Source organism: Aporhodopirellula aestuarii (assembly GCF_023701485.1).
Lineage (GTDB): Bacteria > Planctomycetota > Planctomycetia > Pirellulales > Pirellulaceae > Rhodopirellula > Rhodopirellula aestuarii.
This window is the reverse complement of record NZ_JAMQBK010000059.1, coordinates 57,672-107,595: the sequence shown is the minus strand read 5'-3', so window position 1 is coordinate 107,595 and position 49,924 is coordinate 57,672. Positions and strand designations below refer to the sequence as shown.

Here is a 49,924-nt window from a genome sequence, read left to right as displayed (position 1 = left end):
TGTGTAGATACCAATGCCCAGGGGGAGGGTGAAGCGTGGCCGTATGACAATGCCATGCCGCTAAGTCAGCAGGCTCCCTCTCGGGGGGCGTGCCTGCGTTGACGAGGGAAGGCAGACGGCGCTAAGTGAGTTCTCGATCGGGCCAGCAACGGTGAACTTGCCAAATACCCACCGTTCGTTCCGGCGCTCGCGGTCGCGAATTCGGCAGCTTACAGCGACAAATCCTTACAGCGACAAATCAAGGACAACCGGTTCGAACGGAACGTGCCGCACGGCCGCTCCCGTGTTGTAGAACTCGTAGCCGGCAATGCGAACGCCACCGAGACGTCGGTGGGTGTGCCCGAAGACGATCCGCCGGACGCCATGGCCCAGCCAATCGGGTTGGCAGCGGATCCAGTGCAGCAGCCGCATGCAGACGTTCTTTCGGCGGTGAGCCATCCCCGCGGTCGCGAGATGCAGCCGCGCGGTGACGGCCGCGTTGTAAAGATGATTGCGGATCGCAGGCGGTTGATGGATGCCAGTGCGTTCATGATGCCACCGCGACCGATACCGTCCCAAGCCGTCGATGCTGCCCCCGCCTTCGATCACGTCCCCGTGGACCATCAGGCAATCGCCGATTCGGATCGCGTCGAGCCCCACGTATACGGCGCCGTCGTGCAGGGCGAGTTCGTGATCTTGCATGTCGGTATCTTTGGCCGGCCGATGGGGACGGGCCCATTCGGCCAGTATTCGCTGGAACTCGGGTTGAGCGTCGTGGTTTCCGGTCAAATAAACGAATCGTTTTTCGGGGAATTCCTCCCTCCAAGACTCGAGCCAATCCAGTGCGATTTGCCGTGAGGTGGGCCCATCACCTTCACACGACCAACAGAAATCGAATAGATCACCCCCCCAGACGCACACGTCGGCAGCCTCAATCGCGTTTCGCACCGCCCCGGAATGATGCGAATAATTGCAACGAGAACTCAGCAGGTGCAAATCGGAAATGAATGCGGTCGTCAACTCATGCCCGGCATCCATGGAACCCGCTGGTACCAATGTTGCGATATTTGGCGGGGTGCTATCGTGAGAGATACGAACGTTGGCCATTCCTCCGCCTTTCATTTTTTCTACTGAGACCATAATGACCAATTCCGCCGATGGGTACGCCGTCTCCGGAGCAGAAATCCCCCAATCCGAATCTCCCAACCCGACTCCAGGCAAACCCTACCTGCGGCGTGCTGCTATTTCGGCTGGTATCGGTGGCGTCTTGATCGCGGTTGTGCAGTACTTGGCTCCGGATTTCGATTATCAATACGCGTTCTTGGCGTGTTTGGTTATCGGGCTGATTTCGTTTGGCGTGACGCTTTATTATCTGCATCGGGCATCCTATCGTGCCGGCAAACCTTTCCTGGTTCCTTTGACGACGCTCGCCGTTGGCGTTGTGTTCGCATCCCTGGTCCGGATTCGCACGATGTCCGGTGAAATGATTCCGCAGTTCGACTGGCGTTTTGCATCTCATGATGTCCCCGAACTGCAAACGACACCTGCTGGCCCGGCGTCAGACGTACTGCTGGCCGATGCAACTGGCGATTCACGGTCTGATGCAAACGTCGCTCGCTCAGACGGCGACACCGACGTCGAGTCCACGACCACAACCAATCAAGGTAACAATCTCGTTGTCACATGGGGGCAATTTCTAGGCAACGATCGAAACGGGGCTGTCAAAGAACGTACCTTTGCGGTTCCACAATCAGCCAGCGAAATCGAAACTTTTTGGAACATCGGAATCGGTGGCGGTTGGTCGTCGTTCGCGGTCGCCGGCGACATCGCCGTGACGCTCGAACAGCGAGAAGATCGTGAATGCGTCACTGCGTACCGAGTCACCGACGGTGAACTGTTATGGATCGTCGATCACGAAGCGATGCATACGCACCCGCTTGGCGAAACAGGACCGCGATCGACACCCGCGATTGAGGACGGGCGCGTCTACGCACAAGGTGCGACCGGCATGGTGTGGTGTCTGGATTTGATGAGCGGACGCGTGATCTGGGAATCCGACCTGCTTCAACTGGCGGGTTGGGATCAAATCGAATCGGAGACCTCCGTGACGTGGGGCCGCAGTGGATCGCCGCTGCTCGTCGATGGGCTGTGCGTGCTGCCGTTGGGAGGAACACCGGACTCTCGCGAACGGTCGCTGGTCGCCTTCGATGCCGAATCCGGGCAAGTGCGATGGACGGCGGGGGAAGACCAGATCAGTTACGCCTCGCCACAACTCCTGACGCTAGATGGTGTCCGGCAAATCGTATCGGTCAATGAGAGCACGATTTCGGGACACGCGATCGATTCCGGTGAACAGCTTTGGCATACTGATTGGTTCGGGCAGAGCAACGGCGGCGCGAACTGCGCGTCGGTCATCCCGGCGGGCGAAGACCGCTTCCTCATCGGAAAAGGCTACGGTGGCGGGAGCGCATTGATCGAGGTTCGAAGGGACGACGCGGGCGGTGGGTTTGTCGCCGAAGATGTGTGGCGTTCCAATCGTGTGATGAAGACCAAGTTCAACCATGCCGTGATCCAGGACGGCGTGGCCTACGGAATCAGCAACGGTGCCTTGCAAGCTCTGGAGATTGAATCAGGCAGCCGCCTGTGGGAACAATCTCGCCGCAATCGATCGGGCCAAGGGCAAGTGATCTTGGCGGGCGACGTCATGATCGTTCAAGAAGAGATGGGCGACGTGATATTCGTCGCCGCGGATCCCAGCGAATACCGTGAGTTGCTGCGTTTGAAGGCGTTACAACACAAGACCTGGAACGTGCCGACGCTCGCCGGTAACGTACTGCTTGTGCGTAATGCGGTCCAAGCAATGGCGTTTCAATTGCCGCCGAAGTGAATCTCTTCTTTTCCATAAACCATCAGCGATGATCAACACACTCACACCGACCGAATTCCCGAATCCTGACGAGTTCGAACCGCTCGATTTCCTCGTGGTGGCGCCTCATCCCGACGATGCCGAGATCGGGATGGGAGGCACCATCATGCGAATGATTGACCAAGGCATGCGGGTCGGCGTGCTGGATCTCACGTCTGGCGAACCGACGCCGCAGGGCAGCATGGAAACGCGGATTCGCGAAACGGCCGCGGCCACGGCGGTGATGAAGTTAACGTGGCGAGGTAACGCCGGATTGGTCAATCGGGCACTCGAAAACACGATCGAAGCACGCGTACGGATCGCCAGTTACATTCGCTGCCTGCGACCACGTTGGTTGTTCGCACCGTATCATCACGATGCCCATCCAGACCACCTGGCCGCGACGTTGTTGACCGAAGCCGCCCGCTTTCAAGCCAAACTGAGTAAGACTGACATGCCCGGTCCGCGGCATCACCCTGAACGACTGTATTACTACTTTTGCATTCATCTGCGACTCGCCGTTCAACCGGCATGGATCGTTGACATTTCGGATCAGTGGGAGCGTAAGATGGCGGCAGTTCGTGCGTTCGAAAGCCAAATGATCACAGGACGTCCCACCACGCCGCCAACGTTGATCGATCGCATCCGTCACGAAGGCGAACACTGGGGACGATTGATCAATCGCACCCATGGAGAACCCTTCGACACGAAAGAACCGCTCGCGATGAGCAGTCTGCGAGATCTGCTCTAGGCGACAAGCAGTTGCAAACGTTCGCAACCAGTGTTGCTGTTGCCAGCTGTGACGAGCCTTCGCAGACCCTCCGGTGACGTACCAGACCGAACGTGGGCTGTCGATTTGTGAGCCGAGACGCTCAAGCGGCATGTTGATTTGATCTCGGCTCCGACCAAATCAACACGCCGTTTCTACTCGCGATCACGCACCGCGAGTGAGTCAGATTGAAGATGGCTGGAAGCAGCGATTTTTCAATCGGTAATCTCAAAATTTAATGGTCGTGGTCGTGGTCGTGGTCGTGGTCGTGGGAAATTTTGCCGGTGTAGGACTTGCCCTCGATCTCCACGATCACAGCCCCTTCGGCTCCCGATTCCATCCAGTGGTCCATTTCAGCATCCGTTGACGTGAATCGAGACGATTTTCCTGATGCGTCGTCGGCCTGGGGATCCGCAGCAAGGTCGAACGATCTGACTTCGTTATCATGCTTCAAGCTGACAGTCAGCTTGGACGCTTCGATCGCAACCGGTTCGATTGCAGAACCGTCGAGCATGTACATGGCGACGGAACCGGTGCCATGCAGCATTTCGATATGGAAGGCTTCTTTGCCCAGTTCGATCAATTCGCCGCCATGCGGTCCGTGTTCGGGATGACTATCGCCGTCCATCAAGGGCGGCAAGTCGTCGATCACGAGCGGCCCAGACGAGTCGTCGGGTGAGTCGTTTTGCGCGTTCTTGTTCGAGCAACCAATCAGGGTGAAGCAAGCGAGCAAGAGAGTGAGGAAAGATGTTTTCATCTTGGAATTCCGTTCGGGGTTTGGGGCGAGAAAGAACATGTGAAATTGGCGGTCCTGCTTCGGTCGCCAATCGGGAAAACGTTAGTGGGCGTGTTTGGTTTCAAAGACATACTTCTTCAACCAGAATTTCCATTGATGGGCTTCGTCAAGGTTAGATTCTAGGACGTCGCGAACGGCTGTTCGGAAAACGGGACATCCGTTTCCGAGTTGGATTGCTTGGTACCCGTTGCGAGTAGGTGTTCATGAAGGATCTTCTTGCCCGCACCGCGTCCGATGGTCCAAAAGAGTGCCGGGCGAACGAAGAATTCGGCCAAGGTGCTCGTTAGCAATCCACCCACGATCACCGTCGCGATCGGATACAAGATTTCTTTGCCTGGTTCACCAGCGGCAAGGGCGAGTGGCAACAGGCCAATGCCTGATGTCAGTGCCGTCATCAGTACCGGAGCCATTCGTTCCTGGCCCGCACGTGTGACCATTCCACGTGTCCACGATTCACCTTCGTGCTCGACCAAGTGGATATAGTGGTTCAGCAACAGGATGCCGTTGCGACTCGCGATCCCACACAATGAAATGAATCCGACCATCGCGGCAACGGTCAGGTTTTGGTCGGTAAGTACAATCGCCGCGACCGCCCCGATAAACGCTGTCGGTAAGGCGACCAACACCTGCAGCGAGAAATTTACGTTGCCGAACAGCGTGTACAGGACCAAGAACATGCCGACCAACGCCACGCCCGACAATATTGTGAGCCGGTCGCTTGCCGACTTTTGACTTTCAAATTGACCGCCGTATTCGATAAAGTAGCCCGGTTCGAGTTCCAGGTCGGCGAGTCGATGCTTGATGTCTCCGACCACGTCGACAACACCACGGTGGGAGACGTTCGCTTGCAACACGATTCGGCGCCGGACTTGTTCGCGTTTGATCATGTTCGGGCCACCGCTTTCGTAGATATTGGCGACCGCTTCGAGCGGCAGTGTTCCGCCTTCGGGTAGCGGCACGGCCATCCGACGCAGTTTGGAGACGTCTTCGCGGTAGGGCTCATCCATTCGTAGCATCAGATCGAATGTGCGTTGGCCCAGCAGCACTTGACTGACGACTTTCCCGTTCATGGCCGTTTCGACCAATTCCATCACGTTGGCGGGTCGCAATCCATTCTGCGTCAGTGCTCTGCGATTGAGTTCGATGCGCAGTTGCGGAATATTGGTTTGTTGCTCGATCATCACGTCGGCCAAGCCGGGCACATCGGCGATACGTTGTTTCATTTCCTCCGCTTTGCTACGCAGCACATCCAGATCGTCTCCGTAGAGTTTGATCCCAATTTGCGCCTTCACGCCTGAAATCATGTGGCTGATCAAGTGCGCGAGAGGTTGTTCGGTGCTCGATACGACCCCCGGGATGTGTTCCATTGTCTCACGAATCGTCTCGATCGTTTTTTCGCGGTCCGCGTCATCTGCAATCTCGAGGAACAACTCGGTCACGTTGACGCCTTCGGCATGTTCATCCAGTTCGGCCCGCCCGGTGCGACGAGCGACCGACTTGACCGATTCAATTTTCATCAACTCTTCCTGAACGCTTTGTCCGATCTGATTGCTCGTCGACAGTGACGTCCCCGGGGCGAGCAACGCGTTGACCTGCACGGCACCTTCATTGAATGGCGGAAGGAAATCGCGTTCAAGCTGTGATACGGCAATCAAGGCGAAAACGACCATCACGGCTGCCACACCGAGCACCGGGCCGCTGAAACGCGTGCTGAAATTGATCGCGAAACCCGCGATCCCTTTGAGACCTTCGAGCAACCTGCCCTCTTCGGCTTCGGGACCTCCCAGCAGGACTTCGGAAACCTGAATCAAAATCCAAACCACGGGGGTCAACGCGACAGACCACCACAGCGGGTTGTTGGGAAATCCGAACGGCAGATGCAAGAGATGTGTCATTCGCGGCACGACCCAGTACACCGTCAGAGCTGCGATTCCAAACGCGAGAACCGGGACGAAAATTTGCCATGTCCGTTTACCGACCAACAACAGCGATGACAGCACGGGGGTGACGGTAAGCGAAACGCCGAGCGAAGCGATCAACGAAACCACGTAGCCCATGGCCAGCGGCACGAACAATTTGCCTTCCATGCCTTCGAGCGCGAACAAAGGGATGAAAACGAGCACGACGATCGCGGTGCCATACACCACGCTGCTACGTACTTCGATACTCGCGTCATAGACTACCGCGAGCGTCGGACGAGGTGCCGCAGATTGTCGGTTCTCCTTGAGTCGTCTGAAAATGTTTTCGACATCGACGATCGCGTCATCGACCAGTTCGCCAATTGCGACGGCGATTCCTCCCAGAGTCATGGTGTTGATCGAAAGACCCAAGGCGGCAAACACACATGCGGTGGCGATGATCGATAGCGGAATCGCGGTCAACGTAATGAACGTGGTGCGGAAGTTCAGCAAAAACAGAAACAGGATCGCGAGCACGAGAACGCCTCCGTCCGCGAGAGCTTCGACGACGTTGTCGATTGCCCGATCGATGAACGAACGCTGCGAGTAGACATTGGCGATACGAATGTCATCGGGCAACGAAATCTTGAGTTCCTCGAGAGCTTCGACGATTGCTTGGTCAACGGCACGCGTGTCGCTGCCGGGTTGTTTGTTGATCGTCAAGACGACCGCGGGGCCACCTTCAAGCGTTCCGTCTTTGGTGCGGAGGTAGGCCGATGAGTCGCCCCGCATGACTTGGGGGCCCTCGACAACTTTGGCGACATCCGCCAGCGTGATGGGGCGACCGTCACGCATCGTGATCGCGATCTCTTTAAGATCCGATAAACTGGTGATGCGCCCGAGTCCGCGAACGAGTAATTCGTTGGCGCCTCGTTCGTCGAGATAGCCGCCCGTCGCGTTCAGGTTCGATTCACTGACGGCAGTATGAACTTCGTCCATCGTCAAGCCGAACTCACGGAGTGCGTCGGGATTGACCAACACCTGATACTGCATCCGCCCGCCGCCCATCGAAAACACTTGAGAGACACCCGGGATCGTCAACAACCTTTGACGAACGACCCAATCGGCCAATGTGCGGACTTCCATCGGGTCGGTTTTGCCACCTTCGCTCCACATGCCGTACATGAGGATTTGGCCCATGATCGACGAAATCGGCGCGAGCGTCGGTTTGACGCCTGACGGTAGTTGTTCGGTGGCGAGCTGCAAACGTTCGTTGACGACTTGCCGGTCGTTGTAGATGTCAGTGTCCCATTCAAATTCGACGTAGATCACCGACAATCCGATGCCGCTGCTGCTGCGAACCGCCTCCACGCCGCTGGCACCGTTGAAGGCGGTTTCCAGCGGAAAGGTAATTAACGCTTCGACCTCCTCGGGGGCCATCCCGGGAGCCTCGGTAATGACGACGACTCGCGGGCGGTTCAAGTTTGGGAACACGTCGATGGGCAAGTGCAACGACTGCCACACGCCCACGCCCAACATGATCGCTGCAACCGCGAGAACGATCAGGCGGTTGTTGAGCGAGAAGTGAATGATGCGGTCTAACATTATGAATGAACGATTGCAGATTGATCGGAATGAAAGTTTGTCTGACGAAGGACCGCGTCGTGAATGAGTGGCAACGCGGTGTGCTCATCGCAGTAAAACGATGCGTGATGATGATTTTGTGTGTGCGTTGCCGCTAATAGTTAGCTAAGCTCCGACGAAGCACGCCGTTCGCGTGAGCGGAATGACAACCCCGGTTCGCTGGTGATGGAAACGTAACGTTGCTGTTTGAAGATCAGCGATCGCGAGTCATTGCTGGCTAATGGTTGTGTCCGGCATGCGGATCGATTGCCCCGCCACCTTGGTTCTTCATTGCCATTTGCAACTGATGAGCACCGCTGACAGCGATCGTTTGCCCAGGCCAAACTTGTCCATCGTTCTTGATCGCGACATAGATGCTGTCGCGAGCGAGTACTTCCACCGAAACTCGATCGAAGTGGTCGCCGTTTTCGACAAACAAAAAACGCTCAAAACCTTCTTCCGCGACGGAATCTTTGGGAACGACAATCGCGTTTTTGATCTGGGATTGAGGCAGCCGGACGGTCAATCTTTGGCCGGGTTTATAACGCCAGCTGACATAGCGTTTGTCGCCCCGTTGTTCGCTGCGTTCGATTTCATTTTTCAGTTCGACGTAGAACGGAAGCGATCTCGATTGTGTACCCACTTCGTTGCCGATATAGACGACGTGCAGTCCGGTGATCGTTTCCACTTCGTTGCCCGCGCCACTGATCGTTGCTTGAAGCTCGGCACCGGTGTCGGCGGCCTTTCTTAACAGGCTCGCGTCACGTTGGTAGGCTTGGCCTTCGATCAACAAACGACTGTAATCCGAAATCTGTGCAATCTGTTGGCCCGCCATGACTGACTCGCCGCGACGAACATCCAGTTGCGTGACCAGGAATTCGGTGTCGACGTGGATGTGCTCGTCGGACGATTTCGATGGTGGTTGCATGGATGCAAACCGAGGAGTTGGATTGCTCGCGACGCGATTGTTGGCTGCGCCGAGCGATTCGTGATGCAACGAGTTGTCCGCTTCGACCAATGGCGCCGTTACGACAACTTCACGAATCAGGGTTCGCGTGCGTTCGATTTCCGCAATTTGGTCTTCGCTCAATCCGTGCAACAGCATGGACTGTCGAGCGGCACGGATTCCTGCCAACAATTTGTCGCGTTCATATTCGCGAGCCAATACGGTTTTTCCCGCCACGGCTCCCGAACGAGTGATCGATGCCAAACGTTCGATCTCGCGTTCCTCCACATCCAATTGGCCTAATTGCGACAGAAAGGTTTCTTGCGTGTTGACGAGGTCTTGGTGGGTCAGGCGGAGAGTAAAGAGTGGATCGCCGCTCTGGATCATTTCGCCTCTCGAGATGTTGATAGCATTGATCACGCCGGTCAGCGGCGATGTGATCGAGACGTGCGTTTCACCCGGCCATGGGGTGACGATGCCGGGAACTTCGACGTATCCGGTATACGGACCGACCGTGACGGTGGCGGTTTTTAATCGCAGGTTGGCCCGGGCTTGCCGGCTTAATTTGATCGATTGACTGGCATCGTGTCCGGCGTGGTCGTGGCCTGCATGGGCATCGCCGCCATGGTCATCATGTTCGCCAGGACCATGGTCATGCCCCGCATGCGGATCGGCTTCATCGCCCGACGCTGCGACGATTCCGAACCGCTGCGGGAGATCGGTCAGCGCGAATGCTCCGATCACGATCGCGAGAACGATGGCAAGGAAGGTGAATGCGGAGGCGCGCAGATGCGTTAGCCACTTCGATGAGTAAGACATGGGGATCTTTGAGATGGAAGAATGAAAGTTGAAAAACGCGGGGATCGCGTCGCAAACATTCGGGTGACTCAAGGTTTTGATGGCCGCGGCATGCTATTGCATGACGCGCAGCTCAACCTTCAATCCAAAAACTTCCAACTCAAATCAACCATCTGCACAAAGACGCACATTGGGAGAGTGAGCCGTTCGCATTGATCGCGGCGGAACGCTCATGCGATCCGCGCGACACCAGCGAACTGACATAGCTCATCATCGGATCGTGCTCGTACGTCAGGTACGCCACGAATGGAGCATCGATGATGAAGAAAACGTCGTTGGATGTCACAAAACTGCACTCGACTTCACCATGGCACCCAGGATGATTGCCGTCACAAGGTTGTGACTCACAGCCATCGCAAACGGCCGTCCATTCGCCCTCGTGATCGGGTGCGTCAGTCGTGTCGTTTTCAGACGAGCAGTCATGACCGTGGTCGTGACCACAATCGTGCTCATGATGGACACTTGGAGATTCAGCGGCCGTGCAGGTGTGTGCACCTCCATCATGAGCGTGCGATCCGCACGCGGTAGCATGATGCAACGAACACCCAAAAATCAGGTGCAGCAGCAAGGCTACGATGGTGGTGAAACGACAACAGGCAGGCACGAAATATCCTTCGGAAACGAGTTCTTGCAATTATCGGTTGTCGTGAGCAACCGGACCAGATGGATTCATCCGAAAACCCAATATTTGCGCCGATTACCTAAATTCTTAGTTTCTGCCAGTCAGCTTTTTCGGCGGAGAAACCGGGGTTCGTGTTCCATCTGCCGCCAGGAACCGGTCGAATTCCGCTGAGTGAATGGGGCGGATCCGGGCCCCACGATTTCATCACAGGCAGAACAGGAAACTTAGGCGACGCCCGCCAAAGATGTCCATAGCAGACGGCGCCAAGGTAGTGAAACGCCGTTTACAATTGACGCAGGACTCGAGTTGCCGCTCGTGTCGCGCCGCCTGTGGTTCTCGTGGACAATAGGGATTGATGAACGCACTGATCGAAAACCTTCCGCCTCGAATCTTTGAATCGTTTCGATGTTTTGACCGTCGGGAAAATCGTCTCCCGGCGCGATGGCACCAGCACGCGGAGATCGAACTGACGTTTGTGCCTAAAGGGTCAGGCGAGCGTCTGATCGGTGATCACATCGCTCGATATACCGATTCTGATCTGGTGTTGGTCGGAGAACATTTGCCACACACCTGGGCGTCCGATGACTTTCGCGGGGAACCGTACGACATGCACGAAGCCATCGTGTTGTACTTCAAACGCGATTTTTTGGGCCGTGAGTTTTTCGAGATCCCCGAAGCGGTCAAGGTGAAAGATCTGCTGAACCGAGCGAAGCGAGGGCTCTGGTTTCCGCCAGAAGTTGCGGAAAAGATAGGCGCCAAGATGCAAAATATCTTGGTTCAGAGAGGTATGCATCGGATCGCAGAACTGCTGCATTGTCTCGAGATGCTATGCGAATACGAGAACACCGTTGTGTTAGCAAGCGAAGGATACAAGTGCGAAGCCAAGAGTCGCAACGATCCGAAAATGAGCTTGGTTCTCCAGCACATTGTCGAAAATTTCACCGACGCTGAGTTGCAGATTAGCCAATTGGCTGAACTCGTAGGGATGAATCATTCAGCGTTTGCGAGAAGTTTTCGAAACACGACCGGGCACACCCCGACGCGATACATCAACCGTTTACGAGTAGGGTTCGCGCGACGTCTGCTGCTGGAGCAAAATCTCAGCGTGCTAAATGTTTGCTACCAGTCGGGCTTCGCCTCGGTTTCTCACTTCAACAAACTCTTTAAGTCTGAATTCAGCATGTCGCCGCGTGAATTCCGCGAAGCACATCTCTTTGTTCATGACAGCTCACGTGCGGTTCCGGCTCACGAAGCAAAAGTTTGAACTGAGACTCATTGCGTCTGAAATTTTCGAAAGTCCATCACTCAGGTTTTGCAGCTGCCGGATCGGAGGCATTCGTGCTGTCCAGGTTCAGCTCGGGCCACGTTTTCAGTAGCACCACGAAAGCGATCACTCCGATGCCCAAACTCAATGCAAACGAGAGCCACTCGCCGTAGAGGAAATAGCCGGTTCCAGACAGGGTCGCGTAGACGAGAAAGGTCGAGGCGAACATCGCTTTCAAACCGGCGATGATCGAATCGCTCGGTGCCAAGACGGCGCCACCGGCGGTCAGTTGCTCACGAATCGGCTTCCATCCTGATCCGCCAGGACGAATTTTTTCGTAGAACCGACACAGCGTTTGCGTCTCGGTCGCTGGCGTGAGAAACGTCACGAGTAACCACGCAACGGTGGTGATTGCAACGCCGGCAATCAGTTCTTGCCATGACTCTAGCCTTGCCCATCCCAGTTGCGGATAACCGAATCGGAAGAACATGGCGACGGCAAAAGAAACGGCCATGCCAGCGATTTCCGTGAATGCGTTCATCCGCCACCAAAACCAACGAAGGATATAAATCAGTCCAGTTCCCGCACCGATTTGCAAGATAATACTGAATCCGTCCATGGCACTTTCCAACGTCAATGCGACAAAACCCGCAACGATCATCAAACCAACCGTGGACCAGCGACCGAGCGATACGAGTTGCTTTTCCGACGCGTCGGGATTCAAGAACCGGCGATAGAAATCGTGTGTCAGGTACGAGGCACCCCAGTTCAGGTGAGTGGAGATGGTCGACATGAAAGCCGCGATCAAGCTGGCGATGACGAGACCCAGTAACCCGTTGGGCAAAAACGTGAGCATCGCTGGATATGCCAAGTCGTCTTTGACAATTTTGGAATCGATCGCCGGAAAGGCGGTTTGGATGCTGTCGAGCGTTGGAAACACGACCAGTGATGCTAACGCGACGATGATCCACGGCCACGGACGTAGGGCGTAGTGGGCGATTTGAAACAGCAGTGTGGCCGTCGTGGCATCGCGTTCGCTGCGTGCACCGATCATTCGCTGCGCAACGTAGCCGCCACCACCCGGTTCGGCGCCGGGATACCAACTGCTCCACCACTGGACGGCCAACGGAATGATCAATAATGGGATCAACGCGTTGATGTCGGAAAAGTCGGGGAGTAGGTTGAGCTTGTCGCTGACGTTTTCGTGAGCCAGCAGGTTGCCGAAACCGCCGACTTCAGGGAGGTCGCAAATCACGACGGCCGCGCCGACTGCCCCCGCCATCGCAACGACGAACTGAAAACAATCGGTCAGGATCACTCCCCTCAGTCCGCCCAATAAGGTGTACACGACCGTCACGGTTCCGGCGACCAAGACGACTTGCAGTGGCGAGGCGCCGAGCAAAATCCCCCCGAGTTTGATGCCAGCCAGAATCACGTTTGCCATCACGAGGCAATTGAAAACGACTCCGAGATAGATCGCACGGAACCCTCTCAAGAAACTCGCAGATTTGCCGCTGTAGCGGATTTCGTAAAACTCCAAATCGGTCAGAACACCACTGCGTTTCCACAATTTCGCGTACACAAAAACGGTTAGCAAACCCGTCAAGAGGAAAGCCCACCACATCCAGTTTCCGCTCACGCCGTTCTTGCGAACGATGTCGGTAACAAGGTTGGGAGTGTCGGCGGCAAATGTCGTCGCCACCATCGACAATCCCAACGTCCACCAACTCATTTGACCGCCGGCCAGAAAGTACTCGGAAAAGCTCTTTCCGGCACGGCGACTGACGAGCACACCGATCAACATGGAGATCACGAAGAACGCCGCGATGATGGCGTAGTCAACAGCGTTGAGTGTCATGAGTTACTTCGGGTGATGTGTGGCGGGCGGGTGACACGTTGCCGTTTTAGCGCACTTGGACTTCGACGATTTTGGAGAAAGCATCGAAGACGTGACCCAGATTACCGTGGCTGATGACTCTTACGTATCGTATGTCGCGTGCGGGGAACGGATGGTCCACCGACGGCGTCGGTTGCTTGGGTTTTTCAAGGCGTGATCCGACCTCATCAAACGTTTTGCCATCCGCCGAAACTTCGACGGTGTACTTTTCGTAGGAACCGCTGACCGTGTACGCGACCACCGTTATGCTGCTGACGCTTTGAACGGTTCCCAAGTCGATCGTCATCGTGATGGGGTCGGGGATGGCAGGATATCCCAGATAGAAATCAAGGTTGTCGGTGCCGCCATCGGTAATTCGACCGATCGAAAACGGTGGCCCCGACGATGCGGAAGTTTCGACCGGTTTACCCAAGGCGAGATTGTCCGTCGGAGCGACCGCCGTGAAATTAGCACGGCTTCCATGCCCCATTTGCTTGCCGTCGACAAAAGCGGTGGCACGAACAGTGACGCTTTTAGCGAGCGAGAGGGGGTGGCTGTAAAGCGTCGACGTGATGCGAGGATTGGAGCCATCAAGGGTGTAGCGTATCTCGACGTCCCCATCGGCGTGAAGCGAGATATCCGTCTCGTTGTGAAAGACACCGTCTTCGGGAACGACCAGATTAGCCGCTTTGATAGTGACTGGGTAAAACGCGGCCATGCGAGCGGTTTCGGTTTTTTGAGTCCGAGGCGAGAACTCATCAAAGTCGCGTTCGATGTCATGATTCCATGCAACTTCAGCGAAAGGAATCAATCGCGGGACGACTTGTGCAAAGTAGTTTTTCTCGCGTCCTTCCCACCAAGGCATGCAGAATCCGATTAGTCGTTCGGATGGTTCCACTTCGATCGGCTCGTTGTAGGTTCGAATCCAGGGGTTCATGTGTTTGAACCGTGTGATGGAAAGCGTCTCATAGATATGCTGAGGCGACGTCATGGTGTAGTTCGTGCGTGGGAAGTGATCCACCAAGTACAGCGGGTCCCAGGTCGCGTTGATGACTTGATAGCCGTCTTCGAGCATTTGATCGGCTGGGTAATTGATCGTTCGCCAGTTGATGTGAATCACGTCGGTGTCGACTTTGTTGTCGCCGTTGCCCGGACGTGGGCCCTCCCAAACGAGTGTTTGCTTGCCTTTGGTTTTTAGGTAGGCGTTGAGTTTGTTGATGAGATCACGTTGCAGATCTTCGGGGACTCCAAACGCTTCGTCGCCGCCGATGTGGATGTACGGTGATGACGGGAACACTTCAACGATTTCGTCCAGCAGCGTTTGCAGGCCTTCCAACGCCGTGTCGCTTTTGACCAAATCCGTCCCGGTTTTTCCGAAGACTTCAGGATAGATGCCCCGCAGTTTTTCCGAGTGTCCAGGTACTTCCAGTTCAGGGATGATCGTAACACCACGAGCAACCGCGTATGCTTCGAGGTTCTTGAACTGTTCGACAGTGATGAGCCCATCCCATAACTTCGGAAACGCCGTTGAAGGAAATGCAAAACGCTGGTCATCGGTGAGATGAAGCTGCATGGAATCAACTTTATAGAACCAAAGCAGGTCGATCGTCTCTTTCAATAGTTCGACGCTATGGGGATTGCGGCCCATGTCCACCATGAAGTTTCGATACGACAACGTCGGTGAGTCGTTAATCGACAGCTGGGGCAGTTCGCCGGTGTCGTACGCACCGACGAGTTGCAGCAGCGTGGCTGTCGCGTGTGCAAGACCTCGAAGGGAGGAGGTGGCGATCTGAATTTGATCGATGTTTGTCACGAGTGAATAGGCTTCGTCGGCGAGATCTGAGTGACGATTAACCACGAGAGCGGCATCGCCTGTGTCTGAGAAGGCAAGCCGGTGCTGCCCTTTCGTCATGCGTTGAATCGCTTCACCAAAAATCTCCAGGTGCCCTTTCCAAGAAGAATCGCTCGGAACCGAAACGGTGATCACTTGCGGGACAGGCATCGTTTTATTGGCCACGACTGCCGATTCATGCGGTGGCGGAACGAGCGGTAGGTTTTGGCCGAGGGCGGTCGGCCCGGTCAGGAGTGCGGCGATGACGAAGCTGCAAAATTTCATGGCGGGTCTCAGAGGCTAAAAGGTGGGTTGGTGGCGACAGAGTCGCGCGAGGTGAGATGAGGAGACGTTGGAGGGCGTTAAAGGCGAGCGGAAATGAGGTGAAGTGCTGCATTTCGCCACAGTTCCTCGGGGGAAGAAGTTCTGGCGAAAGGTTGCACCGTTCCTTGTGATGGCTGGCTGATTACCTCAGTACCGTCAACGTCACCAATCGCGTCCGCCAACGATTGGCCATCAATGTTGAATCGCTGGTTTGGAGGCAATGGTCAGCTGCCATCGATGTGTTCCAAACGGAGTGCTCATCTTCGTCGAAACATCCGCGTGATTCTGCCTCTTGTTTGCCAATCACTGGTTCAGAATGTGCGCAGCGGGTCTCGGCATCGCAAAAACAGATTGCTCAAGGGCGCGGATTACCGTGAGCTTCTACGCAGTTGTGATCTATACAGGACGCATCAATGGACTTTGGCTTCCGTCATCCGTTTTCATGGAAGGGAGCAACAGGGTAGATGTCTTCTCGCAGTGGTCAGACCGAACTCCTTTGGCCAGGAAAGAAGATAGTTGTTCCTAATAAGTCGGTCGTGTAAATCGGTTCACTGCAGCGTGCATCAGGTTCTGCATTTCACCGCGTCTGGAGGGTGCATTTGACTGACACGACTATCGAGATGTACGGCTGGGCGAACGTCTTGGTCCTCGGCCATCGGTGAGGGATCGGAGTGAGTTGGCAACACGTCAACGGGCAAGCCGAGTGTGGGAGTGTGCGACAATGTGTGCGTCCCAAGGGCGACTATTAAGGCCCTAGGTTTGGTATCATTGGATGCTTCCCTCCCACCAACAAATCCCACCTACCGAGGCTTGGAGCAGTCATGACCACTCCCAAAGTGCCCGCCAATTCAACTCTCTCTAATTCTAAGACGTCCGACCGGCGTCGTTTCTTGCAAGCCACCGGGGCCGCAGTCGCGGGAACGGTGGTCTCGGCAGGGGCGGCACCCAAGGTGCATGTCGCCGAAGATAACATGATCCGCTTGGCACTGATCGGTTGCGGCAGCCGCGGAACGGGCGCGGTGGTCAATGCTCTTGAGACGAGCAACCAAGGACCCATTTCGCTGTACGCGACCGCCGACTTGGATGCGAAGAACGTCGAGCTTCGGTTGCGTTCACTCAAACACAAATACGCTGACAAGATTGATGTGCCCGAAGAACGCCAGTTCATCGGTTTTGATGCGTATAAGAAGGCCATCGATGTTCTCAAGCCGGGTGACGTAGCGCTGTGCACGACGCGCGCATATATCCGTCCGGTTCACGTCGAGTATGCGGTCAGCAAAGGGATCAACGTGTTTATGGAAAAACCCTTTGCGACCGATCCGATGGGGCTGCATCGGATGTTGCAAGCCGGCAAAGCGGCTGAGAAAAATGGAGTCAAGATTGCCGCCGGTTTGCAGTGTCGGCACTCACCGGCGCGGGCAGCGTTGATCGAAAGGATTCGTGACGATGCCATCGGTGACATCTCGTATATCTGCGCGAATCGATTGGGCGGTCGGCGCTGGATGGGAGATCAACGAGACAAGTCCAACATTTTGACCGAACAATTGCGGTTCGGAAAAATTGCATTGCTGTGGATCGGTTCGGGGCACATGGTCGACTTCCTGATTCACCAGATCGATGAGTGCTGCTGGTTGATGAACGATTGGCCGGTGTCGTGTCACGGCATGGGTGGCCGTGAAGTTGGGAGCACCGATCGTGGTCAAAATATGGATACGTATTCCATGGAGTTTACTTTTGCCAACGGGAAGAAGGCGTTTTGCGGGTTCCGTCGCGCCGAGGGGGGATTCAATGAGTTCGCCACGTTCGTCCACGGTACGAAGAAGGCGGCGCAGTTTTCCGGCAAGGTGCACAAAGCGACCGTGCATCTGTTCAAAGACCAAGTCGTCGATGACAACAACATCGAGTGGTCACCGACTCCAGACGCGCATAGCCCATGGGATTACGAATGGATCGCGTTCATCAACAGCATCCGGAATGACCTGCCGCACAATGAAGCCAAACGTGCGGTGTACTCCGACTATGCCTCGTTGATGGGGCGTGCGGCGTCGCATCTCAACCGAGTCGTCACCTGGGATGAGATCGTCAATTCGAAGTTCCAGTTCTGTGACCGATTGGACGAGTTAACGATCGACAGCGCGGCACCGGTGATTGCCGACGAAGAAGGCTATTTCCCATTGCCTGGGACGCGTCAGTGGAAGGAAATCTAGCGTTTGGTTGAAGCCTGTCTGATTACACGAACAACGCCACTGTTCTACTCGAACGGTGGCGTTGTTTATTTCAAATCATCAGTCACGCGGAAATCGGCGTATTGATGTTAGCCGTTTGCAGAGGATCGTTTCTACTGCCGCATCTTTCGGTACCGCTTGATCAACGCGTTCGTTGAGCTGTCGTGTTGCAGTTCGCCATCGCTTTCGCCTGTCAATTCGGGGATGATCGCTTTGGCGAGCACTTTACCGAGTTCGACGCCCCATTGATCGAACGCATCGATGTTCCAGATCACGCTTTGAACGTAAACGTTGTGTTCGTACAACGCGACGAGTTTGCCGAGCATCGCGGGCGACATCTCGTCACCGAAGAGCGTGTTGGATGGGCGGTTGCCTTCGAACACGCGGTGGGGAACCAACCAATCCTGTGTGCCTTCGGCTTTGACTTCTTCGGCGGTTTTGCCGAACGCAAGGGCTTCGCTTTGTGCCAGCACGTTGGCGATCAGGATGTCCTGGTGCGGGCCGATGGGGTTGAGCGATTTGCCGAAAGCGATGAAATCGCAAGGGATCAATCGGGTGCCTTGGTGGATCAGCTGATAGAACGAGTGTTGGCCGTTGGTGCCAGGTTCGCCCCAGTAGATGAGCCCGGTTTCGTAGTTCACTCGCTGTCCGTCGACGGTCGTCGTCTTGCCGTTGCTCTCCATCGTGAGTTGTTGCAGGTAGGCGGGGAACCGTTTGAGGTACTGTTCGTACGGCAGCACGGCGGTGGTCTCGACGCCAAAGAAGTTCGCGTACCAAACCGACAACATGCCCATCAGGACGGGGAGATTCTTTTCCAAAGGCGCCGTGCGGAAGTGTTCGTCCATCTCGCGGAATCCGGCGAGCATTTCGCGGAATCCTTTGGGGCCGATGGCGAGCATCGTCGACAGCCCGATGGCGGAGTCCATGGAATAACGTCCGCCGACCCAGTCCCAAAATTCGAACATGTTTGCGGTGTCGATTCCGAACTCGCTGACCTTTTCGGCGTTGGTGGACAACGCAACAAAGTGTTTTGCGATCGCGGATTCGTCACCACCGATGTGATGCAGCAGCCAGGCGCGAGCGGTGTTCGCGTTGGTCATCGTTTCGATCGTCGTGAAGGTCTTTGATGCGACGATGAACAGGGTCTCCGTCGGGTCGAGGTCCACGACCGCTTCGGCGAAGTCGGTCGCGTCGACGTTACTGACGAAGCGGAAAGTGAGTTCGCGTTGGCTGAATTTTTTTAGGGCTTCGTAGGCCATCACGGGGCCGAGGTCGGAGCCTCCGATACCGATGTTGACGATATTGCGAATCGGTTTGCCGGTGTGGCCGACCCATCCACCGCTGCGGACGCGGTCGCAGAATGCTTCCATCTTGTTAAGAACCGCGTGGACGTCGGGGACCACGTTTTCGCCATCGACGATGACGCTCACGTCGGCGGGAGCCCGGAGGGCGGTGTGCAGTACGGCGCGGCCTTCGGTCAGATTGATTTTCTCGCCCGAAAACATCGCTTCGATCCGACCGGGCACGTTACAGGCGCGGGCGAGGTCGAGTAGCAGATCGACGGTCTCGGAGGTGACGCGGTTTTTTGAATAATCGAGATACAGTCCGACAGCCTCGACCGAGAGCGATTCACCGCGAGCCGAATCGGCCGCGAACAGCTCACGCAGGTGTTGATCTTTCAGCGTCTCGTAGTGCGTCGAAAGGGCTTGGAATTGCGGCAGGTTTTTGAGCGTGTTGGGCATGGTTGGTGTCTGTGATGGGTTGGTGAATGGAGCGCGACTATGTTTTAGTACACCCGGTTGGTTCGTCGTAGGGTGCTGCCGGAACCGTCCGCTGGCGACGCCGCATCGGCGGGCTAGGCATCGGCTTTGACGTGGCCCGAGACCACCAAGACTGGATGTGGACTGCGGCGGATGCGGTCGATCACGAACCCTTGGGTGAAACGGTCGTCGACTTCGAGCGGCAAAACGAGTAATTGCTTGTGGGTGTCGGAGAGTGGATGGGGCGGCGCGATCTCTCCCGGTTGGGGAATCAGGGCGTACTCGACGCCGAGTTCACCGGCCGTCTTGCTCATCGCGGCGTGCAAGTTTTGGTGGGTCCGCGTCAAAACGTCCGTGAGCATCTCGACGTCAAACTCTTTGTCGGGATCGACCGATTCGAGGATCGTGCGGACATTTTCAAAGTGTTCTCTTTCGACGACGAGATTGAGCGAAACCTTTCCACCGGGTTGTGCTAATCCGAATGCCCATGCCGCGGCCCGGTTCTCAACGTCGCACTCGCTGCCGACGAGCACGCTGACTCGCCCAACGCACTGGGGGAGCGGTTGGTCGGGATGGCGGATGACAAGGAATGGAACCGAGCACCGCGATAGCAACACGTCCACGACGGTGCCGACGCTGTCCGCACCGATTTTTACGAATGAGCGTCCGAAGGGACACGGGACGATCAGGAGGTTGACGTCGTGAACCTTGAGGGATTGCAAAATCGCTTCGAAGGATTCTCCCGGTGGACGCGTGATCGAGCGAGCGCCACTGATTCGAGATGCCGCTTGTGTTGCCAATTCGTTGGACGAGGGTGCGGCCGGCGGCTGACCCGATTCGTTCGCGTCGCCGGAGTGCTCCCGGGCATCGAGAACGAGTGTTTCCGTATTGTAGACCTCACGGAGGTGGACGGCCGATGCGATCGAAGCGTCGTCTTGATCGGAACCGTCGAGCACCAGCATGACGCGGGATGGGCGGACCGGCGTCAGTGGCGTAGCGGAACCGACGTGGGCACGTTCGAACATTCGCATCGCGTTGTCGACGTCGCGATCAAAGTCAGATGCATCGTCCATTGCTGGTGAGCCTGATTGAGTTGAGGAGAAAGAAAAGCTTACGATGGGAGCGCCGGAATCCATCCCTGCCAATGCAATAGCATGACGTACAGAATCGCACCGGTGATTTGGAACAGCATGATTGCCCCTCCGAGTTTCAAGAACGTACCCCAGCCGACGTGGATGCCGGCCTCCTTCTTAAGGGCGTAGATCGCGATCACACAAGATATCGAACCGATCGGAGTGCCGTTCCCACCGAGGTTACAGCAGATGACCAGCACCCACCACAACGGTTCGGCGGGCACACCTGTATCGCCACCGGAGATGTCCTGCACGATCGGAATCAGTGTCGCGGCGACGGGAATATTGTCAACGATTGAGCTGGCGACTGCCGAGAACACACCCAGTAATGGGATCAGCAATGCGAGTTGATTGTCCGAGAACGCGATGACTTGCTCGGCCACCCATTTTAATGCCCCGGTTTCTTTGACGCATCCGATAATCACAAACAGGCCCATGAAGAATAGGATCACGGTCCAATTGACTTTGCCGATCGCGTCTTCGACGCCTTTACCAGAAAACAGCAACGCGGCGGTGGCCCCGACCATCGCGACGAAGTCCATCCCGACGCCGAGAGGTTGAGCGAGGGCGAATCCACAAACGGTGCCGATCAGAATCGTGGCGCTGCGTAACAGGACGCGACGGTCTTCCACCATCGCCCACGGATCGAAGCCTTCGATTTGCTGTTTGAGAGCCGCCTTGTCCGCTTCGGACTGTTTCCACGGAAGATCGTTGCGAAAGAAAAACCGCAACCCGATGATGGCGATGACCAGACTCACGGCGGCATAAGGCAGCGAGACTTTCAGGAAGTCGACGTAGGGGATTCCGGCCGACGTGCCGATCATGATATTGGGCAGCCCACTGGCGAAGGTGGCGATCGCTCCGCTGTTCGCGCAGATCGCGACCGACAATAGCAGCGGCATCGGCTTGTAACCGAGTGAACGACAGATCACCAGCACCAAGGAACTGAGGATCAGCATCGCGGGAACGATGGTCAAAACGCTGACAAACAGAAACGTCACGAGGCACAACGTGAGGAACAACCGTGCCGCTTGCCCTCCCGTGAAGCGGACGATCCACATACTCAGGAAATGAAACAGGCCGCTTTTGCCCACCACATCGACGAGGATGCCTGTTCCGATGATGACGCCGAAGATGTTCAGATCTTCTTTGAGGAACTCATAGACCTTCGGATAAGGGAACAAGTTCAGCGCCATGCTGAGGATGATCAGTACTGCTGCCCCGCATAAGGCCGCGACGGTTTTGTGAAACCGTTCGATCGCGACTCCCACGTACGTTGCCATCATCACGGCAACAAACAACAGCATGATCCAGGCGGGCGACGACGCCGTCGGCATTTCGTTCAGCGACGAGGCCAGGACCGAGACGTGATGGATCGGTGAGGTGGACGCCAGGGGCGAGAATGAAACCGGTGGCGTGTGGGAGCCCAGAGCGATGGAATAAACCGGGGGTTCCCAGTTTGGCAAACAGTTCGCAAACGGCTCGCATGTCGCAAGTTGAGTGTGCAGCATCGAGAAGGATCTCCTTGGCGAATCGACGTTCTCATACCGCAATTGGCATAAAAAGACGGCGATTATGACTTATTTTGATAAAATGGACCATCCCGCTGTAACCTCGGCCGAATTGGCGGAAACAGCTCTCAAGAGGAATCCATGTGACTGCGGCCAACCAAACTGAGCAATTCGTCCAACAGCTCACCGAGCATCAGGCTCGGCTGTATGGGTATGTGTATTCGCTCTTGGGCAATCACGCGCAAGCGAGCGATGTGGTTCAGGAAACGAATTTGGTGCTGTGGCGAAAAATTGGTGAATACGATCCGGAAAAACCTTTCGGGCCGTGGGCTTTTGCGATCGCGCGACTCCAAGTCCTCTCGAGTATCCGGGATCGCGGGCGTGAGCGAGTCTTGATCGATTCCGAACTCGCCGAGCAACTTTGTGGCGTGCTCGAAAAGGAAATGAATCGATTGGACGACTACCGAACACCGCTACGCATGTGTTTGGCACGTCTGGACGAGGAGAACCGGGCTTTAATTCATCACCGTTACTTTCATGATCGCTCGATCGCCGATATCGCTGCCGCCGTGGGTCGCAGTGGTGGCGCGGTAAAGGTCGCGCTGAGTCGGGCCCGCCAGAAACTCTTTCGCTGCGTGTCGGAACAATTAATGATGAATGAATCGTGAAAGATCAATTGCAAGAACTCGAACATTTGTTGCACGACTGGGAAGCCGGTGTCCTCGACAACGAAGGTCTCGGGCGGCTGCGTGAGATTCTGCGGACAGACGAAGCCGCACGAGGCCATTTTGCGCGTTTGCAGACGTTCAACGTCGCGCTAATGTCAGAGGCCGGTAGCGGAGAGAGCATTTCGTTGCCGTTACCATCGGGTGCGGCATCGGATCGGTCTGCCCCGACGACGGCAGCGCCGCCGTCTGTTGATGCTGCGGGCGGGGAACGCTCGGCGCGTGTGGTCGCGTTCGTCGTCGGTGCCCTCGCAGCCAGCCTACTGGTGGCGGCATTTTTGTCGGCGCCTCCGTTTGGCGACGATGTGGTCGAATCAAACGAAGGCAATGCAAGTTCTGTTGCGATCGTTCGCAAAGCGTCGGATGTGGAGCCGTCCTCACGCGGTGTTGCGATCGTCACGCAGTTGGTGGGTGTGAACTCGCAGGTAGACGGGCGAGAATTGTCGGCCGGTCAATCGCTCGTCCCCGGCGAGTTTAGAATCGAACAAGGGCTCGTGCAGATCGAGTTTTTCTGCGGCGCAACGATCCTTCTCGAAGGGCCAGCGGAGTTGCAACTCGTATCGACTGAGCTGGCTCGATTGCGTCAAGGAAAATTACGCGCCCAAGTTCCTCCGGCCGCACACGGCTTTACCGTTGAAGCGGATGATTTGCGAGTCGTGGACTTGGGGACGGAGTTTGGTGTTTCGGTATCGACCGAAGGGGCCGATGTCGAAGTATTTGACGGTGAAGTCGAAGTGCATCACGGCGGCTCAGCGATACGTTTGCTCGGACAAGGCGATGCCGTCATGCACGACCGCCGCGGCGAATTGGCGGATGCGATCGCTCGCCCAAACCGGTTTGTGGACATGGCGTCGTTTCATCAACAACTATCCGCTCGACAGGTGGATCAATTGGAAGCGTGGAAGCGTTGGACCGAATCGTTTCGAAAAGATGAGCGGTTAATCGCTTATTACGACTTCAACGATCCGGAGCGTTGGAATCGGCGGTTGCCCTGCCGAACCGAGCCGGCTAACCGCGAGCTCGACGGTGCGATCGTGGGGGCGGTGCCTGCGGTCGGCCGATGGGATGGCAAGAACTCGCTGGAGTTCAAACGCCCGGGCGACCGGGTGCGGGTATCGATTCCAGGTGAATTTCGATCGCTCAGTTTTTCCGCCTGGGTTCGAATCGACAGTCTTGACCGTTGGTACAACTCTTTGTTCCTCACCGATGAGTATGATGAGGGGGAGCCGCATTGGCAGATTCTCGATACCGGGCAACTGTATTTCTCGGTCTGCAAGCGAGGTGTGAAAAGTCCTTTGGGGAACCAACGCAAAGTTCTCTCGCCTGTCTTTTGGGAACCGTCACTCAGCGGGAAATGGTTACACCTGGCAACCACCTATGACGTCGATCGGCGTCTCACGCGTCACTACCTCAACGGTGAGTTGCTGCACGAGCAAGAGATACCGGCCGACCAAGTCGCGACTGTCACGCGGTTTGGTCCTTCGACGATCGGGAACTGGACGCGGCCTAATCGGCCGGATCTCGATTTCGCGATTCGAAACTTGAATGGCAGTATCGATGAGTTAGCAATTTTTTCAGAACCGCTCTCGGCGGAAGAAATACAGGAGATCTATGTCCATGGAAAACCGTAAGGGCATGTGTATCGAAAATAAATCGTGCGTCTCGTCCTCCGGAGAAATGTCACCGGTCGGGATGGGTGAGCGAAGCGGGCGTCTGTGCCGGTTCGCGTTCCGGTGGATGGCGTGCGTGTTAATGCTTGTGAACGCTTCAACGTTGATGGCGGAATCGCATGAATCGGAGGATGAACGTGCCGGTCAGCGTCTCTTTGCGTTGAAGGTGCTGCCGGTCTTTGGCGAAAAGTGTTTTGGGTGTCACGGCGCGGATGTTGAAAAACGTCGAGGCGAATTCGACATGCGTACTTTGCAAGGTTTGCTTGATGGTGGCGAAACGGGTGAGCCTGCAATCGTACCGGGCGATCCAGACGGGAGTGTATTGGTTCAGTCGATCGAATGGCAATCGAACGAGATGCCACCCAAAGAAAACGATCGACTCTCTCAAACGCAGATTGACGCGGTTCGCGAATGGATCCGGCTCGGGGCGGCCTGGCCCGATGAAGAGACTCAAACGGCGATACGGCTAGAGGAGGCGACTCGTGAGGTCACCGATGATGGCGTTCTCGTGACCACGAGCGGCGGGACGTCCGAGCAATGGACGCTGCGTCGTTACGACGTCGATGACTTGTGGGCATTGAAGCCGGTTCGCTCGGAGACGGAGTTGGTTGGAGAGGCCGCGATCGATTCGTTGATCAATCGCCGTCTCGATGAGGCCGGGTTTGCGGCGGCGCCGCGTGCGACGCCGGTCGAACTGATCCGCCGAGCGACTTTTGATCTAACTGGATTGCCGCCTTCACCGGAGGAAATCGACCAATTCGTGGCTGCCAGTGAACGCGATCCTAAGGCCGCGTGGGAAGAACTCGTCGATCGGTTGTTGGCCAGTCCGCAGTATGGCGAACGTGCCGCTCAGCATTGGTTCGATGTCACCCGGTACGCAGACACGGGCGGGATGGCGAATGACTACGAGCGGTCCAATATGTGGCGATATCGCGATTACGTGATTCGGTCATTCAACAACGACAAACCCTATGACCAGTTCATCGTCGAGCAGATTGCCGGTGACGAGTTGGCTGACGAGTCGGTACGGGCGCGGCTGATAAAATCGCTCGGCGAAGACGTCGATGCTGACAAGCTCGAAAAACAGGTTCATCAAGTACGCCTCGATGGCGACTACACGGCCGAGGAAGCCGAAGCGATCGTGGCGACGGGTTATCTTCGCATGGGGCATTGGGATAACGCGATGGTCGAAAAGGAAGAGGCCCGCCAAATCTTTCTCGATGACATCGTCAACAACGTCGGCCAGACATTCTTGGCGACGACGCTGCGGTGCGTGAAATGTCACGATCACAAGTTTGATCCGATTCCAACGCGGGACTACTACCGCATCTACTCGGCGTTTTCGGCAACGCAGATGGCGGAACGCCCGGTGCCTTTCCTGCCATCGGAAAACCGGAATGGATTTAAGGAAGGAAAACGCCACGTGGAGCGGATGCTCGCCTATGCGACGACCAAGAAGAACGAACTCGTCTCGAAACAGGAGGCTGCGGCCCGGAAATGGTTTGAAGAACACAATCTGCCGTACAAGAACGAAGATGAGCGAAAGGAGTTGCCCGATGAAATGAAACCACCGCGGCACGTCGGACTGAACCACATCGAGCAAGGTCGGCTCAAGGTTCGCAATCAAGATGAGTGGATTTGGACGCGGCGGCTCGAGCGGTATCAGCCGATGGCGCAGAGCGTGTTCAATTCATCAGACGTCGGCGTTAACATCGGAGCCCGCAAATTGCGATTGAAGGAGAAGATCAATCTCAATCAGCCGACCGAGTCCTTCATTCTGACCGGTGGTGCCATCACGGCCCCGGCGGATCCGGTCGGGCCTGGGGTGCTCAGTATGACAGGCGTTGGCGTGCGTCGAGGCGAGGTCGAGAGCAACGACTTGGGCGACGAGTATCGGCTCACGGACAATATCAACGGTCGTCGGTTCGGGTTGGCACGCTGGATCGCGGATGCGAGGAACCCGCTCACCTCGCGAGCAATCGTCAATCGCATTTGGCAGTCGCATTTTGGAGTAGGAATTGCCGCGAATGCGAATAACTTTGGTGCCAAAGGGGCTAAGCCGACCCATCCGGAACTGCTCGATTTCCTTGCCTCCGATTTTCTAAATGGCGGATGGAAGATCAAGCGGATGCACCGGATGATCATGCTGTCGGATGCCTATCAACGCAGCAGCTATCATCCAAACCATGAAACGTTACGTGACGCTGATCCGGATAACACAACCCTGGCGTATTTTCCGATCCGGCGGATGACGGCCGAGGAGTTGCGAGACGCGATGCTCGCGATGACGGGAGAGTTAAATCTCGAAGCAGGTGGTTTGCCGATCAGTTCAGAAATCAATATGGAAGTGGCGTTGCAGCCACGGATGATTCAATTTTCGCTGGCTCCCGCATATCAGCCTTCACGATTGCCGGAACAACGAAATCGACGATCGATCTACGCGTATCGGGTTCGTGGGCAAGCCGATCCGATGCTGGAACTGTTCAATCAGCCGAACCCGAACGAATCGTGCGAACGACGCGACGTTGCCGCCGTGACGCCGCAGGCGTTGACGCTGCTCAACAGCGACGTGATGACGGACCGCTCGATCGCGATGGCAAAGCGTTTGCAAGAGATTGAGCCGGAGACACACGGGCAAATCGAAGCCGCGTTTCGAATCTTGCTCGGGCGATCACCTCGACCTCATGAGTCGGATCGACTGGGTGAATATGTGGCCGACATGCAGACGTATCATGCGGACGTCGATCCTGAGCCGACGGAATATCCGACCGAGATCACGCGTTCGCTGGTCGAGGAGTTTACCGGTAGGCCTTTTGAGTACACCGAAATCTTGCCGGTGTTCGAACGCTACGTTCCGGACGCTAAACCGGCTGATGTTTCGCCCGAAACGCGAGCATTGGCGGACCTCTGTTTGCTTTTATTTAATACCAACGAATTTCTCTACATTCGGTAGACTTGATGTCTCATCTCCTTTGCTCACGCCCTGTTTCGACATCCGCGACACGTCGCGGTTTCTTGTACGGTCTTGGTGCGTCGCTCGGGTCGGTCGCGCTGACGGACATGCTCGCCGCAGAGTCGGCGGCGGATGCGAAAGCGATTGCGGCGGCTGCGGGCGGTCCGTTGTCTCCAAAGCCACCGATGCATCCGGCTCGCGCCAAGGCAGTCATCATGTTGTTCATGGAAGGCGGGCCAGGACAGATGGATACGTTCGATCCCAAGCCCGAACTGACGCGTCTGCACAAGACAGAGTCCAAGCGAACGGGCGGCCAAGAGAAGGGATTTAAGTTCTTCGTCGGTAGCCCCTTCGGGTCTCGCAAGGTAGGTGATGCCGGGCTCGATATGTGCGACCAGTGGGAATATCTGGCTGACCCTTTCGTGGCCGATGAGCTGTGTAATTATCGCGGGTTGCAAGCCGAGTCGCTCAATCATCCCGAAGCGTTGTTTCATATGAACACTGGCAGTCGGCTGGGCGGTGATCCGGCGCTCGGTTCTTGGACGACTTACGGGCTCGGGAGTGTGAACCAGAATCTGCCTGGTTATGTCGTGATGACGGAACTGGCGATGCCGCAGGGCGGTTCGGGGAATTGGAGCAATGGTTTTCTGCCGGCTCACTATCAGGGAACCCGATTAAGGCCCGAGGGATCGCCGCTGTTGGATCTCTCGCCGCAGTCGTTCAAAAGTCGTGAGCATCAACGGCGTGCTCTTGATGAACTCGCGTTACTCAATCAATCCCATCTCGAGTCGATTGGCGGCGGGCAAGGGGATCTCGCAGCGCGGATGGAGAGCTATGAACTCGCGTACCGAATGCAGAGCGAAGTGCCCGGCGTGATCGACCTTAATCAAGAATCGCAGGCGACGCTCGAAATGTACGGGATGAACGATCCCGATACGGAGACGTTCGGACGGCAATGTTTGATGGCGCGGCGATTAGTGGAAAGTGGTGTGCGGTTCGTGCAGATTTTCAGTGGCGGTTGGGACAGTCATGATTATCTCGAACGTGGCCACGCGTCGCGAATCAAGAGCGTCGACAAACCGATGGCGGCGTTGATTCGCGATCTAAAACAACGCGGGATGTTGGACGACACGCTGGTCATCTGGACGGGCGAGTTTGGCCGCACTCCGGACAACAATAAACGGGGTGGCGTTTATTCGCTCGGCCGCGGGCATAACAACAATGCGATGACCATGTTGATGGCGGGAGGAGGCGTCAAACGAGGAGCGGTCGTAGGTGCGACCGATGAAATCGGATCGACCGCGGTCGAATGCGTCCACCCGATTCGGGATTTGCATGTGACGTTGCTTCACCTGCTCGGTCTCGATGACAACAAGCTGACCTATTTCCATGGTGGTCGGTATAAACAGCTCAGCCAGTTCGGCGGTGAGGTGATTCAAGAATTGCTCGCGTGACTCGATCTGCGAGTCGCCGACTCGGGAATCCTCGTGAGTTAGAACACGAAGACGAACTCGTTCCAGTTCAGAACGCTCAGTGCGTAGAGTGCCTCGGCGCGTTGCCGTGGCATCGCATGGCGGGTGATGAGTTCTTCGATTAGTTCGACGCCATCGGCGATTTCTTCGTCGGTCGCCTTTCTAGCGAGCACACGGTGAATGACTCCCTTTATGAACGCCGGCATGTTGTCGTTCACACGCGTATCCGATTCCGGACGGGAGCTGATTTCAGCACGAATTGAGCTGGCGAGTTGATTCGCTTTCTCGTGGATGAAATCGCTGTTGAGCAGCGACATGGCTTGGCCGGGTTGCAGTGTCGCGAATCGGGCTTCGCAGGTTGTGTCGGGTTCGGGGAAATCGAATGCCGAGAGCAACGGCGTGAGCAGGGAGCGTTTGACATGGATGTAAACGCTGCGGCGGTTGCGCTGCGACTCATTGGACTGCCCCCAGCCTTTGCCGGGCCTGGATTGTCCCGCCAAGACTTCGGGAGACAACGCTTCGTAAAAGCTCGGCCCGTAGGGTTCTCGATTGAGCGTGCCCACGACGGCTAAGATTGAGTCTCGGACTTCTTCGGCGGCGAGTCGTCGTGGATCGAAACGCCAAAACAGGTCGTTGCCGGGATCGATCGTGGCGGTGTCGCCGACCATGGTTGTTTGTTCCGGCGTCAGGGCAGCGGCGGCTTTGTAAGTGCGACTGGTCATGATCAACCGATGCATCGCTTTTATTTTCCAACCGTTGTCGACGAACACGCCGGCGAGATAGTCCAGCAATTGCGGGTGAGTCGGAGGCGTCCCCAATTGGCCAAAATTGTTGGCCGAACGAACAATACCTCGGCCGAAGTGGTGCTGCCAAATTCGATTGACAATGACACGCGTCGTCAGCCGGTTGGACGGTGTCGTCATCCAGCGGGCTAATTCGAGGCGGCGTTGATCGTCGTCGATGGGCGGCAGATTCTCTTCGAAGATTTCGGGGACGTGTGGTGAAACGGTTTCGGTTGGTGAGTGTGGATTGCCACGATACATCACGAAGGTGTTTGCGATCTTTCGTTTACGGGCGATGCCGAGGACTTGCTCTCGCGGTGGCAGTTGTCTGCGTCGTTTGTTAACGAGTTTGAGTTCCGCTTCGAGTTGCGCGTATCGGAGACGCTGTTCGTCGGTGAGATGTTGATCGAGTTTTTCGCTCAACACTCGTTTTCGATCTCTCGCGTTGCCTTCGGTGGCGCGTTGGTCGCTGGCGGACATGTGAACGATACCGGCCTGTTCGAGCTCGATGCGTTCGCTGTTGATCCGTGCAAGGTCTACGTCGCATTGACGATATTGCTCGATCAGTTGCGGAGAGCTGACGTCGACTTGGTTATTGCCAACGAGATCGCTGCGCGACGCGTAGGGCGTCATGTCGGCGAAGAAGGCGAGCATGCCGTAGTAGTCCGTCGTCGGTATCGGATCGATCTTATGATCGTGGCATCGGGCACAATTGATGGTCAGGCCAAGAAATGCTTGGCCGGTGGTGGTGATCAGATCGTCGAGTTCGTCGTAGCGGGCTTGCAGCGGATCGGCGGGTTCATCGTCCCAGATCCCGAGACGGTAGTACCCCGTCGCGGTCAGAGATTCGGTCGTGGGGTGTTCGAAGAGATCGCCTGCGAGTTGTTCTTGAACAAATTGATCGTAGGGTTTGTCTTCGTTGAACGAACGAATGACATAGTCGCGGTACTTCCAAGCATTGGGTTTGGCTGCATCACGCTCGAACGAATTGGTCTCGGCGTATCGAACGAGGTCGAGCCAATGTCGGCCCCAGCGTTCGCCGTAATGATGCGACGCGAGCAGTCGGTCGATCAAATTTTCGTACGCGTGCGGGTCGGTGTCCGCGATGAACTCTTCGACCTGCTGTGGCGTCGGCGGCAGACCGGTGAGGTCGTAGGTTGCCCGGCGAATCAGGGTTCGTTTGTCGGCGGGAGGAGCCTGTTTGAGTCCGGCCTCGTCGAGGCGGCTAAACACGAATGCGTCGATCGGATGGAGGTCATCGCTGGCAGTGGTGAGGTTAGCGGTGTTGCGGCTGTTTTCGCTGAGCTGCGGCACCGGCGGATTGCTGAGCGGTTCGAATGCCCAGTGGCGGCTGAAGGTGGCGCCTTCGTCGATCCATTGTTTCAAGATCGCAATTTCGCTTGCCCTGAGCCGCTCTCCCTCGGGCGGCATCTGTTCATATTCGTCGTCGGTCAGAATTCTGGTGATCATCCCGCTTCCCTCGACATCGCCGGGGACGATCGCGAAGTCGCCCGAATCCGCTTCGGCGAGTGCCAAGTCGGCTTGGTGAAAAGCGATTCCCGATTCCGCCTGATCGGGACCGTGGCAGGAAAAGCACTTGCGGGCGAGTATCGGTTGGACTTCGCGCGCGTAGTCGATTTCAGCTTGGGCGGTGGACGCTAAGAGTAGCCACGAAATGAATGCGAGGGTCACAGGTTGTCGATGTCGCGGGCTTCGTGGGCTCAAAAGCTGACGCATGAGATTGGGCGGGGGGCGGTGGGAAGGGCGGGAGCCAAAAAATTGGCCGGGAAGTCGTGATCAATCACGATTGAGAGCGGTCTAACCGGTAAAAGTCGAAGAAATTGCCTTCGAATAGGGATGGCAATTTCCCAGCATTGGTTACAATATTTCGCTTGCGAATCGGGCCAGCGGGAGTCCCTGTGATCGGTCTGGTGAGCGCCCCTCGCGTGCATCACATGCACAAGAGATACGTTCACGTAACCCATTTTATCACACTGCTTCCCCAAAAAAACGAGAGAAAAGCATGTCCCAAGTCGCTGTAGAACGACTTCCTTACAAGGTTCGAGACATTTCGCTGGCCGAGTACGGTCGCAAAGAAATCGAGCTTGCCGAAAACGAAATGCCCGGTTTGATGGCCCTTCGCGAGAAGTATGGCGCGTCCAAACCGTTGAAGGGTGCCCGCATCGCCGGTTGCCTCCACATGACCATTCAAACGGCGGTTTTGATCGAAACCCTCGTTGAGCTCGGCGCCGAAGTGACCTGGAGTAGCTGCAATATTTTCAGCACCCAAGATCACGCCGCCGCCGCGGTCGCCAAAGCCGGAATTCCTGTTTATGCCTGGAAGGGCATGAGCGATGAGGAATTCGATTGGTGCATCGAGCAAACCTTGAATTTCCCGTCGGGCAAACCGCTCAACATGATCCTCGACGATGGTGGTGACTTGACCGCCATGGTTCACGATAAATTCCCAGAATTGCTGGGCGAAATCCGTGGTATCAGCGAAGAGACCACCGCCGGGATTCACCGCCTGGAAGTGCTCAACCGCACTGGCAAGCTGAAGGTTCCCGCGATCAACGTCAACGATTCGGCGACCAAGAGCAAGTTCGACAACCTGTACGGTTGCCGCGAGTCGCTCGCCGACGGTGTCAAACGAGCCACCGACGTGATGCTCGCTGGTAAAGTCGCTGTGGTTTGTGGTTACGGCGATGTCGGCAAGGGCTGTGCTCAAAGCCTGCAGCGTTACGGTTGCCGCGTGATCGTGACCGAAATCGACCCGATCAACGCTCTGCAAGCGGTGATGGAAGGTTTCGAAGTCGTCACGATGGAAGACGCTTGCAAAGAAGGCCGTTTGTTCGTCACCACGACCGGCAACAAGGACATCATCCTTGGTCAGCACATGGTTGAAATGGCCAATGACGCGATCCTCTGCAACATCGGTCACTTCGATACCGAAATCGACGTGGCTTGGTTGGAAGATCAAGTCGCTCAGGGCAAAGCAACCAAGGTTGAGATCAAGCCTTCGGAAATTGGTGCGGTTGATCGTTACACGTTCAAGGACACCGGTCGTAGCATTTTGATCTTGGCGAAAGGCCGCTTGGTCAACTTGGGCTGTGCCACTGGTCACCCAAGTTTCGTGATGAGCACCTCGTTCACCAACCAAGTTCTTGCTCAACTCGAGTTGTGGCAACAAACCGGTCAGTATGAAAACAAGGTTTACATGCTGCCCAAACGACTCGACGAAGAAGTCGCACGTTTGCACCTCGAGAAACTCGGCGTGAAGCTCACGACTTTGACCCAAGAACAAGCCGATTATCTCGGTGTGCCGGTCGAAGGTCCTTACAAGCCAGACCATTACCGCTACTAAGACCCCATCGGTCTAAACGCAAGTAAACATCGAACCGGAGTCATTTGACTCCGGTTTTTTTATGGATGCGTGCTTGTTGGCGGATGCGTTCGGACCACCGTTGCAGTCGCCGGCGGTTATGCCTGAGATGCTTTGGCGACGGCATCGGCGAGGCTGTCCATGGAAGGCGTTTCCGCGATCGCGGCGACGTCGTAATCGTGCGAACGGAGCACTTCGGCGGTGATGGGGCTAATCGCGACGAAGCGACATCCCTGCAGGTCATCGCCGAATAAGCGATGTAGGTTTTCGGCGGTCGCGCTGCTGGTGACCGTGATCCAGTCGATTTCACCTTGTCTCAGCATCTCGGCAATTTTGGGATCTGCATGCTCGACGTCGACGTTTTGATAGGCGGCGACCTCTTCGACTCGGGCACCTGCTGCGGCGAGTCCGTCCGGTAGCACGCGACTGCCTCGATTGGCGCGGACGATCAGCACGTTTTCGTCACTCACGCTGGTCCAGAGGTCCCGCACCAATCCGTCGGCGGTGAATTCGCTGGGGATGAGATCGGCATTGAGGTGATATTCGCTGAGCCGTGTTGCCGTGGCTTTGCCAAGGGCGGCGATTCGCAAGCCCGCTAGGGATCGAACGTCGTATCCTCGTTCGAGCAAGCGATCGAGGAAATAGCAGACAGCGTTGGTGCTCGAAAAAATGATCGTTTGAAAGGTGGGCAGGCGATCGATTGCGTTATCAATCTGTTCCCAGTTTGCTGGCGGCATAATCTCGATCACGCTTTGTCGGACCGTGATCGCACCGAGATCCTCCAGTGGCCGTGCAAGTTCGTCGGCCTGTTCCACGGGGCGAGTGACGAGAACTCGCTGTCCGTGCAGCGGTCGACGGCTGAACCAATCCATCGTTTCGGAAAGCTTCGTCACATCCCCGACGATGGTGATCACGGGCGGTCGAAACTTGCTCGCGGGAGTCAGGTGGCCGGCGACTTCGTCGAGCCGACACGTGATCTGTTGCTGGTCCGGTAGGCTGCATCGTCGCAGGATCGCACAAGGAGTTTCCGGTGGTTTTCCTGCATCGAGCAGGGCTCGCGTCCAAACATCGGCTGTGGTCACGCCCATGTAGATAACGAGGGTTCCTGGGAAGGCGGCCAATGCGGCCCAGTCCAAAGCGGATTCGGGTTTGCCGGGTTCTTCGTGTCCGGTCACGAGTGCGACGGCGGATGCGATGCCGCGATGGGTGATCGGGATTCCAGCGTAGGATCCTGCCGCCAGTGCGGCCGTGATCCCGGGGACGATCTCAAACGGGATATTCGCTGCAACGAGGGCGTCGACCTCTTCGCTGGTGCGGGCGAAAACCGCCGGGTCGCCGCCTTTGAGCCGCACGACGGATTTTCCGGCCGCCGCGTGCCGAAGGGTCTCGGTGATAATTTCCGGCTGCGTCCAAATCCTCGATTGGCCGTGTTTTCCAACGCAAATGTGTTCCGCCTGCGGGGCGTGGGCCAACATTTCCGCGTTTGAAAGGCCGTCGTAGAGGACGACGTCGCACCGGCTCAGCCAATATTGTCCGCGGAGGGTTAACAGTTCGGGGTGGCCGGGACCGGCGCCGACCAGGGCGACAAAACCACGTTGTTTGACCGAGTCGGCCTCGGGTGAGGTAGGTGTCGTCGGCGTGGTCGAGTCGTCGCGAGGGGAGGTCACTGGGCGAGGGGTCACGAATTGAAGGGAGGCAAGAATGGGAGGTTCGGTCTCGCGGTCTGTCCGTTTGGCGAGGCCCAAAGTTCGATTTCGCCCGCTTGCGGACGTGGTTTGGCGGTCGCGAGGGCTGATCCTCAGCGGAAAGAGTGACTTTCTCGCGGGGGAGGATTAAAAGGATTATGGAAGTTTTTCATGAGTCTGGACAGTGACCGACACGATTGTCATACTACGCCGCTTCCCATTTACCTCGAGAGCGGCCGACCGCTCCGAAATCCCACTTTTTCAGTCTCCATCGGGGTGGCATCTGCCACCGCCAATCACATGCCAAATACCCAGAGCGCCAAAAAACGACTTCGCCAAAGTGAAGTTCGCCGTCTTCGTAACCGAGGTGTCCGCAGCAACATGCGGTCGGCAGTTCGTCGTGTCCGTGAAGCCGTCGCAGCGGGCGATCAAGAAAAGGCACAAAGTGAATTTCGATTGGCGTGCAAGAAACTCGATCAAGCTGCTGCTCGCAAAGTGATCCACCGCAACGCGGCTAATCGCACCAAGAGTCGTCTCAACGCAGCGATGAAGAAAGCCACTCAAGCCGCTTAAGGCCCCTTCTAGGCGAAGAAGCGAGGGTGGGCGTCGCGGATTTTTCGAAAATCTTCGGCCATCGGAACTTGAAGAAATCCCCCTGCCCTGAAATGTAGCTGCTCAATCGCACTGCATTCCTGGAACCGAAACGCGCGCAAGAATTTTCCCGGGTGATCGCGGGGCGATGTTTGAAATTCCGCCCCGATCGTGTTGCTCCAGGACTTCGTTTCTTTCTCTGCCCCGCCCATGACTTCACTTTCCCCCGGTAGCGTTGCAGTCATCTTGCCTGCCGCGGGCAGCGGGCGACGATTCGGCGAGGAGGAAAATAAACTCTTTGCGTTGCTCGGTGGTCGGCCGCTCTGGACGCACGCAGCCGAAATTCTGTCGCGGCGATGTGAGGTGGGGCGAATTTTGCTGGCGGTCTCCTCCTGCGATCGAGACCGGTTCGAGCATCAGGTGCGAGAGCTGACACATCCCGAACGATTTCAGATCGTGATCGGAGGCGAACAACGCAGTGATACCGTTGCCGCCGCACTCGCCGAAATTGCTAGCAGTAATCCGGGTGCATCACGGCCGGAGATCGGATGGGTGGCGATTCATGATGCCGCTCGACCATTGGTGCGTGACTCCGATCTGGATTCCGTCTTTGCCCGTGCCGCGGAAACCGAGGCGGCGATTTTGGCCACGCCGGTGACGGGAACTTTGAAACGGACGGGGCTCGATGGCGACAGCGGCACGACGTTTGACCGCCGGGGAATGTGGGTTGCGCTGACTCCCCAGGTTTTCCAACTGGACTTGATCCGCCAAGCTTACCAGCGGCATCGCGGCCGCGCCGCGACTGATGATGCCGAGATGGTCGAGCGGATGGGGCACCCCGTCGCATTAGTTCCTGGGGCGGCCGATAATCTCAAAATCACCTACCCGGAAGATCTGCTCGTGGCCGAAGCTCTCCTGAGCGAGCGGCTCAAACGGGCGAGCCAATGAACCCTTTCGACAACCGACAACCAAACCTACCAACATGACTCAGTCGCCACCGATCCGTTCCACGTCACCGTCCACCGACGATCTCCTCAGCGAACTGCGTTGGCGCGGGCTGCTGCATCAAATCACCGATGAGGAGAATCTCGGCAAACTACTGTCGTCGGGATCGCAGACGGTCTACATCGGTTTTGATCCGACCGCATCAAGTTTGCACGTGGGCAGCATGATGCAACTGATGATGCTGCGGCGGTTCCAACGGGCCGGGCACCGACCGATCGCCTTGGTCGGCGGCGCGACTGGGATGATCGGTGACCCGAGTGGCAAGAGCGACGAACGCAATTTGCTGTCGGCGGAGCAATTGCAAATCAACGTGGAGGGCGTCGCCGCTCAGATGCGACGGTTCCTCGACTTCGAGGGTGAAGGAGGGTTCGAGGGCACCAATGGTGCGCTGCTGCTCAACAATTTCGATTGGATGCAAGGTTACTCTTACCTCGAGTTTCTTCGCGACGTCGGGAAGAATTTCCCTGTCGGCACGATGATGGGCAAAGAATCCGTTCGTAGCCGGTTGAGCAGCGAGGCGGGACTGAGCTACACCGAATTCAGTTACATGCTGCTGCAGGCCTACGACTTCGTCTACCTTTCGCGAGAACATGGTTGTCGCGTTCAAGCCGGCGGCAGCGACCAGTGGGGGAACATCACCGCTGGCATCGATCTCGGCCGCAGGATGGCGGGCGAGCAACTCTTCGGGTTGACCGCGCCGTTGTTGACGACCAGCGATGGGAAAAAGATGGGTAAGACGGAGAACGGTGCCGTGTGGCTCGATCCCGAGCGGACCAGCCCATACGCGTTCTACCAATACTGGGTCAATGTTGCCGACGACGACGTGATGAGATGCATCGCGTACCTCACCGAAATTGAGAAAGCTGAGTACGATGAACTCGCCGAGCGGACAGAGCAGTCACCGGGTGAGCGGGCGGCGCAGAAACGGCTGGCCCAGTGGATGACCCAGCTCGTGCACGGCGAGGACGGAATCGAGGCGGCCCAGCGGGCGACTCAGATTCTCTTCGGCGGCGAGCTTGGCAACACACCGGATGCGCAGCTGCATGAGATTTTTGCGGATGTTCCTAGCTGCGACGTCACCGGTGACCAGATCGAGGGGGACGGGTTGTGGATTGTCGAAGCGTTGCAGCTCGCCGGGTTGTGTTCGAGCGGCGGGGAAGCCCGTCGCAGCGTCAAGGAAAACAGCATCTATCTCAATAATTGCCGCGTCACCGACGAGCAAAAACGAATCGTCGAAGCTGACTTTGATGGCCGCACGGTCGTCGTCCTGCGTCGCGGCAAACGCAAATATGCCCTGCTAAAACTCGTCGCAGGCGCGTCAAACTGAGGCAGCGCATCGACCCCGTCGTGCTAAGATGATGGGACGGCCGACTCGTTGCTATGTAGCGTGGGGGGCTGTCCGGTTTGTCCTCGGCTTTTTCCTGCGCTTCGGACGCTCGAAGAGGAGGCATCCGCGGTTCATTCGCATTCCGGAAACGCCCCCGTCACGGCATCTCTCTCTCCAAGGTCCAGGTAACTAACATGCGAACGCAACTTGAAGAAACACTTGATCAGCTTCGAAAACAGCTCGCGGACGTCGAGAGCCTTGATCCTGAGGAACGCGAGCAGTTGGAGGAAGCGGTCAACGAGATCAAACAGAGCCTCGATCGTTCGGAGGTGAGTTCTCAGTCGCTAGCCGAACGATTATCGGAAGCCACCGCGCACTTTCAGGAGTCGCATCCAGCGCTCACCAATAGCGTCGGACGGATCGCCGATATGCTCGCCCAAATGGGGATCTGAACTCGGTTTGCCGACTCGGACTCCCAATTCTTAAGGCCGCCTCGGTCTTGTGTCCCGCCTCGTTTCTGCCCAATCCCTCCGCTTCACCCTGCCTATCAAAGCCCCACCCATGAAAACTGTATTCCCGTTCCTTTTGACTCTCGTCGTGGCGTTTACCTGTTCGGTTTCTTCGTTACTTTCTGCGGAAGATTGGTTGCAGTGGCGAGGGGCCGACCGCGCCAATCGTTCAGCTGAAACTGGGCTCTTTGGCACTTGGGGCGAAGACGGTCCGCCGCTGGAATGGATCACGGAAGGCCTTGGTTCGGGATACGCAAGTGTCAGCGTGGCCGATGGAGTGATCTACACCACCGGAAACATGGAATCGAATCAATCCGCGATTGCGATCAGCGAAAAGGATGGCACGATCCTTTGGAAGCAAGCGATTACCGATTCGCTACCCAAGCATGGTTACGATGGTAGTCGTACCACACCGACCGTCGATGGAAACCATCTTTACATGGTTAGCAGCGATGGAAAGATCGTCTGTCTCAGTCGCGAAAACGGTACCGTCGTTTGGTCGCGAGACTTCGAAGAGTGGGACGGCAAGATGATGAGCGGTTGGGGATTCAGTGAATCGCCCCTCGTCGACGGCGACCGGGTGATCTGCACACCCGGTGGTGAGGATGCGATGGTTGTGGCACTGAATAAGAATACGGGCGAACAAATCTGGGCGAGCAAGTTTCCTGCCGGGGACGATGACTCGTTAAAGAAGGGTGCCGGCTATTCGTCCGCCGTGATCAGTCACGGTGGCGGAGTCAAACAATACATTCAATTGGTCGGCCAGGGATTGTTCGGTATTCGGGCCAGTAACGGCGAGGTGCTGTGGCGGTATGAACGAATCGCCAACAAAACCGCAAACATTCCGACCGCGATCGTTGACGGTGACTATGTATTCACGAGCACCGGCTACAACACGGGATCTGCGCTCCTGAAATTGTCCGCCGACGGAAATGACAATGTGAAGGCGGAGGAAGTTTACTGGCTCGGCGCCCGCGAGTTACAAAACAAGCACGGCGGCGTCACGCTGGTCGACGGTTACTTGTATTGCGGGCATGGCAACGGAAACGGATTGCCGATTTGTGTCGAAATGAAAACGGGTAAGATCGCATGGGGACCTGAGCGTGCCAAAGGGAAAGGTGAAACTAGCCTTGTTTACGCTGACGGACACATCGTGATTCGACGTGAGGATGGTACCGTTATGCTCGCCACCGCGACGCCTGATGATTTCGAGGTCATTCACCTCTTTGAACCGGAGTTTCAACAAGGCAAAACTTGGGCTCATCCGGTGATTGCCAATGGCAAGTTGTATCTGCGTGAGCAGGACAAGCTGATGTGCTATCGCCTGAAGTAGTACCGCGGAATGCGAATCGGTACCAGACGCGTCAACGCAAGCGTTGATGCTAGGTACGTTACTCAGCCAACAGAGCCACGATGGACTCTCGCATTTGTTGTTCACCGGGTGTGCCTTGCCAGTTCATCTCGCCTTGCCACCAGCGGCGGATAAAACCTTTCTTGTCGATCAGATAGGTGGTTGGCCACATCGTGTTTCCCCACGCATTCCAGTTGTTGGAGTCTTGGTCGAACAAGACGGGGAATTCGAAACCGTCTTTCTTCAAGGCCTCCTTCACCCGATTGATATCGCGTTCGGCGGCTGTCTCGGGTCTCTGAATTCCGATGATGACCAGCCCATCATCGGCCATGTCGGTATGCCATGCCTTGTAGTGCGGGAAGTTGCGTTGGCAGTTAATGCACTGAAATGCGTAGAAGAAAACGGCCACGACCTTTCCGCGCAGGTCAGGCATTCGGACACTTTCGGGGCCAAGCCATTGCGAGCCTTCGGTGATGAAGTCTGGGGCTCGTGGGTAGGTTCGTTTGACTTGCGAGAAGTCAAACGTTGCGCCCACGAGCGGACCGATCTTCGCTTGTTGGTCCGGCGTTAGAATTTCGAGCAGTCCCTGGCGTTCGTTTCGCTGCTCGGTGGCGATCTCTTGAGCGGCTTGTTTGGTATCGATCGTTTTCTCGGTGAGATCCTTCTGGATGCTTGCGACTTCGGCGTCCGTCTCCGCAAACAGTTTTTCGAACTTGGCTTGTTGAGTCGGTGAGATCCCCAGGCCCGTGACAACATCGGCCCGCCGGACCATGCGGGTACCGTGAGCCTGTCGTTCGAGCTCCGCCAATCGCCTCGACTGATCGTCTTCCAGAATCTGGGAGAGCCGTTTGCGAAGATGTTGTGTGAGTTCTCTTACCTCGGCTTGCTGTTGTTCACGCGGTTGGATTCGGCTGACCCACCATCGCGGATCAACTTCCGAAATGGCGACGTCCACCTGTTTGATCTTGGATTCATCGAGTCGGAGCTCTTGTTGGACCGCGTCGTCTCGAATCATCTGCAAGAGGAAGGGCTGGCTGGTTACATCGGATGCTGCCTCCGCGGGGGGCTCTGCCGCGGAAGCAGTGAATGACATCGCTGCAACTAAGCCAAATGCGAGAGTGGGGCGGCGGAAACGCATTAGCCAGGTCGATACGCCGGAGGGAAGAGAGAGACGCCAAACGTGCATGGACTTGCTGCTTTGAGAAGAGATTTGGGATCCGGTTTCGAAGCCCGAGGAGCGGAGATGCACCGCGCGAGACAACGGTATCTAATTTGCTGTTATGTTCTTGCGACCGATGCACGTTAGGTGCACCGCGAGCCAGAGCTATTAGAAACTATACCGAGTAGGAAATATGACCGACCTATGGATTGCCATTTTAGTAATGGTTGGAGTGTCGATCGCAAGCGGCCTGTTTGCGGGCGGCTACGCGTATGCATCCAAGGGGCAGCTCACGATCTTGTATTTGAGTCTTGCGATCGTCGGGATGATCTATTTTCTGCTCTACGCGTCGGGGCAGTTGTATTGGGCGCGGATCGTTCCATCGTCTGCGGCGATCATCTATACCAACCTCGCTGCGGTATTCGCGGCACTAGCCGCCGGATGGGCGTTCCGGTTGCCGAAAACCCCGCTATGGCGGCGAACGACGTTGGCCACGCTGTTGGCCGCGTGTTCGATGGCTGCCATCGTTTGGCCGTTATTATCGATCGCAGTTCGTCCGCCACCGGCGGGGTCGGAGGTGCCGAGCGGGCCGGTGGTGATGCAGACTTCCTGGGCCACTTGCAGCCCTGCCGCGGCAGCGACTTTGCTGCGAGCCGAAGGGATCGAAGCTAGTGAAGCGGAGATGATTCCGTTGTGCTTAACCGACAGCAGCGGCACGCCGACGCTCGGCCTCTATCGCGGCGTCAAAATCAAGGCACAGCAACAGGGACGCGAGGTTGACATCGTGAATCAAACCCTCGATGAGCTGCTCGACTCCAACGATTGGCCCGTGTTGCTCGCGGTGGGGCTGCCGTATGGAGTGGAGGATCGACGCTATGCCGAGCAGTGGGGGTGGATCCCTGGGATGGGGCACAGCGTAGTGGCTCTGGCAGCCTCCCCGGATGGCGAAGGAATCGTCGTGGCCGACCCTTCGGTCGGTATGGAACGATGGTCACGAGCGGATCTTAGTGTTCTTTGGAGGGGCGTTGGGATGCGTATAACAGGGGGGCGATAGTTTCGGGGTGTCGTATCAGTCAGCCACCCGTTAGGAATATACTCAGGCGAGATGTGATTTCCCGCGTTGGGCTAGCTGCGTTAGATCGTTCACTCAGTACGGTCCGGTTCCAGGGCGAACGATATTTGGATTGTCATAGGACTGACTTATGCCACTTGAACAGGAGCAGCCCCGTTACTTTCCGACCGTCGACGAATTGGCGATGCCGGTCTTGTCGGAAGCATGCATCGAGCAAGTCGCGTTGGTCCTTGCTGCGATCAGTCCAACCATGCTGGATCAACCTTCGTCGGGATGCCGCACTCTTTACGAGGTCAATCATGACCCCAAGGTGGTCCGCGTCGATCCGGCGGTGGAGCTTCGCCAAGATCATCGCTATCTGCTTCGCACGCTGCATGACGGGAGTGATGAGTCGTTTGATAAGTTGTGGTTCAAATCAAAACGTTTGAAAGGCTCGGGCGATTCGAGTTTGTTGTTGGATCTGGTCAAGCGGTTGCGTGATCTCGAAATCGATGAAGACGGAGATTCTTTGGCCCGATCGAAACACCAAAAGATTGCTGCGGAAATCTTTCCCAACGCCGCGCGAGTGCAGTATTACTTTTTTCACTCCGCAGTACAAAAAATCGACCGTGAATTGTCGATACGCAGAGTCTCCTCGCAGAGTCGTCCCGTGGTAGGCGGGTTCCTCAGGCGATTCTTCGAAACGCCTGAAGAAGCGAGCGGCATTGAGATCCCTGAGCTGATCCTTGTTGAGGCGGAGTTGTATTTGGCTTCGTCTATCAATCTGTGCCGTGTTCTGCGAAGCGTCGCCCAGCGTATTCGCCGCGCCGATGCGTCATAAAACGCATCAATGAGATCGATGATCGAGACAAATCGGTTCAGTCGTCGAGTTCAACGACGGCACCTACGACGGGGAACCAGTTTGAGAACTGCTTGTCAGCGGGGTCGCCGACTTGAACATAGCCTCGCTGATGATCCAGATTGAAGATGGTCATCGGACAGTCTTCTTCGACTCTAAGGGTCAGTCGATAGTCACCGTCTCGTGACGTGGGTTGAATCTCGGCTTGGAGCACTTTGGGTTCAACATCCAATACCTCGATCTTGCGTCCTTCGCCGCCCCGAACACGGACAAAGAGGTGCCACGTCGATTCTTCCCCCGCGGTCAACGTTCCGACGTGAAGCCCTTCGTGCATATGCAAAAGTGGGCTGATAAAAGAAATCGGTGGACGGACCTTACCGGCGTAGGTAATCGTGCGGGTGATGTCGGGCGAACCGTCGCCCGGGCGAATCGTGACCGTGAGATCACCTTGGAATTGTCCCGGACGATGTCGTGGCGTGGCCAACGCGACGCGGACGGCGGATTGGGGATGTTTGTCCGCCAACGCGATGTCGTCGTTTTCGATGGGGGTGACCTCCCAGTTGAGCGTTGCGTCATTTTCATTGGAAGTGATGCTCATGACCGTGAACTCGCTCCACAATTGACTGAAGAGGACGAAGTCACCGGTCGCCATCTCGCCGACTTGTTGTGCAACGAGTGCAACAGACTCCGGTGCAATGAGTTGCGCGCGAACTTCGCCTTCTACCGTTAATTCGATTTCTTTGTGCATCGGATCGCTCGTCACAATCGTTGCGGTTTGTTCATACTTCTCGGCCTGGTATCCGGTGTTCCATTCCAACGTCACGTTGGTCGAGGCGCCGGGTTGCAGGAGTTGGTGTTCGAGTTTGCCCACGGTGCATTTGCAACTCGTACCTGCGACTTTGAGGCTCAGTGGTCCTTGGCCCTCATTGCGAATTGTAAAGGAGTGACTTGCCGTGATATGGGGATCGATCATGCCAAAGTCGTAGGTGGTCTGGTCGACGACCGCGAGGGGAAGTTCTTCGGCTGGGATTTCTCCTTGCAGTACTCTCTGTTGCTGGGCGATGAGCGACAGTTTTTCATCGTATTCTTCCCTGCGTTGATCCGGGACACCGTATGGCTTGTATTCCACGGCGAGGGAGAAGGCCCCTGCAATGCTGATCATGAGGATCGCCGCAATGGGGAGCGTAATGAATTTGATAAAATGAGATTTCATGAGGAAGTTGAGTGTGCGAAGTGCTCTGACTCGTTATGGGAAAAACCTCCGCAACCTCGTCGAGGCTGCGGAGGCGTTATGCGAAACGATGATCAAATGAGTTTGATCATACGCCTTGTCCTATTCGAACTTGCCTTTGAGGTAGAGATCGTTGAGGAAGATGCCGCCGAAGAAATCGTCGCGAGCCATTTCCAATTTATCGTCGGCGTAACCAACGCCATCGACTTGACTGTCATCAGGATTGATTGCAAAACCTGGGTTCAAGAAGCCGTCACCGTTTTGGTCGTAGAATACTTTGACGCTGCCGTCTGCCATCAGGATGTTGCACGAACCTTGGTGAATGGCGAACCAGTCACGGGTGTCTTGCAGGTAAAGGCCGTTTCCGAGGCTACCACCAGCAGTCCCTGTCGGGGCGTCGCAGGCAGCGGTGGTCGGGTTGCCACGCTCGCACAGGAGTTGTGCACGCAAGGAAACACCGTTGCCGATTAGGTCGATGTTGGCGGTCGCTGGGCTGGCGTCGGCAACGTATGCGGGTCCGTCGTTGAAAGCTTCAGTTAACAAATCACCTGCGTTGATGTAGGTGACCGTGTCATCGGCGCTATTGGCTCCCGCGAACACGGTGCGGCTTACGCCAGGGCCGTGAGCAATTGCGACTTGCAGGATCGCTTCATCGATATCGCCAGGAGCGGCACAGCCGATCATGCCGACATTGCTGCTGCTGACGCGGCTGCGGTCCATCACGTTGGCGCTGAGCGGTCCGGTGGTTCCACCGAGACCCTTGAAACCACCTGCCGATGACGTGTGAAGCGTGTTGGAAATCGTTTCGGTCTTCATCATTCCCCGGACCATGTGCCAGCTGGCAGCGTAGTTGGTGTTGTATCCGTTGGTGAAGAAGTAACGTGAAATCAATTCGGCACGTTCGGCAGACAGTTCGTCAGTCGACGCGAAGGTCGTAACCGATCCGGAACCCGTAATTTCGTTGAAGCTTGACTTGCCACACTGGCCGGCGGCCAAGCGGGCGGTCGGTGCACCGTCTTTGGCGTCGGTGGTGTCGGCACCGTAAAGGTCGTTGATTTTCTCCGAACCCTTGAGTGGGTTCGATGGGTCGAGCGACTCATTCATGTTGCCGTCGCCAACGTTGACGATGTCGGCAACCCAGCCGTAGGTGTCCATGCAGCCGTCGCGACGGAAATCCGACGCACCGGAGGAGTAAGCTCCATTTGGCTGGCGGCCGCTGTATTTGAACAAGCCGACGCCGATGTTCTTGAGGTTGGCTTGGCACTGGGCTTGGCGGGCGGCCTCACGAGCCTTGGTGATTGCGGGCAGCAAGAGGGCGGCGAGCAATGCGATGATCGCGATCACGACCAACAGTTCGATCAGGGTGAAACCCTGTTTACGCATGCGCGTTTGCATTTTGAATTCCTTCAGAAATTTCATTTGTGTCTCGGCGTGAGACATCAGTTGTTGTTAAGATTTGGTGATGTTTGTGAGTCTCGTGGCATGTCGCGATTGATTTCCAGAAACCGTTGCAGCGGTGATTGGAATGCGACGTGTCACGGCTCCTTTCTTCTTTCAAAGTTGAGAGACCCCGGCCTCACAAATTGGCCGGTGTCGACATGTCAGTGAATGGTCGGTCTGCCAACTGACCTCTGACTCTCCTAGGCACTGCAGATGCTAAAGGGGGATGTGTCTCCTTGGTGGTTTGAAGGTGAAAGGAACTTGGAACGAACAGTGGTTCATCCGATGGGGTGGCATTGATGCCGTTTTTCTGCCGCACGAAATTCTTGGATGCCGCCAGCCAAACCAGCGGCTTTCCGCTCGGCAATCCCCTTCGGATGCCGGTGTTCTAGCGAAGTGATTTGGGGGTGAAAGTGCTAACGGGGTTGATTCATCAACCTTTCACACAACCTACATATGAGGCTTCGCCAAGCTTCAGAAAGCGGTAGGTCTGGGGCAAAGAAGCTTTCCACGCGAGGGGGGGGCGTGGGGCGTGATCAGCGGATGTCGAGTCCGAAAGCGCTTTGGGGGCGGGTGGTCGGCCAAAACCTAAAAGAAAGCCCCGCTCGCGCAGGATGCGCGCTCAGCCAGGCGAGCGAAGAGACGAAAGCGGTGCGCTAAGGAGCTCGCTGCAGCAGTTGCTCGGAAAAGAAGTCGCGGACCTGTTTTTGCGTCCTGGGGTGCATGAAGGTCACAAGGTGGCCTTGGTCTTTGATCACCGTCAAAGCGACCGAAACGCCGACCGCTTTCAACGCGTCGGCAAACCCCTGGCTGCTTTCGATCGGCACGATCAGGTCTTTTTCACCGTGGATCAGCTGCGTCGGCGGGTCCCCGGCGGAAACATGTGCCGTCGGCGATGCGGCGACATAGATTTCGGGAAATTGCCGACGTGATCCGTGCAAGAAAAACGACAACGCTTCGCTGTCGATCGGCAGGAGTCTTAGATCGCAGGGAGGACCGCCGGCACACACCGCGGCGATCTTAGGGAGACGCTTCCAACGCGGGTCATCGATTGCCCAGTCGCTCGAAGTGGCTTGGGTTTCATCGGTCTCGTCGGACATCACTCCCACTAAGGCCGACAAATGGCCGCCCGCAGAATAACCAAACATACCGATTCGTTGTGGATCGATACTGAGTTCATCGGCGTTATCGGCCAAGTACAACAACGCGTGACGGACGTCATCGACCTGAGCAGGAAACTTAGAATAAGGGGCCAGGCGATAGTTAATGTTGAGCACGCAAAATCCCATTTCAGCGAGTTGTTCGCTGTAGCTGCCGAGCGACCATTTGTCACCCACCAACCAGCCCCCACCGTGCACGACAACGACGGCGGGCCGCAGACGTCCGGTGACACGAACCGGTGCCTGTTGCGACGACGACGCAAGGCATTCTTCCGATTCATGGGAAGCGTCCGAGACGGTGTCATCGGGGAAGATCGGAAGGTAGAGATCCGCGAGTCCAGACTTTCCTTCCTGCAGTTCAGGAGAACTGCTGTACCGAATATCCCAATACGTTTTGATGTCGGGGGACGCAGATTCCTCAGCCACGAGTTGGGATGAGAAAAGCAGCGACCACCCGACGATCGCAACGGAGATTGTTCGAATCAGATTCAATTTGCACGTGCCAAATTCTGTGCCCTCAAACCCTCGATGTATTGATGGGTAATATTGAGGACTTCTTGGTTGTAATACGTGTCACGGAAAACGACGTCGGATCCGAGTTGGGCTTCGAGTTCTTCTTCCTCTTCATCCTTTTGTGCCTTCATTTCGGCACGTCGTTGCATGAACTTTTCCTCGTTGAGCGAGATGCTCTTCTGGTCTTTCTGTTCAACATACAACGCGATCCGGCGCATCAACTCGGTGAACTCCTTGTTCGTCGCAATCCGTTGCTGAGAACTGACGCGGAGACTGTTGATGAGGTCCATCGGCACCATTCTGTAAAGGTTATGGCGGGCCGGGTTCACTCGGTCGTGTTCGAGTGCGTATTCCAGGTCGCCTTCGGCAACCGGCATTTTGCTGATCACGCTCGGCAGGATGATGTCTGCGGCGACACCTTTTAGCTGGGTGCTTTCGCCGTCGGGCAGATAGAACTGTTGCAGCGTGACCTTCAACGCGCCGTAATTGGCTCGTTTGATCCGGAAGAGTGACTGACCGATGTCCATCAGCGTTTGGACGGTTCCTTTGCCGTGGGTTTGTGGGTCACCGACGACGATGCCGCGGTGATAGTCCTTGATTGCCCCGGCAAAAATCTCACTCGCACTCGCGCTGAGTTTGCTGGTCAGGACGACGAGCGGTCCGTCCCAGACGGTACCACGTTGATCGTCGTCGTACTTCTGGACCGAGCCGTTGGCATCTTTGACTTGAACCACGGGGCCTTGGTCGATGAACAGTCCGGTCAAGCTGATCGCTTCGGTGAGCGAACCGCCGCCGTTGCGGCTGAGGTCGAGTACCACTCCGGCGACGTTTTGACGTTTAAAGTCTTCGAGAATCTTGGCGACATCACGCGTGCTGCTGCGGAAGTCCGCGTCTTGTCGTTTGGCACCTTCCATGTCCATGTAGAAACTGGGCAGGTTGATGTAACCGATCTTGAGCGTGGAGTTCTGGTTGGAGAGTTGGTGTTCGATGATCTCACCCCGCGCCGCGGAGTCTTCGAGTTCGACTCGAGCACGAACGATCTCGTAGATCTCCATGTTTCCGGTTCCACCGGGACGGACGCCCAATCGAACCGTGGTTCCGGCCTTACCGCGGATCAGTTTAACAACGTCCTTGAGCGGCATTTCGAGAATGTCAACCATCTCACCGTCGTCACCCTGTCCGACGGCGACGATGGTGTCATCGGGTTTGAGTTTGCCGTGCAAATCGGCAGCACCGCCGGGGATGATCGCCTTGACTTGAGTCGTGCCGTCCTTTTCACCGAGGGAGGCACCGATCCCGTCGAGATTCAGGCTCATGCTGATTGTGAAGTCTTCGAGCGTCGCAGGCGACATGTAGGTCGAGTGCGGATCGTAGCTGTTGGTGACCGCGGTCAGGAACATTTCCAGAATGTCATCGCTGCTGGTCGATTTCCAACGATTGGCATATCGGTCGTAACGCCGCATCAATTGGTCGCGTGCTTCTTGGCCGACAACGGGTTCATCGGAATCCTTGAGGTCGAGCAACGACAGTTTCAGTTGGCGGCGCCACCGGTCGGTTGCTTCGTCGACGTTCTGAGCGTATTGGGCGGCGTCACGATCGACGATGACTTGCTCATCGACGGTGAAGTCGAAGTCTGTCTTCAGGAGTTGGCGGATGGTCGCGACGCGTTCGTCGACGCGTTGCGTGAATCGCCCAAAGATGTAGTACGCCAGATCAAGGTTTCCGGCTCGAACGTGATCGTCGAGCACGGTGGAGTACTTTTTGAATTGGTCGATATCGCTTTGCAGGAAATACAGTTTGAGCGGATCGAATGACTCAATGTACAGGTCCAATGCCCGGGCGCTGAGAACGTTGTCGAGTTCTTTTCCCGAGACATGCTCGCTGGGCATCAGGCGTGAGATCAGCCGCGATACGACGCCGTCTTGTGGAGCCGGTTTGGGTAATTGGACGGGACGGGCGGCCGGGGCGGGTTGTTGGGCGTTTTGCGGAGCGGTCGCTTGCCGCGCACCTTCACTCGGGATCAGTTCGACCGGTTGCTGGCCCGGTGGAATGGCTTCTCGAAGAATGGTCGCGTTTTGAGCTTGGACGGGCGGCGAACCGCCGGAGAACGCCACCAAAGAGCCCAATATCGCGATTGCGAAGTGAGAAGCATAGGAACGAAGGCGATGCGACATAGAGTATCTGCGTGGGTGAAGTGGCCGCGCCCTCTCGCAAGCATGTGGCACCGCTCAGAGCGTCTGGGCGGAATTTTGGATGCGAGTGAGCAAGAATTTCAGAGAGGTTATTAGGGGATAGTAGGAAAGGGCGGAAAGTCAGGCAACCGCGATTTCTCCGGCAAATGATTGTACGCGTGGCGGCGATTCGGGTTCGGGTTGTGACGAAGATTGCAATTATCCGAGCTCAGTTAGGCCGATTGTTCGGGATTTACCGAATGTTCCCGGTAACATTTGCCGATAACTCTGCTTGAAGTGGTTCTGCCGATACCGGCGGACGCTTCGTTACGAGACGCACGGTGGGGAATCGATTAAGACGCAGCGACCTACCAGGACGTTGGTTTTTGACGTTTACCGCAGTGCCTCGAACCGCCCACGGATCTCGACGATTGGTCCCGTACTCAGGCAGGCATTGATTCAGGAATCAGGGATGAACACTCGCTCAAAACACACCTCGATACCGACGAAAAACTCGGCGGCCGTTTTTCGGTCGATTGTCGCAGCCGGCGTTGCTGCGATGCTAGTT

Annotated in this window: 34 protein-coding genes (1 of these 34 running past the window's edge); 17 read left to right on the top strand and 17 right to left on the bottom strand. The window is 56.4% G+C overall.

Going from position 1 to position 49,924, the window contains the following annotated elements:
• Positions 1-225: 225 nt before the first annotated feature.
• Positions 226-1,086, bottom strand: a complete 861-nt coding sequence (locus NB063_RS20635; RefSeq protein ID WP_250930659.1) for a metallophosphoesterase — start codon at positions 1,084-1,086, stop codon at positions 226-228.
• A gap of 34 nt (positions 1,087-1,120) precedes the next feature.
• Between NB063_RS20635 and NB063_RS20630 the strand changes: the two genes are divergently transcribed.
• Both NB063_RS20630 and bshB1 read left to right on the top strand, forming a co-directional pair.
• Positions 1,121-2,866, top strand: coding sequence for an outer membrane protein assembly factor BamB family protein (locus NB063_RS20630; protein WP_250930658.1), 1,746 nt, complete (start codon positions 1,121-1,123; stop codon positions 2,864-2,866).
• Positions 2,867-2,894: 28 nt separating this feature from the next.
• Positions 2,895-3,635: a bacillithiol biosynthesis deacetylase BshB1 gene (gene bshB1 / locus NB063_RS20625; protein WP_250930657.1), complete on the top strand. Its 741-nt coding sequence runs from the start codon at positions 2,895-2,897 to the stop codon at positions 3,633-3,635.
• Between the two features lie 253 nt (positions 3,636-3,888).
• Here the strand turns inward: bshB1 and NB063_RS20620 are convergent, their stop codons facing one another.
• The 4 genes from NB063_RS20620 to NB063_RS20605 form a co-directional block, all read right to left on the bottom strand.
• A complete protein-coding gene (locus tag NB063_RS20620) occupies positions 3,889-4,410 on the bottom strand; it encodes a hypothetical protein (RefSeq protein ID WP_250930656.1) in 522 nt (173 codons plus the stop codon).
• 158 nt (positions 4,411-4,568) lie between these two features.
• Complete coding sequence (locus NB063_RS20615; RefSeq protein ID WP_250930655.1) at positions 4,569-7,952, bottom strand: efflux RND transporter permease subunit; 3,384 nt, start codon at positions 7,950-7,952, stop codon at positions 4,569-4,571.
• 256 nt (positions 7,953-8,208) lie between these two features.
• Complete coding sequence (locus NB063_RS20610; protein WP_250930654.1) at positions 8,209-9,735, bottom strand: efflux RND transporter periplasmic adaptor subunit; 1,527 nt, start codon at positions 9,733-9,735, stop codon at positions 8,209-8,211.
• Positions 9,736-10,056: 321 nt separating this feature from the next.
• Positions 10,057-10,227, bottom strand: coding sequence for a hypothetical protein (locus tag NB063_RS20605; RefSeq protein WP_250930653.1), 171 nt, complete (start codon positions 10,225-10,227; stop codon positions 10,057-10,059).
• 524 nt (positions 10,228-10,751) lie between these two features.
• Here NB063_RS20605 and NB063_RS20600 point away from each other — a divergent pair.
• A complete protein-coding gene (locus NB063_RS20600; protein WP_250930652.1) occupies positions 10,752-11,660 on the top strand; it encodes a helix-turn-helix domain-containing protein in 909 nt (302 codons plus the stop codon).
• A gap of 37 nt (positions 11,661-11,697) precedes the next feature.
• On the opposite strand, the gene NB063_RS20595 is transcribed toward NB063_RS20600, so the two are convergent.
• Both NB063_RS20595 and NB063_RS20590 read right to left on the bottom strand, forming a co-directional pair.
• Entirely contained in the window at positions 11,698-13,518 is a 1,821-nt protein-coding gene (locus NB063_RS20595; protein WP_250930651.1) for a sodium:solute symporter family protein, read from the bottom strand.
• A gap of 46 nt (positions 13,519-13,564) precedes the next feature.
• Positions 13,565-15,652 (bottom strand): family 20 glycosylhydrolase, encoded by a 2,088-nt coding sequence (locus tag NB063_RS20590; RefSeq protein WP_250930650.1) that lies wholly within the window; start codon positions 15,650-15,652, stop codon positions 13,565-13,567.
• Positions 15,653-16,512: 860 nt separating this feature from the next.
• Between NB063_RS20590 and NB063_RS20585 the strand changes: the two genes are divergently transcribed.
• A complete protein-coding gene (locus NB063_RS20585) occupies positions 16,513-17,898 on the top strand; it encodes a Gfo/Idh/MocA family protein (RefSeq protein WP_250930649.1) in 1,386 nt (461 codons plus the stop codon).
• Positions 17,899-18,029: 131 nt separating this feature from the next.
• Here NB063_RS20585 and pgi read toward each other — a convergent pair whose 3' ends face one another.
• The 3 genes from pgi to NB063_RS20570 form a co-directional block, all read right to left on the bottom strand.
• Positions 18,030-19,658, bottom strand: coding sequence for a glucose-6-phosphate isomerase (gene pgi / locus NB063_RS20580; protein ID WP_250930648.1), 1,629 nt, complete (start codon positions 19,656-19,658; stop codon positions 18,030-18,032).
• Between the two features lie 113 nt (positions 19,659-19,771).
• Complete coding sequence (locus NB063_RS20575; protein ID WP_250930647.1) at positions 19,772-20,749, bottom strand: universal stress protein; 978 nt, start codon at positions 20,747-20,749, stop codon at positions 19,772-19,774.
• Positions 20,750-20,787: 38 nt separating this feature from the next.
• The gene (locus NB063_RS20570; protein ID WP_322975259.1) at positions 20,788-22,146 is read right to left on the bottom strand and encodes an ArsB/NhaD family transporter; all 1,359 of its coding nucleotides are present in this window, start codon (positions 22,144-22,146) and stop codon (positions 20,788-20,790) included.
• A 317-nt stretch (positions 22,147-22,463) separates the two neighbouring features.
• Between NB063_RS20570 and NB063_RS20565 the strand changes: the two genes are divergently transcribed.
• The 4 genes from NB063_RS20565 to NB063_RS20550 are packed head-to-tail and all read left to right on the top strand — an operon-like array spanning position 22,464 to position 29,122.
• Complete coding sequence (locus NB063_RS20565) at positions 22,464-22,988, top strand: sigma-70 family RNA polymerase sigma factor (protein WP_250930645.1); 525 nt, start codon at positions 22,464-22,466, stop codon at positions 22,986-22,988.
• A complete protein-coding gene (locus NB063_RS20560) occupies positions 22,985-24,676 on the top strand; it encodes a LamG-like jellyroll fold domain-containing protein (RefSeq protein WP_250930644.1) in 1,692 nt (563 codons plus the stop codon). Before NB063_RS20565 ends, NB063_RS20560 begins: the two co-directional genes overlap by 4 nt.
• On the top strand, positions 24,663-27,668 hold the full coding sequence (locus NB063_RS20555; protein WP_250930643.1) for a PSD1 and planctomycete cytochrome C domain-containing protein: 3,006 nt from the start codon (positions 24,663-24,665) through the stop codon (positions 27,666-27,668). Before NB063_RS20560 ends, NB063_RS20555 begins: the two co-directional genes overlap by 14 nt.
• 5 nt (positions 27,669-27,673) lie before the next feature.
• Positions 27,674-29,122 carry a DUF1501 domain-containing protein gene (locus tag NB063_RS20550; protein ID WP_250930642.1) on the top strand — a complete coding sequence of 483 codons (1,449 nt, stop codon included), beginning with the start codon at positions 27,674-27,676 and terminating at the stop codon, positions 29,120-29,122.
• Positions 29,123-29,160: 38 nt separating this feature from the next.
• Here NB063_RS20550 and NB063_RS20545 read toward each other — a convergent pair whose 3' ends face one another.
• Complete coding sequence (locus NB063_RS20545) at positions 29,161-31,659, bottom strand: PSD1 and planctomycete cytochrome C domain-containing protein (protein WP_261367497.1); 2,499 nt, start codon at positions 31,657-31,659, stop codon at positions 29,161-29,163.
• 286 nt (positions 31,660-31,945) lie between these two features.
• On the opposite strand from NB063_RS20545, the gene ahcY reads away from it, so the two are divergent.
• Positions 31,946-33,286: an adenosylhomocysteinase gene (gene ahcY / locus NB063_RS20540; protein ID WP_250930640.1), complete on the top strand. Its 1,341-nt coding sequence runs from the start codon at positions 31,946-31,948 to the stop codon at positions 33,284-33,286.
• A gap of 116 nt (positions 33,287-33,402) precedes the next feature.
• On the opposite strand, the gene cobA is transcribed toward ahcY, so the two are convergent.
• Positions 33,403-34,986, bottom strand: a complete 1,584-nt coding sequence (gene cobA, locus NB063_RS20535) for a uroporphyrinogen-III C-methyltransferase (RefSeq protein ID WP_250930639.1) — start codon at positions 34,984-34,986, stop codon at positions 33,403-33,405.
• A 303-nt stretch (positions 34,987-35,289) separates the two neighbouring features.
• Between cobA and rpsT the strand changes: the two genes are divergently transcribed.
• The 5 genes from rpsT (at position 35,290) to NB063_RS20510 (ending at position 39,754) form a co-directional block, all read left to right on the top strand.
• Entirely contained in the window at positions 35,290-35,562 is a 273-nt protein-coding gene (rpsT, locus tag NB063_RS20530) for a 30S ribosomal protein S20 (protein WP_250930638.1), read from the top strand.
• A 228-nt stretch (positions 35,563-35,790) separates the two neighbouring features.
• Positions 35,791-36,528 carry a 2-C-methyl-D-erythritol 4-phosphate cytidylyltransferase gene (ispD, locus tag NB063_RS20525; RefSeq protein ID WP_250930637.1) on the top strand — a complete coding sequence of 246 codons (738 nt, stop codon included), beginning with the start codon at positions 35,791-35,793 and terminating at the stop codon, positions 36,526-36,528.
• 34 nt (positions 36,529-36,562) lie between these two features.
• Positions 36,563-37,912 (top strand): tyrosine--tRNA ligase, encoded by a 1,350-nt coding sequence (tyrS, locus tag NB063_RS20520; RefSeq protein ID WP_250930636.1) that lies wholly within the window; start codon positions 36,563-36,565, stop codon positions 37,910-37,912.
• A gap of 194 nt (positions 37,913-38,106) precedes the next feature.
• Positions 38,107-38,364, top strand: a complete 258-nt coding sequence (locus NB063_RS20515) for a DUF4404 family protein (RefSeq protein WP_250930635.1) — start codon at positions 38,107-38,109, stop codon at positions 38,362-38,364.
• 109 nt (positions 38,365-38,473) lie between these two features.
• The gene (locus tag NB063_RS20510; protein ID WP_250930634.1) at positions 38,474-39,754 is read left to right on the top strand and encodes a PQQ-binding-like beta-propeller repeat protein; all 1,281 of its coding nucleotides are present in this window, start codon (positions 38,474-38,476) and stop codon (positions 39,752-39,754) included.
• Between the two features lie 58 nt (positions 39,755-39,812).
• On the opposite strand, the gene NB063_RS20505 is transcribed toward NB063_RS20510, so the two are convergent.
• Positions 39,813-40,865, bottom strand: coding sequence for a redoxin domain-containing protein (locus NB063_RS20505; protein WP_250930633.1), 1,053 nt, complete (start codon positions 40,863-40,865; stop codon positions 39,813-39,815).
• A gap of 259 nt (positions 40,866-41,124) precedes the next feature.
• Between NB063_RS20505 and NB063_RS20500 the strand changes: the two genes are divergently transcribed.
• On the top strand, positions 41,125-41,985 hold the full coding sequence (locus NB063_RS20500) for a cysteine peptidase family C39 domain-containing protein (protein ID WP_250930632.1): 861 nt from the start codon (positions 41,125-41,127) through the stop codon (positions 41,983-41,985).
• A gap of 148 nt (positions 41,986-42,133) precedes the next feature.
• On the top strand, positions 42,134-42,823 hold the full coding sequence (locus tag NB063_RS20495; RefSeq protein WP_250930631.1) for a hypothetical protein: 690 nt from the start codon (positions 42,134-42,136) through the stop codon (positions 42,821-42,823).
• 37 nt (positions 42,824-42,860) lie between these two features.
• Here the strand turns inward: NB063_RS20495 and NB063_RS20490 are convergent, their stop codons facing one another.
• From NB063_RS20490 to NB063_RS20470, 4 genes are all read right to left on the bottom strand, one after another.
• The gene (locus tag NB063_RS20490) at positions 42,861-44,054 is read right to left on the bottom strand and encodes a DUF1573 domain-containing protein (protein ID WP_250930630.1); all 1,194 of its coding nucleotides are present in this window, start codon (positions 44,052-44,054) and stop codon (positions 42,861-42,863) included.
• 120 nt (positions 44,055-44,174) lie between these two features.
• A complete protein-coding gene (locus NB063_RS20485; RefSeq protein ID WP_261367495.1) occupies positions 44,175-45,467 on the bottom strand; it encodes a DUF1559 domain-containing protein in 1,293 nt (430 codons plus the stop codon).
• Positions 45,468-46,168: 701 nt separating this feature from the next.
• A complete protein-coding gene (locus NB063_RS20475) occupies positions 46,169-47,098 on the bottom strand; it encodes an alpha/beta hydrolase fold domain-containing protein (protein WP_250930629.1) in 930 nt (309 codons plus the stop codon).
• A 62-nt stretch (positions 47,099-47,160) separates the two neighbouring features.
• On the bottom strand, positions 47,161-49,359 hold the full coding sequence (locus NB063_RS20470) for a carboxy terminal-processing peptidase (protein ID WP_250930628.1): 2,199 nt from the start codon (positions 49,357-49,359) through the stop codon (positions 47,161-47,163).
• Positions 49,360-49,828: 469 nt separating this feature from the next.
• Here NB063_RS20470 and NB063_RS20465 point away from each other — a divergent pair, with 469 nt between their 5' ends.
• Positions 49,829-49,924, top strand: the start of a protein-coding gene (locus NB063_RS20465; protein ID WP_250930627.1) for a BBP7 family outer membrane beta-barrel protein. It continues 1,794 nt past the right edge of the window; only the first 96 of its 1,890 coding nucleotides appear in the window; it begins with the start codon at positions 49,829-49,831; its stop codon lies off the right edge, out of view.

Bases quoted from the DNA above. Each gene is read 5' to 3' on its own strand.
- NB063_RS20510 (WP_250930634.1), top strand. From the start codon at position 38,474: ATGAAAACTGTATTCCCGTTCCTTTTGACTCTCGTCGTGGCGTTTACC.
- NB063_RS20630 (WP_250930658.1), top strand. From the start codon at position 1,121: ATGACCAATTCCGCCGATGGGTACGCCGTCTCCGGAGCAGAAATCCCC.
- NB063_RS20600 (WP_250930652.1), top strand. From the start codon at position 10,752: ATGAACGCACTGATCGAAAACCTTCCGCCTCGAATCTTTGAATCGTTT.
- NB063_RS20610 (WP_250930654.1), bottom strand. From the start codon at position 9,735: ATGTCTTACTCATCGAAGTGGCTAACGCATCTGCGCGCCTCCGCATTC.
- ispD (WP_250930637.1), top strand. From the start codon at position 35,791: ATGACTTCACTTTCCCCCGGTAGCGTTGCAGTCATCTTGCCTGCCGCG.
- NB063_RS20485 (WP_261367495.1), bottom strand. From the start codon at position 45,467: ATGCAAACGCGCATGCGTAAACAGGGTTTCACCCTGATCGAACTGTTG.
- NB063_RS20615 (WP_250930655.1), bottom strand. From the start codon at position 7,952: ATGTTAGACCGCATCATTCACTTCTCGCTCAACAACCGCCTGATCGTT.
- NB063_RS20500 (WP_250930632.1), top strand. From the start codon at position 41,125: ATGACCGACCTATGGATTGCCATTTTAGTAATGGTTGGAGTGTCGATC.
- NB063_RS20605 (WP_250930653.1), bottom strand. From the start codon at position 10,227: ATGAGCACGATTGTGGTCACGACCACGGTCATGACTGCTCGTCTGAAA.
- NB063_RS20570 (WP_322975259.1), bottom strand. From the start codon at position 22,146: ATGCCGACGGCGTCGTCGCCCGCCTGGATCATGCTGTTGTTTGTTGCC.
- NB063_RS20515 (WP_250930635.1), top strand. From the start codon at position 38,107: ATGCGAACGCAACTTGAAGAAACACTTGATCAGCTTCGAAAACAGCTC.
- NB063_RS20620 (WP_250930656.1), bottom strand. From the start codon at position 4,410: ATGAAAACATCTTTCCTCACTCTCTTGCTCGCTTGCTTCACCCTGATT.
- tyrS (WP_250930636.1), top strand. From the start codon at position 36,563: ATGACTCAGTCGCCACCGATCCGTTCCACGTCACCGTCCACCGACGAT.
- NB063_RS20590 (WP_250930650.1), bottom strand. From the start codon at position 15,652: ATGAAATTTTGCAGCTTCGTCATCGCCGCACTCCTGACCGGGCCGACC.
- NB063_RS20505 (WP_250930633.1), bottom strand. From the start codon at position 40,865: ATGTCATTCACTGCTTCCGCGGCAGAGCCCCCCGCGGAGGCAGCATCC.
- NB063_RS20595 (WP_250930651.1), bottom strand. From the start codon at position 13,518: ATGACACTCAACGCTGTTGACTACGCCATCATCGCGGCGTTCTTCGTG.
- rpsT (WP_250930638.1), top strand. From the start codon at position 35,290: ATGCCAAATACCCAGAGCGCCAAAAAACGACTTCGCCAAAGTGAAGTT.
- bshB1 (WP_250930657.1), top strand. From the start codon at position 2,895: ATGATCAACACACTCACACCGACCGAATTCCCGAATCCTGACGAGTTC.
- NB063_RS20470 (WP_250930628.1), bottom strand. From the start codon at position 49,359: ATGTCGCATCGCCTTCGTTCCTATGCTTCTCACTTCGCAATCGCGATA.
- pgi (WP_250930648.1), bottom strand. From the start codon at position 19,658: ATGCCCAACACGCTCAAAAACCTGCCGCAATTCCAAGCCCTTTCGACG.
- NB063_RS20585 (WP_250930649.1), top strand. From the start codon at position 16,513: ATGACCACTCCCAAAGTGCCCGCCAATTCAACTCTCTCTAATTCTAAG.
- NB063_RS20490 (WP_250930630.1), bottom strand. From the start codon at position 44,054: ATGAAATCTCATTTTATCAAATTCATTACGCTCCCCATTGCGGCGATC.
- NB063_RS20545 (WP_261367497.1), bottom strand. From the start codon at position 31,659: ATGCGTCAGCTTTTGAGCCCACGAAGCCCGCGACATCGACAACCTGTG.
- NB063_RS20555 (WP_250930643.1), top strand. From the start codon at position 24,663: ATGGAAAACCGTAAGGGCATGTGTATCGAAAATAAATCGTGCGTCTCG.
- NB063_RS20635 (WP_250930659.1), bottom strand. From the start codon at position 1,086: ATGGCCAACGTTCGTATCTCTCACGATAGCACCCCGCCAAATATCGCA.
- NB063_RS20575 (WP_250930647.1), bottom strand. From the start codon at position 20,749: ATGGACGATGCATCTGACTTTGATCGCGACGTCGACAACGCGATGCGA.
- ahcY (WP_250930640.1), top strand. From the start codon at position 31,946: ATGTCCCAAGTCGCTGTAGAACGACTTCCTTACAAGGTTCGAGACATT.
- NB063_RS20550 (WP_250930642.1), top strand. From the start codon at position 27,674: ATGTCTCATCTCCTTTGCTCACGCCCTGTTTCGACATCCGCGACACGT.
- NB063_RS20495 (WP_250930631.1), top strand. From the start codon at position 42,134: ATGCCACTTGAACAGGAGCAGCCCCGTTACTTTCCGACCGTCGACGAA.